Genomic DNA, 55145 nt, shown 5'->3' with positions numbered 1-55145 from the left:
ATATGAAACTAGGGGAGGTTAAATTATGGAATTGGGTACGTTAAAGCAAACCATTTTCAATGTTTTTGGCTGGGCTAGTGTTAGCATTGGCCTCTGGACACTTATCATGGTTAATAGTTGGATTATCATTGGCTATGGTGCTCCATTTACTAGTAAGAATTTCATTACCTTGACAATCATTTTTGGATTCATTGCGATCCTTTCGAGACCCAGTCGTTCTCTAGGCAAGTGGGGAATCTTTATTGGTGGCTATCTTATTTTGTTTATGACGGTTCTATTTTTTGTTGGTTGGACTATTACCCCATTTCCTTAAGACAAGCAAGCATGGCATAACCTATGCGTTGTAAGTCTTTTGAAATATAATTTGTATAGGTAATAAAGTATAGATATGAGTTTTCTATAAGGCGACAGTTGGGATGTCATGTCAGTCTTTGTAATCAAAAATAGCAAAAGTAATTGTCAGAAAATATCAATATATTCTATAATGAGTAAAAAAATAGAGAATAAGAGGTGGACTTATGGGTAAACCAGTAGATTACAATCTATATCCGGGTTATCAAAACACACAAGATTCTAGACTAGATGAAAGAAAAGAAGAATATATAGAAGTATTAGAAAAAGCAAAAATAGATGGGTATATACTTGAGTTTGAAAAATCCTCTGAATTACCCCAATAACTATGTTTAAATCTCAATCTAATACAAGGAAGCCAGGCGCTCTGCGGAGTACCTGGTTTTTTACATTTTTAAGCTTTATTTGCCAAGCCATTATAAATAGCGGCTCCTAGACTATGTGCTTGTTCATATTTCATACATATTGTTTTTAATGATGATGACCTAGGTCTAGCTCATAATGGACTTAATGTAAAAGTTACTATAATCTACTAATTAATGCTGATATGGAAAGGATGGTAAAAATGAGTAAAAATATTATTGTATTTGGAGCAAGTCAGGGGTTAGGCGACGCTTTTGTAAAAGGCTTACCTGCCAAGGGGGATACTGTATGGGTAGTTTCACGTACACAACCTAAAAGCTTAGAAATCAATGATGGCGTAAATCGTCAATGGCTTTCTATTGATTTGTCTAGCCAACAACAAATACCGTCATTAAAAGAACAATTAAAAGATATCGCTATAGATGTATTAATTTATAATGTTGGGGTTTGGGAAAAGCGTGGCTTCGAGGATGATTATTCATTTGATAGAGATGAAGTCGAGGATATTTCAAATTTAATCAATATCAATCTAACGTCCACTATTACATATATTCAGGCACTTTTACCGAATTTAAGACAAGCGAAAAATGGAAAGGTTATTTTAATTGGTTCAACGGCAGGGTTAGACCATACAAACAATGCACAGGTTTCATTTGTCACATCTAAATTCGGTTTACGAGGCATTACAAATGCTTTACGTGAACATTTAAGAGAAGACAGAATTTCTGTCACTTGCATTAATCCTGGGGAGCTAGCAGCAGAAGTCCCTTATGAGGAAGGAGCCAAAAAGGCCATCCAATTATATGAAGGTACACGTATCCCTGTCCAAGATATTGTAGCTATTGTGCAATGTGTGGTTAATTTATCACCCGCTTCATGTGTCAAGGAAATTAATGTCCCTGCCATAACGGATGTAAATGCTTGATATTCCTAGAGCTAATGAACTGTTAAGGTTTGAATTAAAAAGGGCCACAAAGAGGAATGTGACCCTTTACACAATGAATGGTATTAGTAGTTATGAACATTAGAGGCGAACAATATCATCAGAGAAGTGTTGGATGGTTTTACTATTTGAACATAAGCTTGCATCGATAATAATTAAACTGAATGCTGATTTAGAGCCATAACCATAACCATTACCCTAATCCCCTTCGCCCAATCTCTAATTGTTCATGAATAGAGGGTCATATGAAAATGTGAAAATATTGTTATGGTTGGGGGAAGGGGGAATAGATGTTTAGTCAGATGATTTGGGATGGATAAATGGCTCTAATAGGGCTATCTATCATTATGATTTGTTCCTATATAGGACAAATGAGTAATGGGAGATTAGTATAAAACTGAAGCGCCGACAATAATTAATAGAATAAATAGAACAACAACTAGAACGAATGTTGAACCGTAACCGCCGCCGTTATTGCCTCCGTAATAACTCATAAAGTATCCCTCCTTTCTCTCTATATGTATAGTATGTATCGTTATAGGAAGTTTAAAGGTATTTATCCAGACCTATAGAGCTATAAAAAAGAAATTTTATTGTGACAAACTGAGACAAATTGATTGGGTATGGAAAATTGATTGAAAGATATTGATTACATCTGGAGTAGCGGAGCATAGGGAAAGAGCTTGAGCAGTTGAATCATTTGCTAGATGGGGTAAGCGATAGTTGAAAGAAAAAAATCAATAGAAAAGGATTGATTTAGCCTTTTAATGAAAAAAGTAACCAAAAAGAAATTCATCTTAGTGGCTACTTGAAAGTTTATGTAAAATGCCCCGTCTTGCCTTTAATAGAAGAATACGACATAAAGAAGGACAGACAACTCTGTCTCCTGAAACAAAAGCTATCGAGAAGAAGCAATTCTCGATGGCTTTTATCAGTTTTGCTCCCTCTTTACTTTGTGAACGCCTAAATTGGATTGATAAACAAAATCGTTAACATTTTAGTAGTGTATGGTCAAAGAATTGAGTGATACCCCCAAATCCATTCATTTATCACACAACACAAGCTCCTCAAATCAAAACTTTTCAGGCTTGGCTACCTTGAATGATGCCACTTCACCACAATTTTTACAAAATGACAAAATAAGTGGGGAGCCCGAAGCCATAAAAGAGCCTATAGGTCTGACATTACTATCAGTGGATAATTTCCCATGACCAAGTTGACCGGTTGCAAAAGAATCTTTCCCGCAAGCCTTGCAGACTAATTTTCTGTTATCCATCTAATCACCTCTCGATGCAGTATATGTAAATTGTAGCATAAAAAACTACAACAACCTTTAGTTATAAGAGGAGATCCATACGAAGAAAGTTAAGGGTAAAAATAATATATTGAAATAAATGTTGGAGTGACCGAAGACTGCTTCTTTAGGAAATGATTTTTTCCTGCAAACAACTCTTTTATATCCCTTCCACTTATGTAGGCTTAGGCAAAAAGGTTGCTGTAGACCTACTCGGGGTAGGGCTGTTATTATAAAAAAGTACGTAAGTGGGAGGTAATGAATTGGAAGAAGAAAAATACAATAATCTTAAATTAGGTGAACGTGGTGCCATTATAAGTATTATTGCTTATATAATTTTGTCCGTAATAAAAGTTGGAATTGGCTACATGAGTAACTCAGAAGCTTTAAAGGCGGATGGGCTAAATAATACGACTGATATTATTGCCTCGATTGCTGTACTTATAGGCCTTAAGCTTTCACAAAAACCTGCCGATCATGATCATCGATATGGTCATTGGAAAAGTGAAACCATTGCCTCTATGGTAGCTTCGTTTATTATGATGGCAGTAGGTATTCAAGTATTATTTGGTGCATGTACTTCCATTTTTCAAGGTGGAAAAGAATCACCTGACATTTTCGCAGCGTATGTAGGCCTTGGATCAGCATTGGTCATGTATTTTGTATATCGTTATAATAAAAAATTGGCTGAAAAGATAAATAGTAAAGCCGTTATGGCCGCTGCCAAAGACAACTTATCAGATGCCTGGGTAAGTATTGGAACAGCAGTAGGGATATTTGGATCACAATTACATATGCCATGGTTAGACACAGTAACAGCTATTATTGTAGGTTTTTTAATTTGTAAAACCGCTTGGGATATTTTCAAAGAAGCTTCTCATGAACTATCTGACGGATTTGATGAAGAAATCCTTCAAAACTATAAAAATATTATTTTAAAGTTAGACGGTGTTATTGGGATTAAAGAAATTAGAGGCAGAAATTATGGCAATAACGAAGTGATCGATGTTGTCATTCTAGTCAATGCAAATTTAGATATTACAGAGGCTCATGATGTAGCTTGTCATGTTGAAGATAAAATGATTCATGAGCAGGGCGTATATGAAGTTCATGTTCATGTGGAGCCCAATGAGGAAAAACTATAAAAAAGATTAGGAACTCAATGAATTTGAGTCCTAATCTTTTTTTACTTTGTCAAAAGCTTTTCTCTATTTGTCCATATGTAAGTCATTTCTTTCGAGGGAATGAATGAATTTGTTTAAATTTATTAGAAATTATTAGTATAATAAACTTACTTTGGAAAATTGATTATAGTGGGAGGATGTCTTCATGCCAATTCATATAGACATAGGAAACAGAAAAGGGGCTAGAAAGGTTAGTGAAATCCCTGAGGAGGTGCTAACGTTATTGAATGAAGGAGAAATAGAGAGTGTTAATTTAACTGAATGGTTGGGGATCAATCATATTACGTTAGTAAAACATGTTTTACCTAAAGTAGGGTTATCTCATCAATTAGAAAATATAGTAGAAGAAATGTTAAAACAGAATGCTGAATCGGGAATGAAAGCTATTCGTTTAACTGGCGAACTATTGAATACAGCTATAGAGGAAGAAAATGACCAAATGAAAGAAGAAATTATTAAAAAATTTGCGACGCATCCTTCAGATAGTGTTCGCTGTTGGGCAGCGTTTATGAATAAAAATGGAAGCACCTCTTTGAAAGAAAAATTAGCTTATATTTATCCATTTGCTGGCGATCATCATTTTGGAGTTCGAGAAATTTCCTGGATGTCTATTAGAGAGGATATAGCGCAACACCTTGATGAAAGTATTGAGTTGCTAACCGAATGGGCAAAAGAAGAGGATGAAAAAATACGGAGATTTTCCATGGAAGTTATTCGTCCTCGTGGTGTTTGGGCCAAGCATATCGAAGATTTAAAACAGAACCCTAGTAAAGCCCTTCCTATTTTAAATCAACTGAAATCAGATCCATCAAAGTATGTACAGGATTCTGTAGGGAATTGGTTAAATGATGCCAGTAAAACTCAACCTGATTTCGTCATGATGCTTTGTGAAAAATGGAGTAAAGAATCTGATACAAAAGAAACATCAAAAATTATAAAGAAAGCTAAAAGAACAATAATGAAAATATAGCTCATACAAAAGCAACAGGTTCTTTTCTTGATGTGAACTTGTTGAATAGGTGGGTAGGGGAAGGAAAGTACCTTAAACTTTCTGATTACATGCTGTTATTTTGTTTCTTCCCCGATTCCATTCCTGCCTCAAAAATAAAGATGAGCATAAGAAAGAAAATAACTATTTTTATTGTGAAGGTTTCTGTCCAAAAGCCCAAATAATACATGAACACCATAATAATAGATAAAAGTGTTTTAATAATCTTTAGGGTCATTATGATACCTCCTAATAGTCGGATTACCTTATAATAAAAGGCGAAATGCTTTTTTCATAAAACAAAAAGTAGCCAAAAGGAAATAAATTTCAATGGCTACTTGTAACGTAAAATGAATATTTTTAAATGCTAGGCTGTTTTGAGTAGTTTTCAATCATTGCTTGGTCATATCATTTAACCGTTAACCCGAGTAGTGAAGCAAACCCGATAGCTTGTTCAGAAGATACTTCACACCCATTCAAACTTTCGAGAGATACTTGAAGTCTTTTAAAGGTACACGTACTAATATCTATCCCCTTTAAAGAGGTTTCAGTAAAATCTACCTCATTAATATCACATTCATGGAATGCCACTTTATTGAGTAAGCAATCAAAATAATTCGCTCCTTGTAGGTTGGTGTTATCGAATACTACTTGTTTTAAACGAGCCTCAGGAAAATTGCTTAAGGTTGCCATACAATTTTCAAAAAAAACGTTTCCAAGATTAGCCTCGGAAAAATTCACACCTAATAATTTACAGTTTTTAAAAACCACTCTATGTATAAGGCTTTCCTTTAAGTTTAAATTAGATTAATCGCAATTTTCGAAAATGACATCCGTTACATCCATTTTTTTAAAGGAAGAATTGATGAATGTGACATTTTTAAAAATAACTTTAGATACGATTAATCTCTCAACAGCCTCCTTATCAATGACTGTATCTGCGATCATGCAATTTGATAAAAAAGGTTCTTCCTCGTAAAAAATATCTTGAAAATTGGCTTTTTCTAAATCAGTAGGTATTTTTGGCGATGTAAGTTGGAAATTATGTGACATATAAGCACACCCTTCGAAAGTAGTTAGCACCTATCTTATAGAAAAAGAAATAAAATAAAAAGTCTTTCATATTAAGGGAAAGTGTGTGCAAATCTAAATTTCTATCCCATTACTGGATTGAGGTGTTCATTCCAATGATATTGTGAAGTAGGGAAAGAGGCTTAGGCTTAGCAATGGCCACCATACAAAAAACATTTGTTGCGGAATCATTGTCTTCAGTAGAAGAACATTCTATAGCATATGACAAATACCTATTTGATGTTCCACTGAGTAAGCATACGTGTTTCAGTCGTACTGAAAGTCAATAAGTAGGTTCCCAACAGTTCATGAATGGAGGGTATCGGTATCATTTATTTAGAAATTTCAAATAAATGAATGACCAAAACCACATAAAATGGTAAAGTATAGAAAAAGTGATTGGGGGAATTGTCATATGGAAAAATTGAACAGGGTTGAACTACAGCATTTCACAAGTGAATATAAGGAAGAGTTAAACTCTTTTGTCCTTACAGAGGAACAAAAACAATTCTCTGCGCTTCCAAGCAATTTTGAGGAAATCAATGAAGGACAGTATCGTATTGTCATTTTAAGTGATCATACACCTGTTGGTTTTTTTCTATTGAATTCAAATGAAAGAGTAAAGAAATACTCTACTAATTCGAACGCTTTGTTAATATCGGCACTATCCATTAATCATGCTGAACAAGGAAAAGGTTACGCCAAACAGGGAATGACATTACTAGCTGAGTTTGTTCAATCAGAATTCCCTCATTGTGATGAGCTTGTCTTAGTTGTAGATAAAGATAATATACCAGCGCAAAAGTTATATTTAAAGGTAGGATTTGAAGATACGAATAAGCGATTAATAGGTCGAATTGGCGAAGAAATTATTATGAGCCAATTAATAAAATAATTCGCGACACAAGTACATAACGACCTACTTTTATGTATGGGGACGGCCATGTACGACGATGTTCAGTAGCAGAAACAGTAAATTGAAAACCAATGATGAAGTAGCCAAGTAGCTGCTTCTTTTTAATTATGGCTAGATGAAATTTAATAAGCGGAGGTGATGATCTAAGATGCGAGAAAGTGTCAATCATTTTATGAATGATCCGTGGTGGCTGATTTCAAAAAGTATGTCAGAATCATTAAATGAAGAGTTAAAGAAAGAACTTTCACCACAACATATTCTTTATGGGAAAGAGGCAATTGCGGTGGCTAGAAGAGAAGATAATGATGATGTGATTTTTTGGATTGAAAAGATGAATAAATACGCAGTCGTTCATTTAACCTATTCGATAGAAACTTCAAGCGAATACCCTATTACATCATTATATACACGGAGAGAGTTAGAAGAATACTGTAAGAGTGTTTCAAAGCTTTATTAAATTATTAGAGATGAAATTCTAATTTTATACTATTTACAATTATGGTAATATAAAGGGGGTTTATTCGATGAGTTATAAAAATACCTTTATTAAAATTTCAGAGGATTCGGAAGTTACTTCGGCTGTTACCCCTGTCCCAAGAAACAATAAGCCTACTATAGCTTCAATTGAATTTGATTTAATTAGACATAACCCATACAAATACACTGAGGAAGACGTGCAATTCCAAACGTATTTGATTAAAAATCAAATTGACTCAGATTCATTAGATGAAATCAGAAAAAATTTTTTCCAAAAGTCTAAAGTGTGTTTTAGAGCCTCACCTTTAGTAAAGAAATACGGATGGGGAATTCACTATGACGATGAAGGGAAACTTGCACTATATGATGTTAATAGTGAAGAGTATGAGCAATTTCTCCATTCGGGCCAAATCACTTTAATAAATGGTATGCGTTCTAAACGAAGGGAAAATAACACTCATGAATAAAGTTACTCAAGAAGAACTAGATACGAATTTTTAAATGTATTTTAGGAGGGGAAAAAATTGTTATATATAGCTCTATTAATTGGCATCGTAGTTATTATAATAGCCGATAAGCTTACTCCAGCTTTTAAATTATCAAGCATTTGGGGATTAATTAGTCAAATTTTTGCTGCACTTGTCATCATAATGTTTGGTAGTCTTGAGGTGAATTATATTAATCTTAGTAGCCATATCGAATTAGGGTATTTGGCGATTCCTTTTACTTTATTATTTCTTGTAGGCTTTACAAATGTTATGAATATAGAACGCGGACAAAATCCTTTACTATTACTATTGCCATTGGTCTCTTTAGTTTGCTTCTCCATGGCAGCCTTCTTTATGGGCCATTCATTTGTTTTAATTATTGGGATTTCTACTTGTTTAGCGATTATGCTTATTCTGCTATATAGCTATTTCACAGGTAACCTATTTATAGGACACACGCTTACTACATCAATAGGTTTTATCATAGCGGTACTTTCAATATCGCTCATTAAACATTTTATTGTATTCATGTATATTCCGATATTTACGTTAGCACTACCATTCACTTTATATTATTTTATTCAAAATAAATTTACGAATGTCCAAGCCATTACAATTAGCACTTTAACAGCTGTACTATTTGGTGTATTCATATTCATCGTCCCTACTCATCTATTATGGTATCCCGTTGTCGGGATAACAATTATTTTGGTCATCATGCAATCTTCACGTAAATTTCGTATCATTTGGTAATATCGTTCGACTTCACTAATATGGGTATGGATGCTTTTTTTACAGAATATAGGTTCTTAAATGTTTTAATTTTGCATTTGTAACCATATAATACCATAAGCGCTATTATTAGTGTGAGTGGGGGTGAGGTAAATGAATAGGAAGGCACAAACTAATTTTATTGATTTAGTAAAAAATACGATGAGTAATAACGGACAATCTATTGAAGAACGACTTGAAGAAAAGCACAAAGGCTTTGAAAAAGGTTGGAAAATGGATGAAAATGAAGTTGTGTTTTGGGTCAGTCCTACATTAAGACTTAGTGATTATACAGGAAGCATAATGAACGAATTTAGATTCAATCTATTTTTTGACGAAGAAAGTGAAAAGTTTATAGTATCTGGTAACAATGTTAAGTCACGAAGTTTATTATAAATAATTAATTACCAAGTCACATCCAACAATAGATGTGGCTTTTTAATATGTAAGAATTTAAAATTTAAAAGAGAGTGTAAGGTTCATCAATCATTTTATAAATTATCTAAATCGAATATGTACCTATTCAATTATGCTATTTTATGGTGAAAAGGAGAGTTATTATGAAAAGTGGGTTCGAATTTAAAGATTTCCCTAAATTAGAAACAGAACGTTTCATTTTAAGAAAAGGCACAGTGGATGATCGTAATGATCTTTTTGAGCTTTATGCTAATGAAAATGTGGTTAAGTATCTTCCATTAAATTTATTTAAATCAGTTGAAGACGCAATGGTTGAAATCAATTGGTATGAAAAAATTTTTAAGGAACAAATCGGTTTAAGATGGGTAATCGAAGAAGCCAAATCGAAAAAAGTGATTGGAACATGTGGCTATTTGAATTATGAAAAAGAACATAACCGTATAGAAATTGGTTATGATTTGAACCCTGCTTATTGGCGGCAGGGTATCATGCAAGAGACTTTAGGCAAGATTATTCATTTTGCCTTTAGATCGATGGCAATAAATAAAATAGAAGCGAAAGTTGAACCTGAAAATAAAGCATCCATCAGATTGCTAGAAAAATTAAATTTTTGCCAAGAGGGTGTTTTAAGACAACATGAATTTGAAAAAGGGAAATATGTTGATCTGGTCCTCTTTTCAATGTTGAAAAGTGAATATATCGCGCTAAATGAGGAGTCACGCTTGTAATGAGCAGTGGCTTTTAATAATTAATAAAATTTCTTAGAAGATTTTTTCTAAATGCTGAAGTTAGATTTTTTTTATTCAGGTGGTAATGTATATGTTTTTAGGTGTGTGTGATGAATCAATTTAATTTCAGGTCCGTAAGAAATTTCATAGGTCATACGGTCTTTTCCTATGGGGATATTATGTCCGCCGTCGGTAGGTTCAATTTCAAATGTGATTTCCAATATAAAACCACGAAAACCATTTACTCTTCTTGTTTCAATCACGTCAATTTTCCATGGGGTGACATGAGGTGAAAACTCCTTAGATATCTTTGGATAATAAAAATTAGTCAAATCTTTTTCAATATAAGGAGCAAGCATATTCATAAGCATATCCTGTAACCTTAGTTCTTCAGAGTCCTCGGTTGATTTAGCGGAAGAATGTTGAAATGAAGGAGTAAGAACAAGGGATAGTATAAAAACAATTAATACCTTTCTCATATTGTTGTCAAGACACCTCTTTACGATTTTATCTATTTGTATTGTTACCATTCCTAAATGGGATATGTATACAAATTATTTAACTTGTACTTGCGAATCGGGGTAGTTGAAGAAGATATTATGTATGTAAATGAACTGTTGGATATAAATAGTAAAATTTTAATGTGGAGGTTAAAATGATTGATTATTTTGAACGGAAATTAAGATTTAAAGATATGGAAATATGGGATATTCGATTGGGGAAAGATATTTATAGAATGTTTATAGTAGATGAAAACCGAGCTTCTGAAATAAAGGATCTGAACTTGCCTCCTCATGCAAGGGTATTTGAAGAGGATGTAAGAGAGAATCTAATCACGGTGAAGGTATACTCCGAAAAACAAGTAAAAAAAGAACATATAGAGTTAATCGATCAGTTTGCTAAACAATTAACGGATCATGTTGCATTAGCTCATTGTGATATCCATCTTACGTTTTATATGGGGAAGATAAATGATGATATTTTTGAAAAAATTCCCTTAAAGCAATTGCTACATTTCAACCAGGACTAATGCGTGGTGGAAATCAACGGTAAAAGAAAAAAGACTGTAGGCAAACTCAAAATGCGTTGAGTTTGCCTAAAGCCTGTCAGGATCTTCAAATTGAAGATTCTTTTGCTATTTCTTTGCTTGATTTTTTGTATGTTGTTTGGTTGTTTCTTAACAAGCTATCTTTATCTAATATGGTTGGCAAGCAAATACCAATAATAATTGTTACGATACCTGCTATTTGCAAAGTTGTAACCGTTTCGCTTAATAAGATAATGGATACCATCACTGCGATTGGTAATTCAACAGCACTTAAAATGGATGACATCCCTAATCCAACTTTAGGAACGGCAATAGTGAATAAGAACACAGGTATAATCATACCAAATAATCCTAATGCCAATCCGTAAACCCAAAGTCCTTCGTTAAACAAAGTCCCATTCCAAATAATTTCTGGAGATTGAAAAACCGCCGTAATCATAAAGGCAAAGAACGAAACAAATACTAAACGGTTAGATGTGGACATACTGGCAGTAGCTTTTCCATTCACATATAAAAATAAGGAATAGCAAAGGGCAGCTGCTAGCCCCCATAACCATCCCTGCATAGGGATTTGGGATAAATCAACATCAATGATGCCAGCAGCCGGAATAGTACCAGCTACCAATATGATTAAAGAGATTAATTCAATTCTACTTGGAAATTGTCGTTTTGTAATACAAGAAATCAACATACCAATCCATGTAAACTGAAACAGTAGTACAACTGCCAACGAAGCGGGCAAGAAGTTTAAAGAATGACCATATAAAATGTTTGTTAATCCAGTTAAAATACCTGCGAATATAAGGATTTTAACACCTTTAAAGCTCAATTTGGATCTGTTTGTAACTAAGAAGATACATACCGCTATACAAAAGCCTATAAAAAACTGACTTGTCACGGCCTCAGAGACAGAAAACCCACTACGCATGGCCAGTTTTATAATAGTTGAAACGATACCAAAACTACTAGCTGCGATAATGACTAGTAGGGGATAAAGATACATCTTCATTTATCCACTTCCCTCCTAAAACGTTTATATAAATTGAATTTGGTTATGATTTTGAGATTTAGAAAAAAAATCATAATCTCCAATATAAATCACAGATTGCTATTTTACAATCTTTTTTTTCGATAATCATGGCTGATGAAAAAGAATTTTTCAGTGGAGGAAAGGAGATTTTTAGAAATAGTAAAATGGCCAAAACCATATGTATCAAGGCTTTGGCTTATCATAGTAACTAAAATAATTTTCAAAGGGGAGTATCGGATTTGCTAGCAAGAGAAAATGAATAGTATTGACACTTCGAAGCTTTTTTTATACAATTGTCCTAATTTTATAAGCAAACGCTCACAAGTTCGTGAGTGGCGGAATTTTGTAGAGTTTTCACTCTGTTTCATTCGCTCGTCGTCTATTTATAGACGACGAGATTTTTTATTTTTTGGAGGGATTTTTTGAACAAGTTGAAGTTTTCTTTAGTGGTTTTATTAGGTGCCTGTAGCTATGGGATCCTATCTTCCATTCTGAAAGTTGGATTTTCAAATGGCTATACTTTTCCTGAACTTTTAGGGGGACAATATGTTTTCGGTTGGTTTGGACTATTATTACTCGTTCTTACTTTTTCTCGTCATAAAGTATCCTTAAAAAATATAGTAACACTGTTAGCGGTTGGGACAACGATGAGTTTAACGAGTATTTTTTACGGTTTTTCTGTAAAAGAACTGCCAGCATCTATTGCGATTGTGCTGTTATTTCAATTCACATGGATGGGTGTTCTCATTGAAGCGATTGCTAATAAAACTTTCCCAAGTCGCGAAAAGGTTTTGTCGATCATTATCTTATTTGTAGGAACGATGTTCGCTGGGGGTATTTTTGAAGGGTTAGGACAACAATTATCTATGAAAGGAATACTCTTTGGACTACTAGCAGCTATAACTTTTTCTTTATATATATTTGCAAGTGGACGTGTTTCTACCGAAGTTCCGATTTATTCAAAAAGCTTTCTTATGACAACGAGTGCAACACTTTTTGTTTGCATAATGTTCCCCCCAACATACTTGATGGATGGTACATTGCAGGCTGGTTTATGGAAATATGCGCTAATCCTAGGTTTCTTTGGTGTCGTTATACCAGTTATTTGTTTTTCTATTGGTATTCCAAAAGTAGGGACGGGTTTAGGAACAATTTTAGGAGCTGTCGAGCTTCCAACAGCCGTTATCGCTTCAATTACGCTTGTACATGAGGTCGTGTCTCCTCTGCAATGGCTAGGAATTGTATGTATTTTATTGGGAATTTTCATACCTCAAATGTTAAATGTACGAAAAGAGAGGCAAATAGCCCGTTTTGGTAATGAAACCACGGAATTTTAGAATGCAATCTAAGTGGCTTGATCAATCTAAATATAAAACGTAGTTTGCCTAAATAGAAGCTTTCATCTTTGGATGAAGGCCTTTTTTATATGGTAAGAAGGAAGAGCGTATTGTTGCAATGGCTATTTATTGGTAATTAATGATAGAAATAACTATATAATTATAAAAAGGGGGATGAATGTTATATATGTATCTAAAAAAATAGGAATAGTGAGTTGGATTGTTACCATTTTATATTTTGTGATAGAGCCGATTTTTATTATGACTTCACTTGTACCTTATAATATGATGCAACAAGCTATGAGTGATTTAGGAGTGACTACATGTGGGAAATATACTTACGCAATTGCGCCAAATGAAATTTGTTCGCCGTATCATTTTTGGATGAATGTATTGTTTATTATAAATGGTTTATCATTTTCAGTTGGCATATTATATCTATCCCAATACTTAGAAAAGAATTTAATCAATAAATTAGCAACAGTATGTATTCTTATTTTTGCACTAGGAAATAGTGTTTCTGGTGTTATACCAGCAGATGTTCATTTATTTTGGCATTCGATTTTAGCTCAAATAGGCATGATGACTGTTTTAATTGGAATGGGGATCTATGCAAAATCATTGGTTAAAGGTAAAAAGTGGACTTATTCAAACTTAATAGTACTTATAGCTTTACTTATCCTTATCGGTCTTTTATTTTTCCTTCCTTTGCCAGCAGGTTTATTACAAAGACTTTATTATGGTGTAATTTTCGTGTGGGGGATGGGACTAACAATTTTATTACGCTCATCAGAAATAAAACCAGGTACTCAATGACTTGAGCCTGGTAATTTTTTTATATAAAGGTAACAAGAGACTATTGTGAAGAGAATGCAAGAACGATACATAGTATAGCAATAATAAAAGCTGCTTAATCTGACTAGAGATTAAACAGCACATGGATATTGTAAATATAAAACATAAAAAGGAAAAAGTCAACAAATCATCGGAAAATATAGCATCAAGCACAATGATAAAGCAAATAACTCTTTCGGAATTTACTTATATAGTTTCTTCTTTAAAAATCACCTTATAACAGATGACGATACTGATTTGGCTTTAAGTTCTCCTTGAATTAAAGCAACGCCAATCCCATACACAATCGAAATAGCTAAAGGTACAAGTGTGAAAGCATAATCAACAAAGAAACCACCTAAGATAAGGGCCGAAAAACAGGTTCCTAAAGTAACGAATAAATAGGCTTTACTTTTATAAATCCATATGTATGGAAGAAAATGAGAGCCTGCAAGTAAACCAATTGTGAAGGGAAGGTATTCAGGTATTTTCATATACACGATGATAAATACAGGTATATAAAAAGCTTGAGGAGCTGCCACTATTCCTCCTAAAACTCCTAGAGGATTGTCTGTAGAATTTAAACTGACGCCGAGAATTTTACCAATGAACATGCCAATAGGGAAAATAGCGCCCAAACCAAATATCCAAATTAAACGGACAGCCTCTATTGGAAGAACAAAATACATGAGGGTGAAAATTAAAAAGACTAGGACGCCAGATAGTAGAATGGGGAATCCTTTTTTCGTTTCAGCTATAAGCTCATTTTGTAAATTTACAAGAGTTTTACTCATAAATGTACCACCTTTCATAAAATGGGGAGAAGATATTATAGTATAACAGTTCATTATTGTATTTACCTTAATTATCTCAAAAATGGTATTTTTTTCTGATTATTTAGCGGGGGATATAGGGAAAAGGCAATGGAGGGAAAACGTAAAAAATCATTCAAATGAAGGGGTAGCCAGCATCGCATTCGTCAGTTGTTCTTCCATCACATTCTTTTGAAAACGAAACGTTCATAATCACAATATGAAGCATTTGGATATGTTATGATCAAATTTGTGAAAAATGTTTACGAACGGTCAGTATGTTAAATGAATTAGGGGGACAGATGATGGATAATCAATATTTCGTAGGTTGGGGTACATTAGCATTAATCAATGCTGGATTGGCGCAAGGGAAGAATAGAAGAGGGTTAAATTGGTTCTTACTTTCTCTTATATTAGGTCCAATCGCCACACTAATTTTGTTATTTGTTGAAAAGAGACCGTAATACACCTTCAGCATCGAGAATTCGCCAATGAAGGTTAAAAATTTTTTACCTTGTGGTGATTCTATTGATTTCAACTAGAAATAAAACTACTATGTTTTACGGGGAAATAAGTATAGAAATATTGTTGACGGATCGCCGTATGCGATGAAAGTCGCCTGTACGGTGAAGGCTCGTTATAAAGCATCTGAATGTATAAGACGAGAATAGCATTTTAGTAGGGCTAGATAAAACTTCTGTAAGTGGAACTAGTGCTAATTCAGTTACATTTGAAGTAGGAGAAGACATTTATCTTTCTCATAGTCTAATTAAAGTTATCGATGGATCTAATATGATTAGCCATTTTGATGACGACTCTCAAGATCTCATTACTTCTGCAATATGGAATGACACCGATAAATCTATCGTAGTTTTACTGGACAACAATGCAAGCATTGGTCAAAAAATTACATTTACAAAGGGCAATAAACAAAATTTATCTGGTAATAAAATGACAAGAGACATTATTGCAACATTCAACGGAGTTAATTGGGAATAAGAATGGACCTCACCTTATTAGGTGGGGTTTTTCTTTCATAAAATTTAAATGTCGTACAGAAAAGGTGAGGTTGATGATAAAAATTCAATTTTGGTAAAGGTTAAAAATTCTTTACCTTCTGAAAATCCTATACAACTACTTTTGATCCAAGTTAAATAAGTTTTTTTAATGTGGCCTCACCTATAATAATTAGGTGGGCTTTATTTTACCTCAGTTAGGCAACCTTAGTTATGTTGTTTATGGTATTAAGAAGGTTGAGTACGATTTTAAAGGTAAAGAGTTCTTTACCTTGTTGAAATTCTATTGAATATATTTAGAAATAAAACTACTATGTTTACGGGGAAATAAGTATAGAAGTATAGTTGACGGATCGCCGTATGCGATGAAAGTCGCCTGTACGGTGAAGGCTCGTTATAAAGCATCTAAATGTATAAGACGAGAATAGCGTGCCAGGTGCACCTTTAGTTACTTTGGGAACAACAAATAATAAAGATGGCTTTTCTGTATTATTTTCAGAAACAGTCCATATGCAATTGGCAGGATGGTCTGGCTTAATGGTACAAGAAGAATTTCGTCCTGATGAGACAGTTCCATACAATAACTTTGATTTTAAAGTGGACATCCATTCAACTACTGGTGAAATTAGCCTCCTATTTGGTGTTCAACAAGTAAATAGTACAATAAGCATATATAAAGCAATTTACAATGAAGTTTCTGAAACATGGAGTTTGGTAGAAATTACAGCTCCATAATTAATTTAGATGAACCTCAGCTGATGGGGTTATTTCTTACAGCAATAGTCTAAACGTTGCGGTGAAAACTCTTTTCAATCATCAAACGGTTTCTTCATTGAAATTATATGTAGCGAACTTGTTGTGTAATCTCCTTGGATTATTAGCGTGTAAAAAGCAGCTTGCATGCAAGCTGCTTTTACTTCAATAATTTCTATTGGAACAAAACGATACTGAATTCTCTTACTAGAAAACTAATTTTTATTTAATTTCTTTCCATAAAGACAAAGCGTTTATCCAATTTGGATCTCCATAGCCTTGATAGCTTTGAACCGCTTCATAATTCTTACCTTGATACTCTACCTTATCACCTTTTTTGTATGCCTTGAATGGACTCCATTGCTCATAAGAAGTACTTTGCTCTTTAGTTGTTACAGTTAAAATGGAACTTTTAATAGATTCATTCCCAGCTACATCTACAGCAGTTACTGCATATATATAGGAAGTATTTGATTGAAGATTCATATCCATAAATGATGTGATTGTTGAAGTCCCAACAGCAGTCATTTGTTCTTTTGTTGTCCCTCTATATATAACATAATGGTCAACGCCTACATTATCCTCTGAAGCACCCCACATTAAGTCGACACTTGAAGAAGTGATTCCCATTGTATGTAGTGAAGTTGGTTGAGTAGGCGATTCTGTATCTGGAGCAGCATGCAATGTTTCTACAACTAGAGATTCACTTACTGTAGAAACATTCCCAGCTGCATCTACTGCCTTTACTGAGTAAGTATATTTTGTATTGGAATTCAAATTTTTATTTGTGAATGTCGTTCCTGGAACAGTTGCAACTACTTTGCTATCACGTAATACTTGATATTCTTTCACACCTACATTATCTGTAGAAGGGTTCCATTTTAGCTCGGCACTAGTAGAAGTAACTTTTGTTGTATGTAATCCATTTGGCTGAGTTGGGGCTTCCGTATCTACATTGCCACCATTATTCACCAAATTTACATCAATCACATTATAGAACGCATTTGAAGTGTCAGCGACATCCCAAACGGCTAGGATCACGTGATAGCCACTACGATCTGTTGGCACATTAATAGTATGAGTTAAATTAGTCGATGCAGCAGAACCATTATGTGCTACAGTTCCAATTGGCTCAAGATCAGCGCGGGTTAATGGTTTATTAGGATTCCAATCATGTTTAGTAATATAATAGTGCCATTTGCTTGTTAAATGTGGTGCAGTATACTTCCATGTAAACGTATTGGGACCTCCCGTAATTGTATTCTTAAACCAGCGATCTGTCGTTTGTTGATCAAGGATACCACCAAAAAGACCTCCTGCAGATGCAATTTTTCCATCCATCGGTCCACTTTGCGGAAATCCTTTAGGCGCCTCTAGGCTCTGTGGTTCATACATTATGCTTCCACACATTAAGTTAAGTGCCCCATAATTTTGAGTACATAAGGCTGCACGGCTAGCTGGTTTTTCAACAAATCCATGTGCATATGCATTTGGAGCTGTCGAAATCCCTATGATTCCGGCTGCTAATAGGGCAGCACTCAGACCTTTTTTGCTTAATTTTGTAAATTTAGTGTTCATCATCCATCGTCTCCTTATTTTGAAATTGTATTGCGACTAGTATGATAGCAATAGATTAATAATTATTCAAACTACGGATAAATAATACAATAGTTTTATTTTACAAAAAAACATTTTTGTAATAATGTAGGTATAAAGTGCTTGTTTAGCTGAAAATGTTATTTTAATAAGCTAATTTCTATTAAAAAAAGCTATAAATTCTAATAAAATATTTAAATTTGTCTATTTTCGTACTAATTGATATTATTCCGAACTATACAGCCGATTGGGCTTGGAAAGCTCATTAGACATGTCAATAAAGGACAGACTAAGTTTCGCCCCGTAGTAACAAACCAATAGCATCCCAAGAAGTGGAAGAAGTGGCGCAATCACCGCAAAAAGTTGTATTTGGACTATAAAGAAAACCCATTTATGAGGTTACAGGGTAGAAGCAATAAGTTGAATAGGGGATATTAACTTGGGTGGTCATTAACTTTAGATGGCTTATTGCATGGATACGCAGCGTATATTTATGATGAAGATAGTGTTGATAGCTGGGTGACGGAAGTAACCCAATGTTTGGGCTCCCCAAGGGAAAATATTTAATTCGAATGCCTAAGTCTTTTCAAATGATATACCCTAATCAATTATCAAGGTCGTTGAGGATTATCAACTTTTTGTTAAGCAAATTCAACATGCAAGTCAAGGGATTTTAAAATATTTAGGTTTGACCCTACAAAAGAAGCAGAAGTCTGGAGAGAATTTCCTAATAAAGACGGCTTTGATACATATAGTACGGATTATCATTTTATCAGTGCTTTACAGGGTACTGATGAATTAGATTGGATTCGAATAGGAGAGGCATCCTTTGTACTTGCAAACGACTATGGAGATTAGAAAAATCGGATTATTCAAAATTTTTTTCAAAGCCCGTTGTAGAATTAGCTGTCAGAATAACAATGCCCCATATAGACATATAAAATGAAAATCACAAGTGCAATTGCAAAAAATCTGTGAGTTCGGCTGTATTTATGTTGGAGACATTCAATAATGAAACAATGAAAATAGTGATTTTGAAGGTTTGAAAACTATCCCACTTAATCGTTTCATAAGCGTAATGATTTTTATTAACATCTGAAAAATTCCCAACTACAGTGTTAAAAAATGCCCAGCAATCAATTAATTTTGAGCCAGGGCATTTTTTAATGAACATATGTTAACGCTATCATTTTAGAAGATAACTACAATTTATCTACTTATTATAATGTCATTGTCCAATTTCCATCGGCTGATATATCAAAGAAATAAATTTAGCTATTGTAACTATCATTACAGCTCTGGTGAATTCTCCCCGAATTATGTATATTTGTGTATAAGGAGGGATTAGATGAAAAGAATTCTTCACCTAATAATCATTTCATTAGTTGGAATATATTTCTTGTATGGTTTATCTAGCACATTTTTAAACACTAAAGGATATAATGGTGCGGACATTATAATTTCAGCTATTGTATTGGTACTTGTTGCTCTATTTGGGGGATTTTTAATTCTACTTTATGGAAGAACCTATAGTGCTGAAGCTATAAAAGCACGCAAACAAAGAGAAGCTAATAGAAAGAGAGAACAATTTGATGCAGAGAGTAAAGTACTTGGTTCAAGAGCTCGACAACAACTTTTCAATGCAGATTTATGTATTAAAGTAAAACATACAGCTGGTTTACCAATTGCTGAAGGTGCTGAAATCTTTGTGTACAGATGCACAGATAAAGTCATTTTTGAAAGGGGTCAAGACACAATCGAGTTAGATATAAATAAAGTTACCGATATTCTAATAAAAACAGATGTTGAGATTCAAAAAAGTTGGGTAAGTAGTGCTGGAGGAGCTATAGCGGGGGATAATGTTTTTGGTTCGTTAGGTGCTATAATTGGTGGACGAGCAAAAGAAAAAACGAGCACTGTCATAGAAAAGTATTTAATTTTTGCTTATGAAAAGAATGATGGACAAAAATATATATCTTTGGAAGTTACTAATGAACCTAATGCAAACTTATTTAATTCAAATTATTACAATCTCTCCAATAACGAAAGAAGATTTACGAGTCTTTAGAGTGCCAAAATTGGTGCTCTTTTTTGTATTGGAAATTAGCTTTGAATAGTATAGAAAAGAATTGTAAATGCGGCTACAGATCAACAAAGACCAAGACAGCTAAATGATATGCCGTCGTGGTCTTAATTATAAAAAATTTCTTCTATATGTATTGTAAGAAATGATTTATAGATATCCATATTAATATTTCCTTTTTGTAATCAATCCAAATTCATAAATAGCTTCTAGCTTGCCATTATTAAATTCTAAACTTACCATAGAATTTTCTTCTACACCGTTTTTTCCTCTATAATTAAGTTTATTTTCATCTTTGTGCAATGCACCATATCCTACGATTTCTTTTACGGTATCTTCACTCATACCAATTTTGAGCTTTTGAAACATTTCGGGCGTAATGGTTGAAACTTGTTTTGTCGGTTTTACCTCTTCTGAAAAGATCATTTCTATCGATTGTCCGATTATCAATAACCCTATTATACTAATCAAAATTAAGGCGATTTTTTTAGGCCATTTTGATGGAGCTACCTCTCTATAATAATAGGTTTTGTTTTCTGACTCTCTGACTTTTTCTGAATGATTATATTCTAAATAAGTTTCTTTTTCTATTATTGTATAATCTTCTGAAACTGCACCACAATATTCACATACGTATATATCTATATTTTCTTTGTAGAATTTTTTATATGAATTTGCAGCTAAACAGTTAGGGCAATTTTTCATAAATCCCTCTCCTTAACTTTTGATGAGCCATTTACCATTTTAAGCAATCTTATTATGTGCGTACATAACGAAAAAGTATAGGTATTCACTAATTTTGCCTTCTAAATATACTAGTTTTTAACCTCTCAATCTCTTCTTCTAATTACTATTTTAGGAAACTCAGCATGAATTGTATAGTTGTAAATTGAGAATAAAAAATTAGACTAGTAAGGTGGGAGAAAACTGATGAATATTTTTGATCTCGTTGTTGCCATAGTTGGTGAGGATCCAGTGACATTACCGAAGGCTAGTGGAGGTACAAGTGATCAAGTGTATACAGAAGTACAACATCGTGTATATTCGCTAAATTATCGTATTAAGGAATATGAGCAAAAGATTGCGGAGGTGCATAACCGCATTCCATTTGTAGAAGGGGATAGAGAGGTTGAAGTCCTCCATAGATTACTAGATGGGAATAGCATGCGTTCAATTGGAAAGCAAATGAGATTATCTAGTATGACAATTTTTAGAGTAAGGAAGTATATTTTGAGTCAGATGATGAAGTAGCCGAAAGGTTACTTCTTTTTTGTTATTTTTAAAAGTATTGTTTCTTCAACTGAAGGAGCAATTTAGTTGAACAAGGGTAGATGGTAAATTATGATAAGAATAGAAATAAAGTAGGGGGATTTCTAATGTATACAGACAATAAAAAAGTTTTGAAATTAGTGGAATTTGATAAAAATGATGTCTTAGGCTTAGTAGAACTTTCTACATCAGTTGGCTGGGATTATGATGAACAGGAAATTAGAACTATTTTGTCATCTGGTAAAATATACGGACATAAAAATGCTGTGGGGAAAATTGTTTCGAGTGCTGCAATAATACCTTATGATACTGATTTAGCTTCAATAGGTATGGTTATTGTTAATGAAGAATATAGAGGTTTAGGCTTAGGGAAGAATGCTACTCAGAAGTGTATAGACAGTGTTTCTCAAAATACCTCTATAATGTTAATTTCAACAGATAATGGAAAACCTTTATATGAAAATTTGGGTTTTATTACTGTCGATTCTGTACATAAGTATTTAAGCGATAATTATATTCCAACTAGATTGTTTAATAATCTTCAAGAAATTACTCTAGAGAGCTACCAAGAGAAAGACATTAATGAAATTATTGAATTAGATTCAGCTGCATTTGGAGATAAGAGGGGGAATTTGCTTCTTAACAGGATAAATCAATCCAAACAATGTTTAGTTGTTAGAAATCTAAAGGGGAAGATTATTGGATTTGGAATATCTATATTAGGTCCAGAAAATCTATTAATAGGACCTATTGTAGCACCAAATTCACAAACAGCTGCTTTAATAATAGATGGGTTAGTTATTAATCATCAAGGAAAGATAAGGATTGATGTGTCATCCAGTAATGACGAGTTAATGTTCTTCTTGGAGAAAAGTGGATTTATTAAAGTTAGTAATCCTCCAATAATGATAAAGAACTCTATTAAAATGCCATATAGGAATAAAGAGTTGTTTGCTATTGCTGCACAAATTTTTGGTTAGGGATACCAACATCCGTATTCAACTAACAGAAGCTTTTAATAAAGTTGTTAATGTAACGTTTGGAACAAATATAACAAAAGGAACAAATGTAAAACATGTAGCATGTTTTGTGATAGGAAAAATATGATGTAAACTCGGAGGGAGGTCGGCGCGAGGTGGGGATGTATGAGATATGGCTAGACCAAGAAATCCGAAACGTGATGAAGCATTTCAAATGTGGCTTGAAAGCAAAGGGCAAATGCTCCTGAAGGATATTGCAGAGCAGTTAGAATTATCCGATTCGCAAATTCGAAAGTGGAAAAACTAAGATAAATGGAAGCCATGAACGAACGTTCTCCAGCTGATTTAATCTGGGATCAAATACAGATTCAGTATGCTGCAATCATAAGGGCACAACGAATCATGCACGTTACAGATAAAGGTGAAATGATTAAGGAGCTCAAAAAGGCAAAGTACGAATACTATCCACGTTCTAAGGAAGAAGGTGGTGGTGTGGAGCAAGCTACAATCGAAGAAGAATACAACTTGCAATTCGCAGGGGAACGACAGGCGCAACTACTCACTGCTCAATCGAGAGCAGTTGGGGAGTTGCGTTCTTCTATTCGTCAGTTTGTTGAGAGGGCAGATCAGGATGACGAGCTCAGGATTAAACTTGAGCAGATGCAGTTGAACATTGATAAGACTAAAGCTGAAATGGAAAAGCTTGATGAAAAAGGTGAAGGACCTATGGAAATTGTCATCAAGAGAAAGTGAGAAGGGATGATTTCCTATTCGACTGGAGTTGCAAAACTCAACTTTTAGTCGGTGGGTATGGTTCTTCTAAATCATATCGTGTGGCACTCAAAATACTTTTAAGGTTGTTAGAAGAAAAACGTACAGCTCTTGTCGTCCGTGAAGTTTACGATACGCATAGAGAAAGTATGTTTTCTTTGTTTACAGAGATCATAGAAGACTTAGGGTTATCTGGCTACATGCTTTATTACGCATGGTTGTAGATCATGAGAATAAGTGTGGTATGGGCTGGATGATTATGATGTTGCCAGTGTGAAAGGGGTCAATTCAAAATAAGGAAGTGGTACAGTGAACGAATACATTGCTTATATCGATGAGAAAGGCGTTACACCTCTTTTACTCGATAAGCTAATTTCAGAAACAAAAGCAGAACGTAACAAATGATTACTCTACTACAATTGGTATAAAGCTGAACTATTAGCAGTGCCAATTTTAACACGTAAACCAACCGATTATGCGCAAGGTAATGACCATGCAGTTCGTGTTGACGACAAGGTGAACAATACTCTTAATAATCCTTTAGATGCTGAAATAATAGATACAAAGGTTGGCCCCATGTTCGGTAATCCAATTTCATACGTAGTAAACAAGCAAGTTCAAAGTCTCTCTATGTTTCAGTTGATGATAAAGAGGTTATTTAAGCAATTCCTTTCAATCGTAACGCTTGGCATTGCGGAGACGGCGGAGGCAGTAATGATCCTAACACTTTAAAGAAAGGTAATCGTATTTCTATTGAGTAGAAATTTGCTACAGCAAAAGTGGTGGTGTTCGTAATGGAGTTGCAGAAGAAAATGCAGTTCAGGCATTTCAAAATTATTGAAACAGTATGGCTGGGTATTGAGCGAGTGAAGAAGTACCAGGATTGGTCAGGGAATATTGTTCACATCGAATATTAAGTGAAGAACGGTGGGATAGTTTCTTGAAACGAATTGAAAATGCTATGAATGAGAAAAATGATTTAATTGAAAAGGATGATGATACTATGAAATTTACTAACAAAACACTTAAAGCTGCAGTTCGTGACTATCTCAAACAAGCAGTGTACAAAAAGCTGATTGATAAATCACATCTTGCATGTTAAATAGTTGTTGAAATTATATTCAAGTTCTTATATATTAAAAGAGACTAAAGGGTATCTTTTTGGAGGTTTAAATGAAAAAAGGTGAATTAACTAGGCGCAATATTATTCGAAAATCTTCTGCGATTTTTAACAAAAAAGGTTACATGACAACAACGATGAGTGACATTATTCAGGAAACAAATATTCAAAAAGGGGGGATATATCGACACTTTAAGGATAAAGAGCAGTTGATGGTTGAGTCTTTTCATTTTTCAACTGAAATCATGCAGGAGCATTTAAAGATGAGTGTTTCAATACACGAACATGCAACAGATAAATTAATCGCATTTGTGGAGGCTTTTCTACAATTAAGTTCAGGAAAACCCATAGTAGGTGGATGTCCTATTTTTAACGCAGCTATAGAAATGGATGATTTAGAAGGGAGTACATTACTGCCATCGATCAAAGAAGCTATGGATATGTTGATAATGTGGATAATGAATATTATAGAGGATGGAATTAAGCATCAGGAGTTGAAGCAGTCAGTGCAGCCGTACGACACTGCGATTTATATTGTGTCAACACTTGAAGGCGGGCTCGTCTTAGATAGATTAAAGAATGATGGACAATTAACAGAGATCATAATAAATAATTTGAGGCAATATATCGCAATGATTGCTAACTAGCGGCATTAAAGCCGTCTTTTTTATAATCAAAAAGAGACCGTTCGGTATCTTGTGTGGAGGTGTTTTTATGAAATATTTCTTATTCGTTGCTTTCATAACAATTATTTTCTCTCTAAGGAGATATATCATTCTTCATATTTTTACACCGAAAATGAAAGAGTGTAAAAAATACCCGAATTCGACTTATGAAAACATTGAAATAGAACTCGGCATTGGGACAGTTCGAGGATGGCTTATTAAAAGTGAGCAGGCAAGAGGTTGTTTTCTACTGATTCACGGGTGGAGCTCTAATAAATCAGACATGTTGCGGTATGTCGATCCCTTATTAGCTAACGGTTATGACGTAATAATTGTGGATGTTATTGGTCATGGGGAAAGTGAGTCAAAACAAAAACAAGTAAGTATTGCATCGTTTGTTCAAAGTATAACATCAACGATAGATTATGTATGGACGAGACCAGATATTAATAGTAATGCGATCTACGTTTTAGGACATTCAATGGGGGGGATTGCTGCAAGTATTGTGAATTCTACAGATTTTAGGTTACAAGCACTTATTACCGATTCAATGCCTACATCATTAAAAAGTATTAGCAAATCAATGGCAGAGAAAGTAAAAATACCGTATATTCCTTTTGGCTGGCTATTTGTCAGTTGGTTTTTATTACGGGGAGGTGTTTTTTTAAAAGCAAGAAGAGAATGGTGTTTAGAAAATATATTAAAAACACAACAGTCCCCAGCTCTAGCCATACACTCAATTAAGGACAAAAAAGTGCCTATTTCAAATGTGGATGTCCTAATAAAAGATAGTAATTTTAAACAAGTAATTAAAGTTGTAACAAAAGGTCACCATAATTGTGTGAAAGATGAATTTTTTTGGGATAATGTTTTTCATTTTATAACAAGTAATGAGGGGGAAATAATAGATGAAGTATATTGATACACTTGTGATTGGTGCAGGCCCAGGAGGATACGTGGCGGCTATCCGTGCTTCTCAAATGAAGCAAAACGTAACAATTGTAGAGCGAGAGTATTTAGGAGGAGTTTGCTCAAATGTCGGCTGTATCCCATCAAAAGTACTGATTTCAGTAGGTCACCGTTTTGAGCAAGCAAAGCATTCAGATGATATGGGTGTTGTTGCACAAGAAATAAAACTTGACTGGACAAAAGTGCAAGAATTCAAAAAAGGCGTAGTTTCTAAATTAGTAGGTGGTGTTGAAAGTCTATTAAAAGGCAACAAAATTGATATCGTGAAAGGTGAAGCATCCTTCATAGATGCAAACACTGTACGTGTCATCGACGGCGACAACTCACAAACTTACACATTCAAAAATGCAATCCTTGCGACAGGTTCTCGACCAGTTGAAATTCCAACATTCAAATTCACTGAACGCGTAATCAACTCAACTGGTGCACTTTCTTTACTAGAAGTACCACAAAAATTAGTTGTTATTGGTGGTGGTTATATCGGTACTGAGCTAGGATCTGCTTACGCTAACTTAGGTTCTCAAGTAACAATCATTGAAGGTGGCAAAGACATCTTAGCTGGTTTTGAAAAGCAAATGACACAAGTTGTGAAAAAAGGCTTAAAGAAAAAAGGCGTGGAAGTTATTGTTGGCGCATCAGCTAAAGGCGTGGAAGAAAATGAAAACGGCGTAGTTGTAACGTATGAAGCTGGTGGAGAAGAAAAAACAGTTGAAGCGAACTATGTATTAGTCACTGTAGGCCGTCGTCCAAATACAGATGAAATGGGTCTTGAAGCAGTAGGCATCAAATTCGCAGAACGAGGTTTATTAAAAGTTGACAAACAATGCCGTACTTCAGTACCAAATATTTATGCAATTGGCGATATCATATCTGGCCCACAACTTGCGCATAAAGCTTCTTATGAAGGTAAAGTAGCTGCAGAAGCAATTGCTGGCGAAAAGTCAATCGTAGATTACTTAGCAATCCCGGCTGTCTGCTTTACGGATCCAGAACTTGCAACTGTTGGCTACAATGAAAAGCAAGCAAAAGCAGAAGGTATCGAGGTGAAAGTAGCAAAATTCCCATTTGCTGCAAACGGCCGCACATTAACTTTAAACACAGCAGAAGGTTTTGTGAAACTTGTTGTACGCAAAAAAGATGAGGTATTAATCGGTGCTCAAATCGTAGGTGATGGTGCATCTGATATGATTGCTGAGATGGGTCTTGCAATCGAAACGGGCATGACTGCTAAAGATATATCTTTAACACTTCACGCTCACCCAACTTTAGGTGAGATTACAAGGGAAGCTGCTGAGGTAATTATAGGGAGGCAAACTCATATTATGAAAGCATAATTTTGCTTTAATAGAAAGTTTGATCAAAGATACTAATCTTCCTGCTAAATGAACAAAAAGAAAAAGTTAGTAAAAGTTTATCCTTTGAGAATGAATTGTATCAACACTGGTAGATGTTGTCATTATAATAAAAAGAATATAAAAATCACTCTCATTAAGAGAAGTGATTTTTATATTTTTAGCACCTGCCCAGCATCTTTCGTTTTTTAATGTTTGTTCCTGAGTGTACCCCAATTAAGCAGTGTACAACTGGCAAAAAAGGAAACCAACATTTTTTAAAAATATTTTTTTGATCTAATTTTAAATCTTCGTAGAAATACATATTTTAACTTCTTCTAATCAATAGAGCAAAAACCCCAGCAAATCAACATTTTTACGCTATAATGTAGGACGAGGTGAAGAAAATGTTTGTGAGTGAAAAACAGATTGAGATTCGATATGCAGAGACAGACCAAATGGGCGTTATCTACCATGCGAACTACATCATTTGGATGGAAAAAAATAAAACGTTGATATATGAGGGAGGGGAGGGGTCACAGTAAAAGCGAACCACAAAAAGTACCCCAATTTGATGAGAAATCGCTATTAACTTTTATTTTATCCATTTGCAAACTGGTTCATTAGATCGATAGATTTAATTTCGTCTTTTTCAAATGAATGTACATATACTTTTAATATAGTATTTGAGTTATCTCCAAGTATTTTTGCCACTGTAACAAGTGTTTCCCCACGTGCCAGTAAAATGGAAGCAACTGTATGTCTTAATCCATGTGGAGAAATTCTTCTTAAGTTATATTTAGTACAAATCATGTCTAATGCATCTTCAACATAAGTTAATCCTATTGGATTACAACCTTGTCGTGAAATGAAAACAAAATCCTCGTCTTTATGGCATGCTGTTTTCCCATTTCTTCTTTATACACCAGGCTTTATAAATTTTTAACTGCGAATATAATTCATTATTCATACTTACTTTTCGATAACCGTTATCGCTTTTTGGCGGACCAAGACCTGTTCTTGTTCTAGCTTTGTTTATCGTAATAGATTTTGCTTTAAAATCAAGGTCATTCCATGTTATTCCCATCATTTCGCCTTTCCGCATTCCTGTCATTGCTAAAGTAAGAATAGCAGTATATCTAGTAGTAGGATCGTTATCTTTCACGCATGATAGAAAAGTTTTTAATTCTTCCTCAGTATAAAAATTTGCTTTATCCCCAGTAGGTGCGGCGCTAAAATCCATCTTCGTAAAACAATCTTTCGGCTGGATTTCTTCCTCGACAGCATATGAAACAGCTGACTTAAAAACTCTAAATATCTCCTGTATGGTTGCACGTTTTAACTTATAAGAAACCAATTTATCAATTAATTCCCTTTGAAGAGTCATTTTTGTGGGTTTTTGTAACTTGTGATTGCCGATAGGTGGTTTTATATGATTGTTATATGACTCTTGATAATGTATATACGTACCAGGACGCCATACACTTTTCTTCATATCAAGCAAAGTCACAAAATCAAGTATCAAAGCAAGCTTCTCCTGAAACATCCTGAAATGCTTTGTTAAAAAAATGGGACCTGAAATCCAACATGCTTTACCAAAACACATGGATGCTGATCGCATTGCTCGAATCGCTTTAACAGCAGTTCGAACACAACTCCAAAATTACTAGACTGCGACCAATTCAGTCTTCTAGCTGCACTTATGCAATCTGCTCAATTAGGAGTGGAGCCAAACACAGGGCTAGGACAAGCCTATCTAATCCCATACGGCAAACCAGTTCAGTTCCTATTAGGTTATAAAGGCTTAATCGATTTAGCAGTACGTAGTGGGCAATACAAGGCAATTTATGCATATGAAGTTTTCCAAGAAGATGAATTTTCTTACTCATACGGATTACACAAAGATCTTGTTCATGTTCCGTCTCAAAACCCACAGGGTGAACCAATCGGTTACTACGCTGTATACCACTTGAAAAATGGTGGATACGACTTTGTTTACTGGACAAGAGAACGTGTTGAAAAGCATGCTCACAAGTTCTCACAAGCAGTTCAGAAAGGTTGGACAAGCCCTTGGAAAACCAATTATGACGCGATGGCTAAGAAAACTGTACTGAAAGAAGTATTGAAATACGCTCCTAAGTCAATCTAGGTTGATGAAACGATTAAAACAGAGGTTTCCGAGGATATGAGCGATGTTATCGATGTTACGGATTACTCAGTTATTGAAGATGAACTAACTCAAGAGGAATTGATCATTGAACAGTAACGTACCCCACAAAGTCCTTCTGCCTGCTTGGATATTTCAACAGGCGAAGGATAACGATGAAATCAGACGCTTGGTACTGGAATACGTGACTAGGTATCCAAACTATAGAGTTATCAAAGTTAGTGGTAGTTTTGCGGTTTGTGAGAAGTTAGAGAGCTTTTTATAGAAGCTCTCCATACTACATTACTTTTCTAACTTTTCAGCAATTCTTAATAGAATTTCAGTTTGTTCTTTTTGGATATTAATGATTTTAAGCACGAACCAGACTATAAATACTATTGGTACAAGATAGAAAACTAATAAAAAGAAAATAGGTATAATTCCAAATAATATTTCCATAACTGTATAAAAACCTCCTTGCTGGATTATTGTACCACGAGTAATTGAATATTGGAGGTCAATTTTAGGCTAGTAATTTAAGATTAAAAATTTAAAAATTTCAAATATTGACCGTAGGAGGGCAAACCTATGTTAACAGGGCAAATTAAAGTTACGAAAGAGGATTTACTTCAGTGGATTGAGAATTATCGTTGGATGGTTGAAACAATTGAGGAAGCAAAGCAGCCGGTAGCGAAGATGAATAACAATAGCTACATTGGAGCTAAAACAGCTATGTATGGCCTTGAAGCAACATTACCAAAGGCAAGTGGTGGAACTAGTGATCCAGTGTTTACAGAAGTACAACGTCGTGTATATTCGCTGAATTTTCGAATTAAGCAATATGAGCAAAAGATAGCAGAAGTGCAGAAACACATTCCATTTGTAGAAGGCGATAGAGAGGTTGAAGTCCTTCATAGATTGCTAGATGGGGATAGCATACGTGCAATTGGCAAGCATATGGGGTTATCTAGCACGACAATTTTTAGAGTAAGAAATAATATTTTGAGTCAGATGATGAAGTAGCCGAAAGGCTGCTTCTTTTTAAAACATTTATTCAACAATCGGGCCATATTATTGAATAACAATTTTTAAAGATATATTACCAAACGACGCTTTGGTAACTTTATTTGCTTAATTAGACTTGGCTCTTTATTCTTAATAAAGGTTGAACAAGTAACAAGAGGGGCGATAAATAGTGAGGATTCAAGAAGTAGAAGGTTATTTGAAAGGAAAAATAAATGTTGATACAGATTCAGTATCGTCAATTTGGACAACATTTAAAGAATTTTGTGAGGAAGATATTGTAGGAGAAGATGAAAAGGAAATTTTATTCGAATGTGGTACTTACCGTAAAGAAATGTTTCATTTTTCGTTTGTACGCCAGTTTACTGAATACGAAGATGATGAATATTTAGGAATGAGCCAGCTTCATTGCAAACTATTATTTACTCCTATTGATGAATTTAAAAAATTACAAGTTACAGAATGGTCAATGGATTTTGAAAGCTTAGATGAATTTTTTAGACATATAGAAAATCTTAAAGTATTTAAAAATATAGTTAATTTAAAACCTAAAACAGTTCAAATTTATCAAGATGAATGTTAAGAAGTTGAGCTGTATATCTGTACATCCAATAACGAAATAACGTTCCCAAATAAAAGTTTGGGTAGACACAAAAGCCAAGAAACGCTGTAAAACAAACGTTACTTGGCTTTTTCATTGGATATTGTTTATACATTTTTTATACAAAGGTATATAAAGAGAGTTTACAATAAGACTTTTCAAAATTTTGCAGAAAACATTGTAGGGATGTTATATGAATAAAAACCTGTATATGGAGACTTTCTAAATCTGTATTCTTCTCAATCCTATATTACAATTGCTGGTGGTTTAGGTGAAACGATCTTCAACAAAATGGTCAACCAGAAATATTTTCTGGCTGACCTTATAATACGATCGGGCGCGATTGAGTAACAAAAGGAACAGATGTAACAAAAGGAACAGATGTAACAAAAGGAACAGATGTAACAAAAGGAACAGATGTAACAAAAGGAACAAATGAAAACATGTATCATGTTTTGTGAAAGAAAAAATATGATGTAAGCTAGGAAGTAGGTCGGCCCGGTAAGGCTTTCCTATATTGGTATTTATAAAAACCAAAATATTAGAGAAAGACAGACCGACGACCGACCTGCGCTGAACAAACTTGTTCGGAGCATGACAGACATGGCCAGCCCATATTTTTTTAAGAGATTAGGTATCTTAATTAATATAAAAGGCTAAAAATGCCTGCAAGTTGAAAGAAATAAATATCGAATGTTATACTTGTCCAAGCAATACTTTAATTATATGGTTAATAAACTATAATCTGGTATTTAAACCAAAAGTGGGAGAGAAGCAAGTGAAACTAACTATGAAATATATCATTCTTTACGTAAATGATTTTGAAAAAACGATGAGTTTTTACAAAGACATTCTAGGTTTGCAAATCAAAATGCAACAAGATACATATGTTGAATTCGACACTGGTGTAACAACTCTATCGATTAATACGCGTAAATCTGTCAAAGAAGAAATAGGTTTAGATGTACCTGAATTAACTTCGTCAACTCAAACTTTTGAAATCGCATTTGTTGTTGAAGATGTGTCTGCAACAATCGAGAAACTCCGTGAACAGGGTGTACCAATCATAAAGGAACCAGCTACAAAACCATGGGGACAAACAGTTGCATATGTAGCAGATCCAGATGGACATTTTATTGAAATTTGCACATTGGTTGAATGATAAGGAAGTTTGTTTAAAATAAATTATTCTTTTTAATAACGACTTGAACTGCCCCGTAAAAGTTAGACATCAATCTAACTTTTACGGGGGCTTTTTTCATTCTTTTAACAGAAAGACCGAGATAGCATAAATACCCTTGTTCATATAACAAACTTTTATTTTATAATTTAATAAAGTTTAGATATAGTATCAATAATAAAATAAAGGATCATAAGTCCTATCCCAATTGCTAGAGCCTTACCTGAAGATTTTTCTTTTTGCACATCATTTTGGACTTCGTTTCGTACTCTCTCTGACACTTCTCTCGTTTTTCTCGTTGAAGTATCTTCAAAGATTGTATTACAATATTCACATTTTACAAATACTAAACCATCTCTATATACTTTCTTAAAAGGGTTACTGGCTAAACAATTAGGGCATTTATTCATCAATTTCCACCTCAATTTATCTATCTACTATTTACCATTTTAGGGAATTTGATATGTTTTGTATATATAAATCGATTATCAATTAACTGGAAGGGTTTTAACTGTCTCTGTAGAACTATTTGAAAAGGGGTGTGGTTAAAAATTACGATATAATAGTACCAGTAAAATTTTTATTAAACGTGAACCTGACCATGTACCAATTATAGGTTTATCAAGCTACATCTAACACACGAAGTACATGAAGCACTAAAAGATGATGTGGCTCTAAACCTTTTAAAGGAACAGGGTTACAACGTAATTAGAATGGTCCACAGAGATGAGAATATTATAGCTGTCAATTTCAAAGAAAGATTTTAAAGGTTATCAAATACGATAGCCTTTTTTATTTCCAGCCATTTTATCTTGCTGGAAAGCGAATGTATCTTCTGATATATATACAAACGAATGCTCTGTTAAGCGAGAGGTTAAAATGGCAGCTAAAACAAAAACACCTACAAAAAAAAGAGTCAAAACATCCTGAGCGAGATGAATTTGATTTAGAGGAAATCGCAAACTCCCTAACTGAAGCTATGCAGGGTAATCAGACAAAGGTATTCACCATTTATAAGCAGGAAGATCCACTAACAGGTACAGTCACAAAAATGGATGCAAACACTAAATTAATCCATATTAAAGATAAGTACATGAATATTCACAAAGTGCATTTCTTAGATATCCTAAAAATTTTAGATATCGATTAAGAATGGAGAGTGATTTGTATGTTACATGATCGTGGGAATTAGAGGAGATAGAGCAAACTTTACAGCGAGCGTTTAAATTGCAGAAATTAGGTAAATTAACGCTGTAGGACCACTATAAACTACATGACCATGTAGGGCTGGTAACTGGCATTGATACGTACAAAAAAGAGTTATTATTAGATACAGATTTATCGATAAAACGAATTACATATGATCTAATTCAAAAAAAAGCATCATTCGTAGACGATGATTAAGCCTGAAGAACGGAGAGATGTACATCAATTTATCCTTTTGGAGCTTGCAGTAAAGTCTTTACAAAATGACTACGATAAACTAGGGAATCTTAAGATGTCCAAGGTCTATATCGAAATAGTTGATGTCCTTTTAAAAGTTATAAGGCCTGATTACTACAATAAAAAGCGCATGTTGACTAAACAAAGAATCGAAATAGTTAGGTGGATCATATAGATCAATATTTTAGCGACGTTGTGGTGAAGAATCCTGGAGAAGATGTAGTACTACGGTACGCAAAACAAGCGCTAAAAACACAAGTTGAAAATTTAATTTTTAACTACTTAAAGGAGATTAAACAATAGTTCAGTACAAAGACTAATTAATTTTCAATCAAGCATAACCCTGTTCTAAGCAAGGGCGGGGTTAAAATATTATTTTTGAAATAGGTTCTTCTTTACATTAAAAATTATAAAATCTAACTTCCAATTCCTTTTTGAACTAAAGCCTCCGTTATTGAATAATAATGTTTATTCATTACTCATTTTAAATAACTCACTTATTGAACTCTTGCACCTGTTACTTTAAGTACATTTATTCAAACTTATCCCTTTTTCGCCTTCTTTCGTATAGGAACACCCCTAATTTAAGAAGCTATTATCCTCCAAATCAAATCTAAATATTAATTAATAAAAAAAATCATCTCTATTCATTGAGATGATTCATAACACTTTCGAGAGTTTTATTCTTTAACTCGTTTTCCATTGCGGTTTGTACACTTTCAAAGGTTACATTCAGTGTATGTTGAATTTTTTTACCTACATGGCAATCAGGATTAGGGTTATTGTGTATAGGAAACAACTCTTTTTCTAGATGAACGGCTTTATAAATATCAAATAAAGTGATGTCACTAGGGTCTCGAGTTAAGGAAGAACCTGGTACGCCAACTTTAGAAGTCAGAATTCCAGCTTTTTTTAAGTCACTACTAATTCGTCTTATGACAACAGGGTTTGTATTTACACTGCTGGCAATCTTTTCAGATGATAATGTTGAGTCTGTAGAAATTAACGATAATACATGGATCGCTACAGAAAGACGTATATTTATCATGCAAATCACCCCTCATGTAATAATATTAGTTACATATATTTATTTGTCAATTAGATAATATCCAAATAATTATTTAAAAAGATTATTACTGAAAAAAGATTATTGACATTCGTATAAGGTGTAACTATAATCGTTACAGAATGGTGTAACAATTATAGTTACAACTCAATAACCCTTTGTATTTAATAAAACTATTACTTTGCTTTGGAAGAAAGGGAGTATTACAAAATGACAACAGTATTATATATCACAGCACATCCACATGATGAATCAAAATCTTACAGTATGGCGACAGGAAAAGCGTTTATTGATACGTATAAAGAAGTTAATCCTAACGATCAAGTAGTTCACATTGATCTATATAAAGAAAATATCCCTCAAATTGATGCAGATGTTTTTAGTGGGTGGGGAAAGCTTAGATCAGGGTCAAGCTTCGAGGATCTATCAGAGCAAGAGAAATTAAAAGTAACTCGCCTTGGTGAAATAAACGAACAGTTTATTACGGCTGACAAGTTTGTCTTTGTTACGCCATTCTGGAACTTTTCATATCCTCCCGTTATGAAAGCTTACTTGGATGCAGTTTCTGTAGCAGGTAAATCTTTTAGATATACAGAAAACGGACAGCCAGTAGGGTTGCTAACAGACAAAAAAGCATTGCACATACAGGCACGAGGTGGTTTTTACTCTGAAGGTCCAGCTGCAGAACTTGAAATGGGTCATCGTCATCTCCAAGTAATGATGAATTTCTTTGGTGTTCCTTCTTTAGAAGGACTCTTCGTTGAGGGACATAATAAAGTGCCTGAAAGAGCACTAGAAATTAAAGAAGATGCTATTGCTCGTGCAAAAGATTTAGCTAAAACTTTCTAAAATTATCAGGGAATAACTATTTAAATTAGGGGGATTAACATGAAAATCGGTATTATTGGAGCAAATGGTAAAGCAGGAAGTTTTATTCTTAAAGAAGCCTTTAGTCGTGGACATGAAGTAACAGCTATTGTTCGTAATGCTGCTAAAGTATCTCATGAACAAGTGGCAATATTAGAGAAAAATGTATTTGATTTAAAAAAGGAAGACCTTAATCAATTTGATGTAGTGGTAAATGCCTTTAAGGCTCCCAATGGACAAGAACAACAACATGTGGAAGCTGGTAGAGTTTTAATTAATGCATTACAAGATGCTCCTGAAACTAGATTAATTGTAGTAGGCGGTGCAGGAAGTTTGTATGTAGATGAATCTCAAACAATGAAAAAATTTGAATCACCAGGTTTTCCAGAAGCCTATTACCCAACTGCAAAATATATGGGCGAAAACCTAGAGGATCTTCGAAATACTAGTAGTGTTCATTGGACTTATATTAGCCCAGGTGGTGTTTTTGACCCAGAAGGTGAGAAAAAAGGTTCTTACCAAAAAGGAAAAGATCAAATTATCTTAAACTCAACAGGTGAAAGCTACATTAGCTATGCAGACTATGCTCTTGCAATACTTGATGAAATAGAAAATCAACAACATAAAAATGAGCGTTTCGCTGTAGTGGGAGAACGCTAAGTACAAAAAAATATTATTCTTTTGAAAGGAGCTTTTAGTATGAGTGATAAAGAAATTTCTCTTGTATATGTATGGGATGCTTATTGTGGTTGGTGTTATGGCTTTTCGAAAAGTATTCGTACTTTGCACGAAAAGTACCCAGAATTACCATTAACAATTATTTCCGGCGGTTTATTTGTAGGAGATAGAAGTCTTCCTATAAATGAATACCCTCACATTCCTGAAGCAAATAAGCGCATAAGTCAGCTTACTGATGTAGTGTATGGTGAAGCTTACCAAGAACTTCTAGCAAACGGAACTTTTGTTATGGACTCTGAGGTTGCAGCCATTGGGTTTTCTGCATTAAGATCTATTGCACTTGAACGTGCAGTGTATTTTGCTTCATCCATGCAACACGCTTTTTATTACGAGGGAAAAAGCCTTAGTGCTGAAGAAACTTATAGGGAGATAGCTATTGCTCATAATCTTAATCCTGATTTAGTTATTGAACGGATGAAGGAAAAAGATACTATAAGCGATGCTTATGCTGACTTTACAAAGGTTCATCAACTTAACGTTAATAGTTATCCTACACTTTTATTGAAAAAAGGTGATGAATACATCAGCTTAGGCGGGGGTGCTATGACTGCTGAAAAGCTTGAAACTCAATTGAAAGAAATTTTAGAAAAATAAAAATAAGGTTTCGGTTTATTCAAGAATTTAATTGATATTCAATAAAAACATCCTCTATGTAATATACAAGATAGAGGATGTTTTATTTAGTATTATTAATGGGTTCTTTATATGTCTCCCATGTACTTTCCTCAACAACCTGTCCCGATTGTTGCATAAACGCCATTTAAAATAAATGTATAATGTCTAGTGAAGATGAGGATGTATGGATAGCTGATGGGATAAAGATTTCAAAGGTACAGAAAATTTTCAATGATTTGTGGAAGAAATAATTTGTTTTCTATAGAAATACATAAAAATATTTAACATTGCACCTGCTCATTACTTTGATACTTTTATTTAAAATGATGGTACCCCAGAAAGTACCCCACTTAAAAGTGTTTATATGAGTTTATATGAAATGTATTTCATTTTAGAAAAATCCATATTTATTTTAGATATTCAAGAATAACTTCCATTTATTTTTCAACTCTCTTATTTCCGTAGAGCAAAAACCCCACCAAATCAACATTTTTACGCTATAATGTAGGACGAGGTGAAGAAAATGTTTGTGAGTGAAAAACAGATTGAGATTCGATATGCGGAGACAGACCAAATGGGCGTTGTCTATCATGCAAACTACATCATTTGGATGGAAATTGGACGTACGCAGCTTGTAAGTGATGCGGGCTTTAAGTATGCGGCATTAGAAGAAGATGGTTATGTGTCGCCGGTTATGGATTTATCGATTTCCTATAAGGCTGCGATGCATTACGGGCAGGTGGCAACGGTTCGCACTTGGGTAGAAAAGCATGACCGGTTACGAACAACTTATGGCTATGAAATTTTACATGAGGATGGTACGGTGGCGGCCACTGCACAGTCTGTACATATTTTAGCTCATAAGGATACATTGCGTCCGGTATCGTTAAGTAAAGTGGATCCTGCTTGGGATGCAAAATATAAAGAAATTGCCGTTGTGGCAAAATAGGAGAGCCATAGATGGAAATGTTTTTAGCGTTAGGCGCGGTTTTGGCCTGTATGGGTGTTATTTTAGGTGCTTTTGGGGCGCATGCTCTAAAGGATAAATTTGCATCGTCTCATTATGCAGCCATTTGGGAAACAGCTGTGCAATATCAGATGTACCATGCATTAGCGATTATCGGGTTAGGTATTCTTTCGAATGAGGCGCTTTTAGGAAGTTCTAGCCTGCTTTCATGGGCAGGATATTTAATGTTTACAGGGATTGTTTTCTTCTCTGGTAGCCTGTATGTCCTTGCAGTGACAGGTGTGAAAAAACTTGGGGCGATAACACCCATAGGCGGAATGCTATTTATTTTCGCTTGGGGACTTGTAGCGATTGCGGCATTCTCATAAAAGAAAACGAGACAGTTCTCACAGGAGCTGCTCGTTTTTTTATGCGTGAATAAAGAAAAGTGAAACAATTTGTCTGATTATGCGTATTACATATTGTTTATAGATGATAAAATAAGCTAAACATCAATGTGAAGGTGGGAAATTAAATGGGTTTATTAAAAGCGGGAATTGGCGCATTTTCTGGCGTTTTAGAGGATCAGTGGCGTGAATATTTCTATTGTGAGTCATTATCGGCCGATGTGCTGGTGACTAAAGGTGTGAAGCGCACGTCCAAACGTGGGTCAAATAAAGGGAATGACAATATTATTAGTAATGGTTCTATTATTGCGATAAATGAAGGGCAATGTATGATGATTGTTGAGCAGGGGAAGGTCGTAGAGTTTTCTTCAGAATCAGGCGAGTATGTTTATGATACGTCAACTGAACCTTCCATTATGTATGGCTCAGACCTGTCTCAGGGGATTATGGAGACTTTCAAGCAAATTGGCAAACGTTTTACATTTGGTGGAGAGCCTGCAAAAGATCAGCGAGTGTATTATTTTAATAAGAAAGAAATTGTAGGTAATAAATATGGAACGCCTGCACCTGTCCCTTTCCGTGTAATTGATCGCAATATTGGCTTAGATATTGATATTGCCATTCGTTGTCACGGGGAATATTCTTATAAAATTATAGACCCCCTATTATTCTATACAAATGTTTGTGGCAATGTAGAGCGTGAATACACTCGGGGCTCGATTGATAGCCAGTTAAAATCAGAATTAATGACAGCGCTACAACCGGCGTTTGCACAAATTTCAGCAAGCGGCGTTCGTTATAGTGAAATACCTGCCCATACAGTTGCATTAGCAGATGCTCTTAATAAAGTATTATCAGAGAAATGGCTTGCGACACGAGGACTAGCGGTTGTGTCATTTGGCATTAGTACACTAAAAGCGTCTGAAGAAGATGAGGCAATGATTAAACAATTACAACGCAATGCTGTGATGCGTGATCCTGGGATGGCTGCGGCTCATTTAACGGGGGCACAGGCAGATGCGATGATTGCGGCTGCCAACAATGATGCGGGTGCAATGTCAGGATTTATGGGCATGAACATGGCTGCACAAGCTGGTGGCGTTAATGCTAGTCAGCTTTATCAATTGAATGAACAAAATAAGCAAGCTCAAATGGCCCAAGCGGCTATGCAAAATCAAACAGCAAATGAAGCTAATGCGTGGACATGTACATGTGGTCATGAAAATACTGGGAAATTCTGTTCAAATTGTGGGACATCAAAACCAGTTGAAGAAGGTTGGTCATGTGCATGTGGAGCGGTAAATAAAGGAAAATTCTGTAGTGAATGTGGGGCAAAAAAACCTACAGGAGCGTTAGTATATGCATGTGATAAATGCGGATGGGCGCCAGAAGACCCTACTAATCCGCCAAAATTCTGCCCTGAATGTGGCGATGTGTTTGATGAAAACGACGTGAAGTAAGGAGAGGATGATTCATGTCAACGCAAGAAGTTGAGAATGTCAAACAAGTAAAGCTTGATTTTGATGCGGAATGTCCTTCATGTAGTGCATCAATTGAATTTAATCCTGCGACAGGTAAGCTTTCTTGCCCTTATTGTGGCTTTGAGTCAGAAATAGCTACCCCAGAGCAAGAAGAAGAAAAAGCTGCTCAAGAAATGGATTTTTTAACAGCGGAGGAACGAGGCAATTTCAATTGGGGTGTGGAGAAAAAAACAGTGATCTGTGAAGCCTGTGCGGCGGAAACGATATACGATGCACTACAGGTGGCTGACAGTTGTCCTTACTGTGGTTCCCATCAAGTCATGGAAGCAAGTGCTGAAAACACACTAGCCCCAAATGGTGTATGCGCTTTTGAAGTAACAGATAAGCAAGCTGGGGAACATTTTCAAAAGTGGATAAAAGGTAGATTGTTTACACCGAAAGCTGCCAAAATTAGTGCTCGGCCGGATGCCTTTAAAGGGGTCTATCTTCCATACTGGACATTTGATACGAAAACAAGCTCCAGATATTCTGCCAGATATGGACGACATCGCACCGTTACAGATAAAGATGGTAAAACACATACAGAAACAGATTGGTATTCAACAAGTGGCTTTTATCAGGAATTTATCGACGATCATTTAATAAGTGCAACTACTCGCTATGATCAGAATATGATGCGAAAAATCGAGCCTTTTAATCTTTTAAACAATAAGGCCTATAAACCAGAGTATGTATCGGGCTTTTTGTCTGAACGATATAGCATTGGCTTACAGGATGGCTGGAATCATGCCAAGAGGGATATCCATGATCATCTTCAAGCGCAGATCACTTCAAAAATTCGTTGGGAAAATAGCGCGGATGTCGTATCGAATTTACGTTTTTCGACCAATCATGATGATATTACATACAAATATTTAATGTTACCGATTTGGTTGTCGTCCTTCCGTTATAAAGAGAAAATTTATCGCTTTATGGTCAATGGGCAAACGGGTCGAGTAGGTGGGGATGCTCCAATATCACCACTACGTGTAACGATAGCTGTTATCTTATCATTACTAGTGATAGCTGTCATTTGGTATTTCTTCATGTCTGAATAACGATGAGCAGTATTCCATCAGGGGCTTAGTTGACCATTTGGAATACTGCTTTTTTCATAAAACTGTCCATTAATGCTAGGTAATTGACTACTTTATGAATCATTATCATCCTTTATCCCAGCCGCTAGGGAAGCTCATAGCATAAATTATAATGAATAGTAAAAAGAGCGAACAGCCTTGAATAAATAACATGTTAGGTAGAACGAAAGCATACAATGACAAGATGGCGTAAAAAAGTAACCTATCCCATTAGAAATGATGGGAAATTATAAGGTTGACAACGAAGATGATGAGAAAATTTCAGACAGATACGCCAGAAATGTTAATAAGTGAAGTTGCGATTTTACAATAAAAAACTTATTATACAGTCAGAGAGCATTTTTTTAGCTATTAAAAGACTATGAAATGTTATTTTTGAATAACAAATAAAAGGTTATTCATAATGGAGGTTTCGAAGATGGACGCAATTGAAGTGTTAACGAATTTAGATCAAATACATGGGTATTATCAGCCGATATTTAGCGCAGACGCGCATACGGTGATAGCCTACGAAATTTCCGGACATCTACAAATTGAAGGTCAGCAAATTAATTTAGAGGATTTCGTTAATAATGAAGATATTCCAGAAGAATATCGAATAGATATGGAACATAAAATTTTGCATGCAGCACTAGCCCAAATTGGGGAAATTGCATCAGATATTGATATATACATTCCTAGTAACCCCAATTTATTGATGCAAGATTTTGGTGAAAGTCATTTTAATATCATCCAACAATATATTGGAGAAGAAGATTTAAACCGCATTGTATTTGTCGTATCTGAGCATCGATTTTTAGGAGATATTAATAAACTGCACCATGCACTGAGGTATTTTACGACATTTGGGGTAAAAATCGCTGTTCAGGAAGTAGGAGCTGAAAGTCATTTAGAGCATATTGCGTTATTGGCGCCCCATATTTTAAAAGTGAATACACGTGATTTAAATTATGATTCTTGGTCTGCTCAATCCGATATGATTTCTGCTATTGGCAGTCTTGCCTATAAAATAGGTGCGAATCTATTATTCGAAGATATTGAAACGGTTTATCAGCTACAATTTGCTTGGAAAAACGGAGGACGCTATTATCAAGGTCCTTATTTAGCCAATCCTGCAATGAATCTTGTCGATAAAGAGGTATTAAAGGAACGCTTTAAAAAAGAATGTCAGCAATTTATTACGTCTGAAAAGAAAATGCTAGAGGCACAATTTTTGCAGCTAAAGAAATTAAGAGAAGAATTAGAGGCGATTGTACACCGTGTGAAACCAACGAGTGATAATACCTCACAATTAGAGCATTTAGCTGAATTACTGGATAACTATTCTTTCAGACTATATATTTGTAATGAGGATGGCTTCCAATTAACGCCGAACGTCATGAGAATAGAGGGAAATTGGGAGTTGCAGCCACGTGCCATCAACAAAAATTGGAGCTGGCGCCCATACTTCTTACAAACGATTATTAAAATGCGAAACGATCAAAGTGGCGAAATCTCTGAGCTTTATCGTGATATTGAAACAGGCGAAATTACAAGAACCTTTTCAATTGCTATCAACGAACATGAATACTTGTTTGTTGACCTTTCCTATGACTATCTTTACGAACACAATATTTTTAGATAGGCTTTGAAATGCTGATATAACAAGGGTTGTGGGGTATAACTTATGAATGTACCCCACTTTGTACCCCAAATTTGATGTTTATCATGATTTATTCAATTTTAATTAAAGAAGAAAGAATTTGTGTTGCCTTTAATTCCTCATCCGCGAGGGAATGTGCATATACCCTCATCACCATTTCAGGAGTATCCCCAATGATTTTTGCAACTGTAGTTACAGCGGTTCCCTCTGCAATAAGAATACTTACAAATGTATGGCGAAGAATATGTGCTGAGAAACGTTCAAAATCATGTTTCTTCTTTAAAGCATTAAACATTTTAGATATATAATTACTGCTAATTGGTTCTAGGTTAGCAGTAATAAATAAATAATCATCTTCTTTTAATTCAACGTTGTAAATTTTTTTCATTTCAATACACCATATTTTACAAGAGAACCCCACCGAATGGTGAGGTCATAAAAAATTTTACGGAAACGTTATTGTATTTGAATAAGGGCTCTCTACTCCATTTACAACTTGTGTTACGCACCAAGATGAACCAGAAACAAATTGAGGATTTTGATGGGTTATTATTCCATTGTTATTTGGGAAAGGAAAATAATAAGAAAATACAATATTTCCGTTGATAACTTGATACACTTTAAAATCTGCATTTGGTTCCAAGTATATAGTAATTGACGTTGACGTAAAGTCAGAGGTGATGCTTGGTGCTGGTGGTGTTAAGCTATTCTCGTTTTATACCTTGTCTATATCAAGGTTTTATAACGAGCCTTCACCGTGCAGGCGACTTTCATCGCACACGGCGATCCGTCAGCGATAAAAATAAGAAACTTATTTCCCCGACGTTATTATATGTCAATTTAGGTCAGGTAAATACTGACGAATGTTAATGGTCTTGTTAATACGACAAAAGTGAATAGAAAAAAGCCGCAGCTTCATCATACGCTACAGCTTTCAAAAAAAATAAAGGGTCACTCGGGATAGTAGTGACCCTAAGTAACAATTCGAGAGGTTTCAAGTTAAACTAGTTTAGCTTAACACTACTATTTATATGCTTAGTTAACTTAGGTTCTATAGTTTATTGCCTTTGGAATAGAAAAAGAGCGACTATAATATAGCTCTAAAAAACTCATAAAATCCCATGTTCATTGGGATTGCCCAAATAATGAAACCCAACAGGGCAATAGGACCAAGCAAAAAGTTGTAAACCTTCTTTGGCAAAATGCTGCCCAATAGGATTTTATAAATCATTGCACATCCTATCATTACAACTGGCAGTAAGATCAGTGGTGGTATAAAAAACCACAGACTTCCCACAATTGATATATTTGTAAATATGTCCATTAAATTACCTCGTTATGTATTTTATGTAAATTATAACATAGAAAAAGCCGCAGCGTTCGCACACGCTACAGCTCGAATTGGCTGGTTTATGATCTTTGAACAAATTCTCAAAAATTTAGCTTTAGAAGGAGTTTCTTGTACATGCTATTATTCAACAACGGTTTAAGGAGCTAAGTATTGAATGGATCACTTTTTTACACTTAATTTTTGGGAAATGACTCTTAGAACATTATTTTCTTTTTTTACACTACTTATTTTGGCACGAATCCTTGGAAAAAAACAACTTGGCCAACTTATTATTGTTACACATAACAAGGAGTTAATACTAAAGGAGATGATTATAAAATAATGAAAAATATGATCTATATAGTAGGGTTGTCTATTTAAAGTTTAGATATAGTATCAATTATAAAATAAAGGATCATAAGTCCTATCCCAATGCTGTTGTACCCCACTTGAATTACTTTAATAACCCCTTATTACAAACATTGATTTAAAAATAATTATTAGAATTACTTTAACTACACCATTCTTCAAAATTAAAGAAGCTTAATTAAAAACCTGACGTTTATGAACACAATATTTTTAAGTAAGTCTAGAAATGCTTAACTAGCAAGGAATGTGGGGGATACGTATGATTGTACCCCACAATTGACGTAAGGATTTATTCTATTTTAATTAATAAAGAGTGTGCTTGAGTTGCTTTCAATACATTCGTTAATTTAAAAACCCAACTACAAAAAAGTTTGTAGTTGGGTTTTCATAACATGATATTTATACTTGTACAACAGTTTAATAGCTACTTAATTTCTATACATTAACTCGGTATACGTATCACCATATGGGGTTGCAGTTTCAGTAATATACGTGTTGATAATTGTACCAATAGGATTTCTTACTACATTTTTTACTTTGTGGTAAATAACATCTTTTCTAACACCAACACGGATATATTTAGTAGGGTACTGAGATTCATAAGTCCTTGTAGACGTAAAACTATGTGAAAATGAAATACCGAACGTTGATGAACCTTGTGCAAAGGAGCCGTTTATACTCCAAGTGATTCCACCAGCGATGGATACACTTTTCACTTTATCCCAACCTGGTGTAGCGGGGTGATAACCAATAAATGCACGTGAAACAGTGTATTTTTCAAGTGTTGTCTGAGTTGTTTGATTACATGTAGCACATAAAGGTTGTATGCTGTTATTCAGATAAGATTGGTAATCTTCTTCTGATTCAAACAAAATCATGCCACCGTCTTCTGTTGGTACGCTATACCTAGCATCTGTCACAAATTCTAAATCTTCAAAGGGTAGTAATTCTGAATCACTCTCGGCTGCATGGACTAAAAGGCTACTGCAACTAAAAACTAAAAATAACACAAAGCTAAAGAACAACGAACTAAGTAACTTATTTCCAGTAATTGCTGTCATCTTTTAACAACCTCCCCTGTATTTGTAATTCAATTTCCATTATATACTAAGTGGCAATGTTTGTATATACTAGTTTAGGTTATTGTATAATATGTAAGTATTGACCAAGATTATTAAATTTTATAAAAAGGTGGAAAAAGAGTCGTGAAAAAGAGGTTAACATTTTGTGCTTTACTTGGATTATTGTTAATGCAAACGGCTTGCAGCTATAAAGTGGATGTAAACTATGAAGAGAACAATCCCGAAATTGTTCTTTCAGAAAATACAAATTTAGAAAATTTAAGAGTACTAGAACTGGATGCTAATCATGAAGAAGGTAAGAAGGTTCTTAACATATTTGGAGAAGAGTTAAAGGATGGAATTTATGCTTACGATGAAAATGAACATAAAACATATATTTTAATAAATTCAACTACAAAGAATTACTCTGATTACTCTTTTAAATATAATAAGGAAAAGAAAATTTTAACTTTTACCTATACAACTACAGAAGGAAGTAGCACAAATAACAAAAAGCTATTTCTTTTAGAAAGTAACAAGAAGAATCCCTATGAGGAAATCAAACTTCTTAATAATGGGAATGAGGATGGTTTCATAGGTGTTTATACACGATAAACAATAATTTATAAATGTTTTACGTGGTGGTCGAATCATAGGGGCGGCCGTTCTTCAAAAAAAAGGTCGACGATTCTACAAATGGTAGCAGGATAACCGATGACCATGGGGGTACGAGAGAAAGAAAAATGCATCATTTTGTGCTTTAGTAGCTGAGAATGACAAAGAGGGGAACACTGAAACATCGAGCTTGGAATTCTCTCACTCATAAAATGTAGGCTTCTATAAAACCAGTAAGGCACAGAAAGATGTGTTTTACTGGTTTTATTCTATTTGTGAAAAATACTTATGATAAGAACCTTGTCACTTCCAATTTAAAAGAAAATTTTACAGATTTTGAACGAAAAGAAGAATCACTCCGTCTAATGGAGGAAGGAGGCGAAAAGGATGGAATTTGAATTAGAGCAGCCTGCTATACGGGGGGATCATGAAGTGATACTTTCCCTTATTGAAATGGGTGAGGATATTTTTTACATATATTAAAAATGAGCAAGATGCTATGGACGTGATGCTATTTTAATGGTGATATTTCCGCGGCGGAGCAAAGTGTATCAGTAAAGATGAATAAGGATAATCAAGGTGAATTTTTAATGTTCTCTGATGCAATAAAAGAAGATGGCACGCTGTTAGAGTTCAAAGGTATTCCGATTTCACGAGATGAGCAATACGTAGTGGAAACGACACAATTTGAAGATTATAATGGAAAGGCAAAAATATATTTAAACTATTATGTCAATCCTACTGGGAAAAATATTGAATTGAATATTCCTTTGCAATAAAGTAAAGATGTTCAAAAAGGCTCTTCTTTTTGGGCATCCTTTTTTCATTATTTCATCATCAATGAAAAACCTCCATACTTTCTATTAATGATCAAAGCTGCCTAGAACCATAAAGTCGACAATAACGCCGCTTACTGGATTTTCAGACCCCAATACACTAATGCCTAATACCGTCACACCACTAATATTTGTCACATTAGCAGAGACATATTTTGCAGCAATATTTTTCTCTCTCATTTGTACTCTAGGTCTTAAATTAATCGAAGCATTTGTAGAGTAAACGCTTGATACTGCGAAATCAATAGTTGATAACAAAGGATTGCCATTCGCTAATGCATTGTCTGTAACATACAAGGTAGCGATACCATTTGCGTCTGATGTAGCTTGTCCATAAATAATGCGCTTTTCTGTTTTTGGAATCAACTCACCAGCTTTAAACACATGTAATAATGTTGGTGCGAGTTTAATAATTTCAATGCTCATCGTCATTCTCCTTCGTTCAATATTTTAGTATCCATCGTAATCAAATGAATGATGCAATGTTATTCTATGAACTTTTTATTCGTTTATTACTTTATTAAAGTATAAGAAAAATTAATGTGATTTCTCCTTTAAGAAATTTAAGGGTCACTTGGGGATGTAGTGACCCTCGAACAAAAAATAATGGGAATTACTAAGTTATTACGTTTGTGTAACTAATTCTACCGCTTCTATTACTAAAGGCGTACCGGCAGTGAGTGTACCCGTAACGTCGTTAAAGGTTAACTCTGTTGCAGAAACTGTATAGGAGCCACCTTCCTGTAATACCCCATTAATATAGAAATTATAGTAGCCATTATTGACTACTGGGAAAGCAGTAGCGGCATTTCCACTATCATTTAAAAAGGCAGTTGCAGCAATAGTCGTGCCATCTGTGACAGCTAAATTTGCTGCTAAAATATTAAAGAATTTAGTGGAAGTTCCTGTAACATTTACATGGATATTTATAATTGAAAGTGCCATTTTTTCACCTCCCTTCAAAAAAATAATCTTTAGTGAGAAAATCAGATTTACGAAGTTGTTATACAAGTCCAAAAGTAGATTGTTATCACACCAGAAAATGAAAGTTTTCAAGAAAATGCAACTTCCTTTATTTCCTCTAATATTATATGAATTGAATATGGAGGATGGTTTGGCAATATGTCTATTAAAGAAAATTTGATATAGGATGAAGGGAGAGTGGCAGATGCTCGAACAACACTACATTAACGTATTGATGGCAAGACATTCTTAGTAAGGAAATAAATACAATTCATGTGGAAATTAATTATGAAATGGAATAGTATGAGGGAAAATGCTTGCTTTATCACTTAAGCAAGTCATGGATAATGATGAAATCAGTCGCTTAGTGTTGCTAGCGAAGACTAAACTTGTCATTTCTTGCGCTTACCCGGGAAATTATTTTTTATTTCCAAGCGATATGCTTTTTGTAAGGGCAAGATCATGTAAAGAAAGAACAGCATGCTAAAAGGAAATAGACATATTCGTCTATTTCCTGTTCCATAGCTTTTAACCTTGCTTTATGCTTGGTTTTTGGAATCGAATGATACTGCTCATAGCGGCACATTCTACAAGAGCAATGCACTTTACCTTTGCTCAATGTACCCCGTACAGGCATGTATTCATTTTCCCGTAACATAATATTCTGTAAAATAGCCCATTTCTTTTGAATCATTCGCTCTCTTTGATGGCGAATATAGGCCCTTGATCGATTTTTCATTCATATCAGCTCCCTTGAGAAACCCAAGCTTGCAGAGAGGTCAAGGGATGTATCGGCACTCCTTACAAGCTTGGTATGTCGCTGATAGTCCACATAAATCTTTTCATCTTATCAGTCCTTTTTACGAAAAGCCGCAGCATCATCGCACGTTACTTCTCAAAATAGTTTATGGTGGAGCTCATTCAACACAACGTACTTTCAGTCCTTATTAATGTACCATTTTTGGTTATAAAAGAGTATTTTCTTTTCCAGATGAAGAATATAAGACAATCTTAGTCGCGAGACCAGAAAGTGAATTACAATAACCATGGTGATTTTGAAGAGTTAAAATGAGAGGATATGGCTCCCAAAGCGGAAAGATTAATTGCCGTTATTTTACATTTTTTAAGAGCTCAATAAATGTATAAAATATTTCCTAATTTGCCGCGGATAAAGACTTCTAAGTGTCTTGAAACTGCAATACATAATAATTAGAAAAAATTTCAAATTTTGATTCGTTCAGGTCGATATTTAATGAGATAATATTCCTTATAAGGGTGGTGTTTGGCAGTGGGAATGAATAGATAGTGTCACTTCGATTTCATTTCCACAACATTCACTCTTGTGTCAAGTCACTGTTACAGAAATAAAAATGGTTTCATTTAAAGGGGAGATAATGTATGGGCGAAAAAGAGAACTCTTTAGAAGAAAAAAATAAGGAGGCTATAAAATTTTCAATTGTAATACCCGCGCATAATGAAGAACAGTACATTGGGAAATGCATAGAATCCATCTTAAAAGCTTCTAAACCATTTGAAAATCAAGTTGAAATCATTGTTATATTAAATCGATGTACGGATAAAACGGAGGAAATTGCAAGATCGTATAATTGTATCGTATTAAAGAATGACGACAAGAACCTTTCTAAGATAAGGAACACTGGTGTTGGAATAGCGAGAGGTGAAATCATCGTTACGATTGATGCAGATACACTGATGAATGATCATGTGTTGTCAAAGGCAGAGGAGTATTTAAGCTCAGGAAAGTATATTGGCGGCGGAGTTACAGGAAAGTTTGAAAGAATGTCCTTAGGAATTTTTGTTTCAGCTTTGTTACTAATTGGCCCATTATTCTTTAAATATGGAGCTATTTCTGTGGGGATCTTTTGGTGTTATAAAGAGGACTTTAAATTGATTAATGGTTTTAATGAAGAAATGCTTATGGCAGAAGATGCAGATTTCGCTAAACGATTAAAAGTGTTGGGCAAAAAGAGTGGGAAAAAATTTGGGACCATTCAAAATGGAATGATCACTTCAAGTAGGAAATTTGATAAAAATGGAGATTGGATATTACTTAAACGTCCATCAATCATCCTAGCCTATCTGAAAGGAACTGACCGAAAATATGCGGATGAAGCCTATTATGAAAATCAAGATAGATAAAGAATGGTCTTAAGCTAGATTTCAAGTATGAGAGATAAGAATAAAGAAACCATTGTGCCGTTAATCCTCATTCGATTAACGCTTTTTTTTTCGTTTGTATTGATCGATAGTGATATACCTTCACTAATAGAGGGAAAAAATGAGGGGATGTAGAATTCAACAGTAAATGTAAAGCTTTATGAAAGGAGAATGTAAGTTGACTACACCTAATAATACGCCCATTAAAAACAGAATCGGTGCTGTGTTTATCCCAGTTCGTAACTTAGAGAAGGCAATAGAATGGTACAGAAAAATAGTGGGTTTGGAAGGGGGAGAAGAGCATTTTGGACATTTATTCGTGGCACCTATGGAAGGAACGGCAGGATTAATTTTAGATGCTATGCCAAAGTGGAGAAAAGAGGATGGTGATATTGCCACCTATCAAGTCCCATCCATTCAGCTTGTAACGGATGATCTCCAAGCTTCTTATCAATTTATGAAGGAGCATCATGTTGAACTTGTGACAGAAATACAGGATGATTTTTATTTTGTGTTCAAAGATCTAGATGGGAATGTATTAATGATTTGTAAAAACACTTAGCACTTTATATAGGCAGCTATTTTTCTGGATAAAACCAATCGTACTGAATAGTAAAGGGAGGAAGGTAGTACTATGAAAACAACTGAAAATTTTACAGATAAGGCTGAAATATATGCGCAATATCGTCCTAGTTACCCTAATGAATATATTGATGACTTGCTTTCAGCTAACCAACTTAAAGGAGAACAGATAGTGGCCGATATTGGTTCGGGTACGGGGATATTGAGCCGTCAGCTGCTGGAAAAAGGTATGAATGTTATAGGAGTAGAGCCAAATGACGACATGAGAAAGATGGCTGAGGAGTCATTAAGCATACATTCTCGTTTTAAATCAATAAAAGGAACTGCCGAAAACACTACTTTAAAAGGTAATAGCGTTGATTTAGTAACAGTTGCACAGGCATTTCATTGGTTTGATAAAAAAGCATTTAAAATTGAATGCCAACGAATAGTAAGGCAAAAGGCTAATGTTGCTCTTGTGTGGAATAGCAGAGATTTAACTAGTCCGATTATTCAAGAGAATGCAGAAATTTGCCAAAGGACATGTTCAAATTTCAAAGGATTTAGCGGTGGAATGGAAGAAACCCAAGACGTTTTTAATAGCTTTTTTAAGGATGAAAAGTATGAGTTTAAAAAGTATCAAAATGATTTAGTATTTGATTATAAAGGTTTCTTGGGAAGGAATTTATCAGCATCGTATGCTCCCAAAAAACATGACGAAAAATATAAAGAATTCGTTTACTTACTGTCGGAGTTATTCGAAAAATACAGTAACAATGGAAAAATGGTTCTCCAAAATATAACGCGAAGCTATTTAGGTAATGTCTAAAAGAGTTGCTAAAATCAACCTAACCAGAAATGATTTTCATTTTTTTGATAGTCATAAAAACCCCAATATTCAACTTTATAAAGTGAATATTGGGGGTAATTCCACATGAATTACTTATTTTTTTCATTTTGAATACGACTGAAATCTACTTCCTCAGCGAACTCTTCTCGGTTTTTACGCTCTCTGTTAGCATTTTGATTTTGATTCTGTTGTTTTTTGTTGTCTTGTGTTTTATTATTCTTATGTTTATTATTACCCATGATCTTCTCACCTCCACCATTAGTGTGGGTGAAAGATGTTTTTTTATCCGCATAAAGTACAAATTGTGATGCTTCATAAGGTATGGATTGAGTAACATCCACTCGATTGTCAAAAATGAAAAAAGTAGCCATGGTATATTGAATTGAAGCAACATAAATTTAAAACAAAAAGACAGAGTTTAATCCACAAGCTCTGTAGATTAAATCTGCCTATTTGTTTTAATGACAACAATCTTAGAGAAAGCAGTATTACTCTAAAAAGAGCTTCTCCAGACAGTCATTGAACTTTTTTACACGGATGTAAGAGTAGTTCTACTGTGCGTTTTACCAGATAGAAACTCGATCCTCTGGAGCTATATACATGCCATCTCCAGGTTTAATTCCATAGGTATCATAGAATTCCTGGAAATTTACAATCGTGCGGTTTACTCGAACTTTATTGGCTGAATGTACATCGTTTTTGCTCAGCATTGCCGCAAATTCTTTTGTAGTAGTGGATTTCCACATTTCTGCATTACTTTCGAAATATGCTTTATAGTCTGGATTACTCATTTGGGATACAACTTGCAGTGAAGCTGCCATTCCACCTAAATCAGCGCCATTCTCGCTCAATGTAAGCTGACCATCATTGAAAACACCAGGGATAATCTCTATAGCATTATAAAACTCAATCAGTTTCTGGTTTTTCTCTTCGAACTTTTTAAAGTCCTCTTCTGTCCACCAGTTATTTGCATTGCCATTTTCGTCGTATGCAGATCCGTTGTTATCAAATGCATGGCTGATTTCATGGCCAATAATCATGCCAATGGCACCATAATTTTCTTCAGGTTTAGCATTTATATCATAGAAAGGCGCTTGAAGAATACCAGCAGGGAACGTAATTTCATTATTAAGAGCGTTGTAAAAAGCATTTACCGTATATACGCTCGTTACCCATTGCGTTCTATCTACCGGTTTATCTAGCTTGGCTTTCGTGTTATCAATATAAGCTTTCGTTACTGTGAAGGTATTAGAGAATAGCGAACCACCTTCGTCATATGTTTTGATCGCTACTTTGTCTAATGTCGTATCCCATTTGTCTGGATAACCAATTTTAACAATCATCGTATCCAGTTTTTTAATGGCTTTAGCTTTTGTTGTTTCTGACATCCAATCAAGAGATTTGATTCTTTCCTCATACGTAGCAATTAACTGATCTACCATTTGTTCAACATCTTTTTTAGCTTTTGGAGAAAAATGTTGTTCGGCATACATTTGCTCCAAATAGCCGCTCATTGTACTAGTTGTCTTAGCTACTGCGATTTCTTGATCTGTTTTTTCCCCTGTAACTCCGTATAATGTTGCCGCAAACTCATTAGCAGCATCTCCGAATTCATCTGACAACAGACCGCCAGTTGCCATAAGAAGTTGTACTTTAGAGTAGGCTTTAAGCACATTAAGATTAGTGTCAGTTAAGAGCTCTGCGCCTTTTTGTGCCAGCTTCACATCAAATACGATTACTTTATCTGCACTGTCAACTTTCATCGACTTCAAAACTTGTTTCATATCTACGGTTTTGAACATGTTATCGAATTGTTCGATTGAATATGGATTATAGTATTTAGTAACGTCGCCTTGTTCATGAGGATCAAGCGATACGGAAGCTAAGGCTTTTTCCATTTCGTAAATTTTCTCGGCGAATGCTATTGCAGCAGACTCTTTCTCACCTGACACGACTAAAAGCTTAGTCATATATTGAATATAGGCCTTTTTCGCATTAGCGTCTTCGCTTACAAAACTGTTCTTATCTAAACCAGTAGCTAATCCAGTGAAATACAGAGCATTTTTACTGCTGTTCTTCGCATCATTCATGATGGCAAAGCTAAATAGTGAGCTTAGACCCAATTCTTTCTCTAGGGTAAGATCTGCTTGCACAAGATCATCAAGGGTTTTAGCATCATCAATTGCCTTTACATATTTTTGAATAGGCTCAATCCCTTGTTTATTTCTATTGCTTGTATCCAATGCCGTCGAATAGAAGTCGGCAATTTTCTGTTCTTTCGTTCCTTCTGCAAATTGTTTGCCAGAAAGCTCAGTAATTATTTTTTCTATTTTATCTGTATTCTGTTTTTGAAGCTCAGGAAAACCACCGCCCATGATTTCTCCTACTGGAATTGTCGATCTATTTAACCATTTTTTATTGATTGCTTCATAAAAATCGTCATGTAAGTGGGAGCCTTTAAGTGTCCATATTCTGGCGATCAGATTTTGGAACTCATCAATTGTAATAGGGTCATTTGCGCCTAACTTGCCGTCAGGGTTGCCCGTCAGTACGCCTGCTTTTGTCAGATTATCGATATCTTTTTTAGCCCAAGTAGGTACATCAGTGTACTTAACTCCAAATGTGCCACTGCGAAGATCATTGCCAACAGGCTCTGGCAATTCGCCGAACGCTCTGCTCAACATAACTAAGGCTTCAACTTTCTTGGCTGGCTCATTTTCTCGTAAATCCTTGTTTTTTGAGCCTTGTATAATCGCCTCTTTATTTAGTCCTGATTGATATGCATCTGCTGCTACCAACAAGGTTTTAACAATCTCTCCTCTTGTCGCTGGTGGGGACTTTTCATCGGCATACACCGCTACACTTACTGATAGGACCATTATAATGGCCATGAGTAAGGATAAAAACTTCTTTTTCATCTTCGTGCTCCTTCATAGTGAATTTGTATAAATAAAGGTAATTGGGTAGATTTTAGAATTTCTACCATTTTTACATTGTAGTTGATTTTTTTTAGTTTGAAAATATGTTAGGAGCTATTTCGCTTCAAGAGAGCATTATCTAGCTAATTTTGCGCAAATAGAGCGAGAAATAAATTGTTAAGGTTTTATTTTATACGAATAGTAATAAATCTATGCTCAGTTGAAGGTTTCATGTACTGCTAAATGATAGGATAGTATAACTGTGTTTGTTTTACCAAAGCAGTATGACGGAGAAATTTGCTTGAAAAAAACCATTTGACGTTTCGTACTATTTTTCGTATTATATGGAGGAAAAGAATGCCCGGACTTAAACGGGAGAGGTTCATAGCTGATACCCTCTATAAAAAACTATGGAAACATGACACTATGCCATGTCCATATTGATCTGACCCAAAAAAGTTAGACATATTTAGTTAAGCAACTGCTAAGACCTGAGTTCGGTACTCCACCGGGCTTAGGTCTTTTAATTTTTCTTTCATTCGTTTGTGATTGTAGTAGTGAATATAGT

71 protein-coding genes, 1 pseudogene and 1 riboswitch (1 of these 73 running past the window's edge) are annotated in these 55145 nt (G+C 34.7%); of the genes and pseudogenes, 49 read left to right on the top strand and 23 right to left on the bottom strand.

The genetic code is table 11. The annotated features are described in order from the left end of the window. From C9J29_RS20380 to C9J29_RS20370, 4 genes are all read left to right on the top strand, one after another. Positions 1–44 carry the final stretch of an anti-sigma factor gene (locus tag C9J29_RS20380; RefSeq protein ID WP_089987241.1) on the top strand. The gene continues 937 nt to the left of window position 1, outside the view, so the window shows 44 of its 981 coding nt (coding positions 938–981); its start codon lies off the left edge, out of view; it ends in the stop codon at positions 42–44. Further along, positions 26–313 carry a hypothetical protein gene (locus tag C9J29_RS20375; RefSeq protein ID WP_089987242.1) on the top strand — a complete coding sequence of 96 codons (288 nt, stop codon included), beginning with the start codon at positions 26–28 and terminating at the stop codon, positions 311–313. Before C9J29_RS20380 ends, C9J29_RS20375 begins: the two co-directional genes overlap by 19 nt. 205 nt (positions 314–518) lie before the next feature. Continuing rightward, a complete protein-coding gene (locus tag C9J29_RS24435; RefSeq protein WP_008177317.1) occupies positions 519–677 on the top strand; it encodes a hypothetical protein in 159 nt (52 codons plus the stop codon). 239 nt (positions 678–916) lie between these two features. Then, a complete protein-coding gene (locus tag C9J29_RS20370; protein ID WP_107922699.1) occupies positions 917–1639 on the top strand; it encodes an SDR family NAD(P)-dependent oxidoreductase in 723 nt (240 codons plus the stop codon). Positions 1640–2043: 404 nt separating this feature from the next. Here the strand turns inward: C9J29_RS20370 and C9J29_RS20365 are convergent, their stop codons facing one another. Continuing rightward, entirely contained in the window at positions 2044–2151 is a 108-nt protein-coding gene (locus C9J29_RS20365) for a YjcZ family sporulation protein (protein WP_080695207.1), read from the bottom strand. Positions 2152–2729: 578 nt separating this feature from the next. Beyond that, positions 2730–2933, bottom strand: a complete 204-nt coding sequence (locus C9J29_RS20360) for a hypothetical protein (protein ID WP_008177326.1) — start codon at positions 2931–2933, stop codon at positions 2730–2732. A 281-nt stretch (positions 2934–3214) separates the two neighbouring features. Here C9J29_RS20360 and C9J29_RS20355 point away from each other — a divergent pair, with 281 nt between their 5' ends. Both C9J29_RS20355 and C9J29_RS20350 read left to right on the top strand, forming a co-directional pair. Continuing rightward, a complete protein-coding gene (locus C9J29_RS20355; RefSeq protein WP_043990286.1) occupies positions 3215–4096 on the top strand; it encodes a cation diffusion facilitator family transporter in 882 nt (293 codons plus the stop codon). 184 nt (positions 4097–4280) lie between these two features. Beyond that, positions 4281–5105, top strand: coding sequence for a DNA alkylation repair protein (locus C9J29_RS20350; RefSeq protein ID WP_089987243.1), 825 nt, complete (start codon positions 4281–4283; stop codon positions 5103–5105). Positions 5106–5190: 85 nt separating this feature from the next. Here C9J29_RS20350 and C9J29_RS24430 read toward each other — a convergent pair whose 3' ends face one another. The 3 genes from C9J29_RS24430 to C9J29_RS24810 all read right to left on the bottom strand — a co-directional run bounded on the left by C9J29_RS24430 (position 5191) and on the right by C9J29_RS24810 (position 6176). Beyond that, positions 5191–5361 (bottom strand): hypothetical protein, encoded by a 171-nt coding sequence (locus C9J29_RS24430; protein WP_164908721.1) that lies wholly within the window; start codon positions 5359–5361, stop codon positions 5191–5193. 170 nt (positions 5362–5531) lie between these two features. Further along, on the bottom strand, positions 5532–5894 hold the full coding sequence (locus tag C9J29_RS24815) for a pentapeptide repeat-containing protein (RefSeq protein ID WP_255319042.1): 363 nt from the start codon (positions 5892–5894) through the stop codon (positions 5532–5534). A 36-nt stretch (positions 5895–5930) separates the two neighbouring features. Continuing rightward, on the bottom strand, positions 5931–6176 hold the full coding sequence (locus C9J29_RS24810) for a hypothetical protein (protein ID WP_237068890.1): 246 nt from the start codon (positions 6174–6176) through the stop codon (positions 5931–5933). 433 nt (positions 6177–6609) lie between these two features. On the opposite strand from C9J29_RS24810, the gene C9J29_RS20340 reads away from it, so the two are divergent. The 6 genes from C9J29_RS20340 to C9J29_RS20315 all read left to right on the top strand — a co-directional run bounded on the left by C9J29_RS20340 (position 6610) and on the right by C9J29_RS20315 (position 9991). Then, positions 6610–7089, top strand: a complete 480-nt coding sequence (locus C9J29_RS20340; protein ID WP_089987245.1) for a GNAT family N-acetyltransferase — start codon at positions 6610–6612, stop codon at positions 7087–7089. Between the two features lie 169 nt (positions 7090–7258). Continuing rightward, complete coding sequence (locus C9J29_RS20335) at positions 7259–7567, top strand: hypothetical protein (protein WP_237068889.1); 309 nt, start codon at positions 7259–7261, stop codon at positions 7565–7567. 67 nt (positions 7568–7634) lie between these two features. Next, a complete protein-coding gene (locus tag C9J29_RS20330) occupies positions 7635–8054 on the top strand; it encodes a DUF6157 family protein (protein ID WP_089987246.1) in 420 nt (139 codons plus the stop codon). 57 nt (positions 8055–8111) lie between these two features. Further along, positions 8112–8828, top strand: a complete 717-nt coding sequence (locus C9J29_RS20325) for an MraY family glycosyltransferase (RefSeq protein WP_089987247.1) — start codon at positions 8112–8114, stop codon at positions 8826–8828. Positions 8829–8960: 132 nt separating this feature from the next. Continuing rightward, positions 8961–9242 (top strand): hypothetical protein, encoded by a 282-nt coding sequence (locus tag C9J29_RS20320; protein ID WP_089987248.1) that lies wholly within the window; start codon positions 8961–8963, stop codon positions 9240–9242. Positions 9243–9406: 164 nt separating this feature from the next. Continuing rightward, a complete protein-coding gene (locus tag C9J29_RS20315; protein WP_089987249.1) occupies positions 9407–9991 on the top strand; it encodes a GNAT family N-acetyltransferase in 585 nt (194 codons plus the stop codon). A 71-nt stretch (positions 9992–10062) separates the two neighbouring features. Here the strand turns inward: C9J29_RS20315 and C9J29_RS20310 are convergent, their stop codons facing one another. Then, the gene (locus C9J29_RS20310) at positions 10063–10470 is read right to left on the bottom strand and encodes a DUF3888 domain-containing protein (RefSeq protein WP_090002744.1); all 408 of its coding nucleotides are present in this window, start codon (positions 10468–10470) and stop codon (positions 10063–10065) included. A 176-nt stretch (positions 10471–10646) separates the two neighbouring features. Between C9J29_RS20310 and C9J29_RS20305 the strand changes: the two genes are divergently transcribed. Next, the gene (locus C9J29_RS20305; RefSeq protein WP_043990291.1) at positions 10647–11021 is read left to right on the top strand and encodes a hypothetical protein; all 375 of its coding nucleotides are present in this window, start codon (positions 10647–10649) and stop codon (positions 11019–11021) included. Between the two features lie 85 nt (positions 11022–11106). Here the strand turns inward: C9J29_RS20305 and C9J29_RS20300 are convergent, their stop codons facing one another. After that, positions 11107–12042 carry an EamA family transporter gene (locus C9J29_RS20300; RefSeq protein WP_008177346.1) on the bottom strand — a complete coding sequence of 312 codons (936 nt, stop codon included), beginning with the start codon at positions 12040–12042 and terminating at the stop codon, positions 11107–11109. Positions 12043–12491: 449 nt separating this feature from the next. Here C9J29_RS20300 and C9J29_RS20295 point away from each other — a divergent pair, with 449 nt between their 5' ends. Together C9J29_RS20295 and C9J29_RS20290 are read left to right on the top strand one after the other, a co-directional pair. Further along, on the top strand, positions 12492–13406 hold the full coding sequence (locus tag C9J29_RS20295) for an EamA family transporter (RefSeq protein WP_089987250.1): 915 nt from the start codon (positions 12492–12494) through the stop codon (positions 13404–13406). A 174-nt stretch (positions 13407–13580) separates the two neighbouring features. Next, complete coding sequence (locus C9J29_RS20290; RefSeq protein ID WP_090002743.1) at positions 13581–14222, top strand: DUF998 domain-containing protein; 642 nt, start codon at positions 13581–13583, stop codon at positions 14220–14222. A gap of 248 nt (positions 14223–14470) precedes the next feature. On the opposite strand, the gene C9J29_RS20285 is transcribed toward C9J29_RS20290, so the two are convergent. Continuing rightward, positions 14471–15034: a DUF7010 family protein gene (locus C9J29_RS20285; RefSeq protein ID WP_089987252.1), complete on the bottom strand. Its 564-nt coding sequence runs from the start codon at positions 15032–15034 to the stop codon at positions 14471–14473. 320 nt (positions 15035–15354) lie between these two features. Here C9J29_RS20285 and C9J29_RS24425 point away from each other — a divergent pair, with 320 nt between their 5' ends. The 3 genes from C9J29_RS24425 (at position 15355) to C9J29_RS20275 (ending at position 16803) form a co-directional block, all read left to right on the top strand. Beyond that, positions 15355–15516 carry a hypothetical protein gene (locus tag C9J29_RS24425; protein WP_155269804.1) on the top strand — a complete coding sequence of 54 codons (162 nt, stop codon included), beginning with the start codon at positions 15355–15357 and terminating at the stop codon, positions 15514–15516. A gap of 328 nt (positions 15517–15844) precedes the next feature. Next, positions 15845–16051 carry a hypothetical protein gene (locus C9J29_RS20280; RefSeq protein ID WP_089987253.1) on the top strand — a complete coding sequence of 69 codons (207 nt, stop codon included), beginning with the start codon at positions 15845–15847 and terminating at the stop codon, positions 16049–16051. Positions 16052–16497: 446 nt separating this feature from the next. Next, a complete protein-coding gene (locus C9J29_RS20275; protein WP_090002742.1) occupies positions 16498–16803 on the top strand; it encodes a hypothetical protein in 306 nt (101 codons plus the stop codon). Positions 16804–17043: 240 nt separating this feature from the next. Here C9J29_RS20275 and C9J29_RS20270 read toward each other — a convergent pair whose 3' ends face one another. Further along, positions 17044–18399 (bottom strand): lytic polysaccharide monooxygenase, encoded by a 1356-nt coding sequence (locus C9J29_RS20270; RefSeq protein ID WP_090002754.1) that lies wholly within the window; start codon positions 18397–18399, stop codon positions 17044–17046. Between the two features lie 1366 nt (positions 18400–19765). On the opposite strand from C9J29_RS20270, the gene C9J29_RS20265 reads away from it, so the two are divergent. Continuing rightward, positions 19766–20485, top strand: coding sequence for a hypothetical protein (locus C9J29_RS20265; RefSeq protein WP_089987255.1), 720 nt, complete (start codon positions 19766–19768; stop codon positions 20483–20485). Positions 20486–20665: 180 nt separating this feature from the next. Here the strand turns inward: C9J29_RS20265 and C9J29_RS20260 are convergent, their stop codons facing one another. Then, positions 20666–21205 carry a hypothetical protein gene (locus tag C9J29_RS20260; RefSeq protein WP_089987256.1) on the bottom strand — a complete coding sequence of 180 codons (540 nt, stop codon included), beginning with the start codon at positions 21203–21205 and terminating at the stop codon, positions 20666–20668. A 225-nt stretch (positions 21206–21430) separates the two neighbouring features. Between C9J29_RS20260 and C9J29_RS20255 the strand changes: the two genes are divergently transcribed. The 11 genes and pseudogenes from C9J29_RS20255 to C9J29_RS24420 all read left to right on the top strand — a co-directional run bounded on the left by C9J29_RS20255 (position 21431) and on the right by C9J29_RS24420 (position 28150). Then, positions 21431–21751 (top strand): helix-turn-helix domain-containing protein, encoded by a 321-nt coding sequence (locus tag C9J29_RS20255; protein WP_107922698.1) that lies wholly within the window; start codon positions 21431–21433, stop codon positions 21749–21751. Positions 21752–21876: 125 nt separating this feature from the next. Then, on the top strand, positions 21877–22749 hold the full coding sequence (locus C9J29_RS20250) for a GNAT family N-acetyltransferase (protein ID WP_089987257.1): 873 nt from the start codon (positions 21877–21879) through the stop codon (positions 22747–22749). Between the two features lie 172 nt (positions 22750–22921). Next, positions 22922–23056, top strand: coding sequence for a phage terminase small subunit-related protein (locus C9J29_RS20245; RefSeq protein WP_107922697.1), 135 nt, complete (start codon positions 22922–22924; stop codon positions 23054–23056). Positions 23057–23061: 5 nt separating this feature from the next. After that, entirely contained in the window at positions 23062–23502 is a 441-nt protein-coding gene (locus tag C9J29_RS20240; protein WP_107922696.1) for a hypothetical protein, read from the top strand. Continuing rightward, positions 23499–23705 (top strand): annotated as a pseudogene (locus C9J29_RS20235) (phage terminase large subunit); the annotation flags it as partial. The gene C9J29_RS20240 and the pseudogene C9J29_RS20235, both read left to right, overlap by 4 nt. Before the next feature lie 259 nt (positions 23706–23964). Then, positions 23965–24252, top strand: a complete 288-nt coding sequence (locus tag C9J29_RS24530) for a hypothetical protein (RefSeq protein ID WP_174804753.1) — start codon at positions 23965–23967, stop codon at positions 24250–24252. A 208-nt stretch (positions 24253–24460) separates the two neighbouring features. Further along, the gene (locus C9J29_RS24525; RefSeq protein ID WP_237068888.1) at positions 24461–24622 is read left to right on the top strand and encodes a hypothetical protein; all 162 of its coding nucleotides are present in this window, start codon (positions 24461–24463) and stop codon (positions 24620–24622) included. 71 nt (positions 24623–24693) lie between these two features. Then, positions 24694–25287, top strand: a complete 594-nt coding sequence (locus C9J29_RS20225) for a TetR/AcrR family transcriptional regulator (protein ID WP_008177378.1) — start codon at positions 24694–24696, stop codon at positions 25285–25287. A gap of 67 nt (positions 25288–25354) precedes the next feature. Then, a complete protein-coding gene (locus tag C9J29_RS20220) occupies positions 25355–26227 on the top strand; it encodes an alpha/beta hydrolase (RefSeq protein WP_043990298.1) in 873 nt (290 codons plus the stop codon). After that, positions 26214–27608: a dihydrolipoyl dehydrogenase gene (gene lpdA / locus C9J29_RS20215; RefSeq protein ID WP_107922695.1), complete on the top strand. Its 1395-nt coding sequence runs from the start codon at positions 26214–26216 to the stop codon at positions 27606–27608. The genes C9J29_RS20220 and lpdA overlap by 14 nt, the downstream gene beginning before the upstream one ends. 404 nt (positions 27609–28012) lie before the next feature. Continuing rightward, complete coding sequence (locus tag C9J29_RS24420; protein WP_164908680.1) at positions 28013–28150, top strand: acyl-CoA thioesterase; 138 nt, start codon at positions 28013–28015, stop codon at positions 28148–28150. A gap of 55 nt (positions 28151–28205) precedes the next feature. Here C9J29_RS24420 and C9J29_RS25005 read toward each other — a convergent pair whose 3' ends face one another. Both C9J29_RS25005 and C9J29_RS20205 read right to left on the bottom strand, forming a co-directional pair. After that, positions 28206–28451 (bottom strand): tyrosine-type recombinase/integrase, encoded by a 246-nt coding sequence (locus tag C9J29_RS25005; protein ID WP_255319045.1) that lies wholly within the window; start codon positions 28449–28451, stop codon positions 28206–28208. Between the two features lie 43 nt (positions 28452–28494). Beyond that, positions 28495–29130, bottom strand: a complete 636-nt coding sequence (locus C9J29_RS20205) for a site-specific integrase (RefSeq protein ID WP_164908720.1) — start codon at positions 29128–29130, stop codon at positions 28495–28497. A gap of 177 nt (positions 29131–29307) precedes the next feature. Here C9J29_RS20205 and C9J29_RS24805 point away from each other — a divergent pair, with 177 nt between their 5' ends. The 4 genes from C9J29_RS24805 to C9J29_RS20185 all read left to right on the top strand — a co-directional run bounded on the left by C9J29_RS24805 (position 29308) and on the right by C9J29_RS20185 (position 32537). Continuing rightward, positions 29308–29754, top strand: a complete 447-nt coding sequence (locus C9J29_RS24805; RefSeq protein WP_237068887.1) for a recombinase RecT — start codon at positions 29308–29310, stop codon at positions 29752–29754. A 585-nt stretch (positions 29755–30339) separates the two neighbouring features. Further along, positions 30340–30774, top strand: coding sequence for a helix-turn-helix domain-containing protein (locus tag C9J29_RS20195; protein ID WP_107922692.1), 435 nt, complete (start codon positions 30340–30342; stop codon positions 30772–30774). 172 nt (positions 30775–30946) lie between these two features. After that, entirely contained in the window at positions 30947–31357 is a 411-nt protein-coding gene (locus C9J29_RS20190) for a hypothetical protein (protein ID WP_089986980.1), read from the top strand. Between the two features lie 808 nt (positions 31358–32165). After that, positions 32166–32537: a VOC family protein gene (locus C9J29_RS20185; protein WP_043990323.1), complete on the top strand. Its 372-nt coding sequence runs from the start codon at positions 32166–32168 to the stop codon at positions 32535–32537. 167 nt (positions 32538–32704) lie between these two features. Here the strand turns inward: C9J29_RS20185 and C9J29_RS20180 are convergent, their stop codons facing one another. Beyond that, positions 32705–32965 (bottom strand): hypothetical protein, encoded by a 261-nt coding sequence (locus C9J29_RS20180; protein WP_008177390.1) that lies wholly within the window; start codon positions 32963–32965, stop codon positions 32705–32707. A gap of 416 nt (positions 32966–33381) precedes the next feature. Between C9J29_RS20180 and C9J29_RS20170 the strand changes: the two genes are divergently transcribed. Together C9J29_RS20170 and C9J29_RS25240 are read left to right on the top strand one after the other, a co-directional pair. Further along, positions 33382–33705, top strand: a complete 324-nt coding sequence (locus tag C9J29_RS20170) for a YolD-like family protein (protein ID WP_107922691.1) — start codon at positions 33382–33384, stop codon at positions 33703–33705. 246 nt (positions 33706–33951) lie between these two features. Then, positions 33952–34173: a YhjD family protein gene (locus tag C9J29_RS25240; RefSeq protein ID WP_473808335.1), complete on the top strand. Its 222-nt coding sequence runs from the start codon at positions 33952–33954 to the stop codon at positions 34171–34173. A 468-nt stretch (positions 34174–34641) separates the two neighbouring features. On the opposite strand, the gene C9J29_RS20160 is transcribed toward C9J29_RS25240, so the two are convergent. After that, on the bottom strand, positions 34642–35046 hold the full coding sequence (locus C9J29_RS20160; RefSeq protein ID WP_008177395.1) for an Rrf2 family transcriptional regulator: 405 nt from the start codon (positions 35044–35046) through the stop codon (positions 34642–34644). Between the two features lie 228 nt (positions 35047–35274). On the opposite strand from C9J29_RS20160, the gene C9J29_RS20155 reads away from it, so the two are divergent. The 8 genes from C9J29_RS20155 (at position 35275) to C9J29_RS20120 (ending at position 42878) form a co-directional block, all read left to right on the top strand. After that, positions 35275–35913 (top strand): FMN-dependent NADH-azoreductase, encoded by a 639-nt coding sequence (locus C9J29_RS20155; RefSeq protein WP_008177396.1) that lies wholly within the window; start codon positions 35275–35277, stop codon positions 35911–35913. Positions 35914–35952: 39 nt separating this feature from the next. Next, positions 35953–36591: an NAD(P)-dependent oxidoreductase gene (locus C9J29_RS20150; protein ID WP_096365502.1), complete on the top strand. Its 639-nt coding sequence runs from the start codon at positions 35953–35955 to the stop codon at positions 36589–36591. 39 nt (positions 36592–36630) lie between these two features. Further along, the gene (locus C9J29_RS20145) at positions 36631–37263 is read left to right on the top strand and encodes a DsbA family protein (RefSeq protein WP_008177398.1); all 633 of its coding nucleotides are present in this window, start codon (positions 36631–36633) and stop codon (positions 37261–37263) included. Between the two features lie 544 nt (positions 37264–37807). Next, positions 37808–38233 (top strand): acyl-CoA thioesterase, encoded by a 426-nt coding sequence (locus C9J29_RS20140; protein WP_036126381.1) that lies wholly within the window; start codon positions 37808–37810, stop codon positions 38231–38233. Positions 38234–38244: 11 nt separating this feature from the next. Continuing rightward, positions 38245–38619 (top strand): DUF423 domain-containing protein, encoded by a 375-nt coding sequence (locus C9J29_RS20135; RefSeq protein WP_107922690.1) that lies wholly within the window; start codon positions 38245–38247, stop codon positions 38617–38619. 146 nt (positions 38620–38765) lie between these two features. Beyond that, positions 38766–40097 carry an SPFH domain-containing protein gene (locus C9J29_RS20130; RefSeq protein WP_107922689.1) on the top strand — a complete coding sequence of 444 codons (1332 nt, stop codon included), beginning with the start codon at positions 38766–38768 and terminating at the stop codon, positions 40095–40097. 14 nt (positions 40098–40111) lie between these two features. Beyond that, on the top strand, positions 40112–41215 hold the full coding sequence (locus C9J29_RS20125) for a TFIIB-type zinc ribbon-containing protein (RefSeq protein ID WP_107922688.1): 1104 nt from the start codon (positions 40112–40114) through the stop codon (positions 41213–41215). Between the two features lie 457 nt (positions 41216–41672). Further along, positions 41673–42878: an EAL domain-containing protein gene (locus tag C9J29_RS20120; protein ID WP_043990300.1), complete on the top strand. Its 1206-nt coding sequence runs from the start codon at positions 41673–41675 to the stop codon at positions 42876–42878. Positions 42879–42966: 88 nt separating this feature from the next. Here C9J29_RS20120 and C9J29_RS20115 read toward each other — a convergent pair whose 3' ends face one another. The 3 genes from C9J29_RS20115 to C9J29_RS20100 form a co-directional block, all read right to left on the bottom strand. Next, a complete protein-coding gene (locus C9J29_RS20115) occupies positions 42967–43284 on the bottom strand; it encodes a tyrosine-type recombinase/integrase (RefSeq protein ID WP_008177405.1) in 318 nt (105 codons plus the stop codon). Between the two features lie 699 nt (positions 43285–43983). After that, positions 43984–44220: a hypothetical protein gene (locus C9J29_RS20110; RefSeq protein ID WP_107922687.1), complete on the bottom strand. Its 237-nt coding sequence runs from the start codon at positions 44218–44220 to the stop codon at positions 43984–43986. An 803-nt stretch (positions 44221–45023) separates the two neighbouring features. Then, entirely contained in the window at positions 45024–45656 is a 633-nt protein-coding gene (locus C9J29_RS20100; RefSeq protein WP_008177415.1) for a hypothetical protein, read from the bottom strand. A 144-nt stretch (positions 45657–45800) separates the two neighbouring features. On the opposite strand from C9J29_RS20100, the gene C9J29_RS20095 reads away from it, so the two are divergent. Both C9J29_RS20095 and C9J29_RS20085 read left to right on the top strand, forming a co-directional pair. Next, positions 45801–46271: a hypothetical protein gene (locus C9J29_RS20095; RefSeq protein WP_043990301.1), complete on the top strand. Its 471-nt coding sequence runs from the start codon at positions 45801–45803 to the stop codon at positions 46269–46271. Between the two features lie 560 nt (positions 46272–46831). Further along, positions 46832–47050, top strand: coding sequence for a hypothetical protein (locus tag C9J29_RS20085; RefSeq protein WP_237068885.1), 219 nt, complete (start codon positions 46832–46834; stop codon positions 47048–47050). An 84-nt stretch (positions 47051–47134) separates the two neighbouring features. Here the strand turns inward: C9J29_RS20085 and C9J29_RS20080 are convergent, their stop codons facing one another. The 3 genes from C9J29_RS20080 to C9J29_RS20070 all read right to left on the bottom strand — a co-directional run bounded on the left by C9J29_RS20080 (position 47135) and on the right by C9J29_RS20070 (position 48809). Next, positions 47135–47533, bottom strand: coding sequence for a hypothetical protein (locus tag C9J29_RS20080; protein ID WP_107922686.1), 399 nt, complete (start codon positions 47531–47533; stop codon positions 47135–47137). A 198-nt stretch (positions 47534–47731) separates the two neighbouring features. Continuing rightward, a complete protein-coding gene (locus C9J29_RS20075; protein WP_043990304.1) occupies positions 47732–48052 on the bottom strand; it encodes a DUF4183 domain-containing protein in 321 nt (106 codons plus the stop codon). A gap of 478 nt (positions 48053–48530) precedes the next feature. Then, complete coding sequence (locus C9J29_RS20070) at positions 48531–48809, bottom strand: hypothetical protein (RefSeq protein WP_089986989.1); 279 nt, start codon at positions 48807–48809, stop codon at positions 48531–48533. A 659-nt stretch (positions 48810–49468) separates the two neighbouring features. Here C9J29_RS20070 and C9J29_RS20065 point away from each other — a divergent pair. The 3 genes from C9J29_RS20065 to C9J29_RS20055 all read left to right on the top strand — a co-directional run bounded on the left by C9J29_RS20065 (position 49469) and on the right by C9J29_RS20055 (position 51638). Then, a complete protein-coding gene (locus C9J29_RS20065; protein WP_107922685.1) occupies positions 49469–50230 on the top strand; it encodes a glycosyltransferase in 762 nt (253 codons plus the stop codon). 178 nt (positions 50231–50408) lie between these two features. Then, positions 50409–50810: a VOC family protein gene (locus C9J29_RS20060; protein WP_008177431.1), complete on the top strand. Its 402-nt coding sequence runs from the start codon at positions 50409–50411 to the stop codon at positions 50808–50810. A 72-nt stretch (positions 50811–50882) separates the two neighbouring features. Then, positions 50883–51638, top strand: a complete 756-nt coding sequence (locus C9J29_RS20055; RefSeq protein ID WP_107922684.1) for a class I SAM-dependent methyltransferase — start codon at positions 50883–50885, stop codon at positions 51636–51638. Between the two features lie 110 nt (positions 51639–51748). On the opposite strand, the gene C9J29_RS24415 is transcribed toward C9J29_RS20055, so the two are convergent. The 3 genes from C9J29_RS24415 to C9J29_RS20045 all read right to left on the bottom strand — a co-directional run. Further along, entirely contained in the window at positions 51749–51898 is a 150-nt protein-coding gene (locus C9J29_RS24415) for a hypothetical protein (RefSeq protein WP_164908719.1), read from the bottom strand. A 324-nt stretch (positions 51899–52222) separates the two neighbouring features. Next, positions 52223–54577 (bottom strand): M13-type metalloendopeptidase, encoded by a 2355-nt coding sequence (locus C9J29_RS20050; RefSeq protein WP_090002734.1) that lies wholly within the window; start codon positions 54575–54577, stop codon positions 52223–52225. 371 nt (positions 54578–54948) lie between these two features. Further along, positions 54949–54995, top strand: a riboswitch (PreQ1 riboswitch). Positions 54996–55050: 55 nt separating this feature from the next. Next, positions 55051–55145 (bottom strand): IS3 family transposase (locus C9J29_RS20045; protein WP_141395400.1); only part of this gene is annotated, 95 nt, incomplete at its 5' end.

Source organism: Lysinibacillus fusiformis, assembly GCF_003049525.1.
In the GTDB taxonomy this organism is placed as follows: Bacteria; Bacillota; Bacilli; order Bacillales_A; family Planococcaceae; genus Lysinibacillus; species Lysinibacillus fusiformis.
This window is presented reverse-complemented; position numbering and strand designations above follow the sequence as displayed.

What these genes read in the sequence shown, in the direction of transcription:
- C9J29_RS20075 (WP_043990304.1), bottom strand. Translation starts at nt 48,052, where the DNA reads ATGGCACTTTCAATTATAAATATCCATGTAAATGTTACAGGAACTTCC.
- C9J29_RS20145 (WP_008177398.1), top strand. Translation starts at nt 36,631, where the DNA reads ATGAGTGATAAAGAAATTTCTCTTGTATATGTATGGGATGCTTATTGT.
- C9J29_RS24415 (WP_164908719.1), bottom strand. Translation starts at nt 51,898, where the DNA reads ATGGGTAATAATAAACATAAGAATAATAAAACACAAGACAACAAAAAA.
- C9J29_RS20130 (WP_107922689.1), top strand. Translation starts at nt 38,766, where the DNA reads ATGGGTTTATTAAAAGCGGGAATTGGCGCATTTTCTGGCGTTTTAGAG.
- C9J29_RS20195 (WP_107922692.1), top strand. Translation starts at nt 30,340, where the DNA reads ATGTTAACAGGGCAAATTAAAGTTACGAAAGAGGATTTACTTCAGTGG.
- C9J29_RS20065 (WP_107922685.1), top strand. Translation starts at nt 49,469, where the DNA reads ATGGGCGAAAAAGAGAACTCTTTAGAAGAAAAAAATAAGGAGGCTATA.
- C9J29_RS20070 (WP_089986989.1), bottom strand. Translation starts at nt 48,809, where the DNA reads ATGAAAAATCGATCAAGGGCCTATATTCGCCATCAAAGAGAGCGAATG.
- C9J29_RS20250 (WP_089987257.1), top strand. Translation starts at nt 21,877, where the DNA reads ATGTATACAGACAATAAAAAAGTTTTGAAATTAGTGGAATTTGATAAA.
- C9J29_RS20335 (WP_237068889.1), top strand. Translation starts at nt 7,259, where the DNA reads ATGCGAGAAAGTGTCAATCATTTTATGAATGATCCGTGGTGGCTGATT.
- C9J29_RS20220 (WP_043990298.1), top strand. Translation starts at nt 25,355, where the DNA reads ATGAAATATTTCTTATTCGTTGCTTTCATAACAATTATTTTCTCTCTA.
- C9J29_RS20085 (WP_237068885.1), top strand. Translation starts at nt 46,832, where the DNA reads ATGAATAAGGATAATCAAGGTGAATTTTTAATGTTCTCTGATGCAATA.
- C9J29_RS24430 (WP_164908721.1), bottom strand. Translation starts at nt 5,361, where the DNA reads ATGACCCTAAAGATTATTAAAACACTTTTATCTATTATTATGGTGTTC.
- C9J29_RS20300 (WP_008177346.1), bottom strand. Translation starts at nt 12,042, where the DNA reads ATGTATCTTTATCCCCTACTAGTCATTATCGCAGCTAGTAGTTTTGGT.
- C9J29_RS20060 (WP_008177431.1), top strand. Translation starts at nt 50,409, where the DNA reads ATGAAAGGAGAATGTAAGTTGACTACACCTAATAATACGCCCATTAAA.
- C9J29_RS20340 (WP_089987245.1), top strand. Translation starts at nt 6,610, where the DNA reads ATGGAAAAATTGAACAGGGTTGAACTACAGCATTTCACAAGTGAATAT.
- C9J29_RS20305 (WP_043990291.1), top strand. Translation starts at nt 10,647, where the DNA reads ATGATTGATTATTTTGAACGGAAATTAAGATTTAAAGATATGGAAATA.
- C9J29_RS20375 (WP_089987242.1), top strand. Translation starts at nt 26, where the DNA reads ATGGAATTGGGTACGTTAAAGCAAACCATTTTCAATGTTTTTGGCTGG.
- C9J29_RS24805 (WP_237068887.1), top strand. Translation starts at nt 29,308, where the DNA reads ATGCAATCTGCTCAATTAGGAGTGGAGCCAAACACAGGGCTAGGACAA.
- C9J29_RS20285 (WP_089987252.1), bottom strand. Translation starts at nt 15,034, where the DNA reads ATGAGTAAAACTCTTGTAAATTTACAAAATGAGCTTATAGCTGAAACG.
- C9J29_RS20315 (WP_089987249.1), top strand. Translation starts at nt 9,407, where the DNA reads ATGAAAAGTGGGTTCGAATTTAAAGATTTCCCTAAATTAGAAACAGAA.
- C9J29_RS20180 (WP_008177390.1), bottom strand. Translation starts at nt 32,965, where the DNA reads ATGAATAAATGCCCTAATTGTTTAGCCAGTAACCCTTTTAAGAAAGTA.
- C9J29_RS20280 (WP_089987253.1), top strand. Translation starts at nt 15,845, where the DNA reads ATGATTAGCCATTTTGATGACGACTCTCAAGATCTCATTACTTCTGCA.
- C9J29_RS20225 (WP_008177378.1), top strand. Translation starts at nt 24,694, where the DNA reads ATGAAAAAAGGTGAATTAACTAGGCGCAATATTATTCGAAAATCTTCT.
- C9J29_RS20155 (WP_008177396.1), top strand. Translation starts at nt 35,275, where the DNA reads ATGACAACAGTATTATATATCACAGCACATCCACATGATGAATCAAAA.
- C9J29_RS20350 (WP_089987243.1), top strand. Translation starts at nt 4,281, where the DNA reads ATGCCAATTCATATAGACATAGGAAACAGAAAAGGGGCTAGAAAGGTT.
- C9J29_RS25240 (WP_473808335.1), top strand. Translation starts at nt 33,952, where the DNA reads ATGATTAAGCCTGAAGAACGGAGAGATGTACATCAATTTATCCTTTTG.
- C9J29_RS20120 (WP_043990300.1), top strand. Translation starts at nt 41,673, where the DNA reads ATGGACGCAATTGAAGTGTTAACGAATTTAGATCAAATACATGGGTAT.
- C9J29_RS20135 (WP_107922690.1), top strand. Translation starts at nt 38,245, where the DNA reads ATGGAAATGTTTTTAGCGTTAGGCGCGGTTTTGGCCTGTATGGGTGTT.
- C9J29_RS20055 (WP_107922684.1), top strand. Translation starts at nt 50,883, where the DNA reads ATGAAAACAACTGAAAATTTTACAGATAAGGCTGAAATATATGCGCAA.
- C9J29_RS20260 (WP_089987256.1), bottom strand. Translation starts at nt 21,205, where the DNA reads ATGAAAAATTGCCCTAACTGTTTAGCTGCAAATTCATATAAAAAATTC.
- C9J29_RS20240 (WP_107922696.1), top strand. Translation starts at nt 23,062, where the DNA reads ATGGAAGCCATGAACGAACGTTCTCCAGCTGATTTAATCTGGGATCAA.
- C9J29_RS24435 (WP_008177317.1), top strand. Translation starts at nt 519, where the DNA reads ATGGGTAAACCAGTAGATTACAATCTATATCCGGGTTATCAAAACACA.
- C9J29_RS20140 (WP_036126381.1), top strand. Translation starts at nt 37,808, where the DNA reads ATGTTTGTGAGTGAAAAACAGATTGAGATTCGATATGCGGAGACAGAC.
- C9J29_RS20330 (WP_089987246.1), top strand. Translation starts at nt 7,635, where the DNA reads ATGAGTTATAAAAATACCTTTATTAAAATTTCAGAGGATTCGGAAGTT.
- C9J29_RS20270 (WP_090002754.1), bottom strand. Translation starts at nt 18,399, where the DNA reads ATGAACACTAAATTTACAAAATTAAGCAAAAAAGGTCTGAGTGCTGCC.
- C9J29_RS20360 (WP_008177326.1), bottom strand. Translation starts at nt 2,933, where the DNA reads ATGGATAACAGAAAATTAGTCTGCAAGGCTTGCGGGAAAGATTCTTTT.
- C9J29_RS20050 (WP_090002734.1), bottom strand. Translation starts at nt 54,577, where the DNA reads ATGAAAAAGAAGTTTTTATCCTTACTCATGGCCATTATAATGGTCCTA.
- lpdA (WP_107922695.1), top strand. Translation starts at nt 26,214, where the DNA reads ATGAAGTATATTGATACACTTGTGATTGGTGCAGGCCCAGGAGGATAC.
- C9J29_RS20125 (WP_107922688.1), top strand. Translation starts at nt 40,112, where the DNA reads ATGTCAACGCAAGAAGTTGAGAATGTCAAACAAGTAAAGCTTGATTTT.
- C9J29_RS20370 (WP_107922699.1), top strand. Translation starts at nt 917, where the DNA reads ATGAGTAAAAATATTATTGTATTTGGAGCAAGTCAGGGGTTAGGCGAC.
- C9J29_RS20160 (WP_008177395.1), bottom strand. Translation starts at nt 35,046, where the DNA reads ATGATAAATATACGTCTTTCTGTAGCGATCCATGTATTATCGTTAATT.
- C9J29_RS20265 (WP_089987255.1), top strand. Translation starts at nt 19,766, where the DNA reads ATGAAAAGAATTCTTCACCTAATAATCATTTCATTAGTTGGAATATAT.
- C9J29_RS20100 (WP_008177415.1), bottom strand. Translation starts at nt 45,656, where the DNA reads ATGACAGCAATTACTGGAAATAAGTTACTTAGTTCGTTGTTCTTTAGC.
- C9J29_RS20290 (WP_090002743.1), top strand. Translation starts at nt 13,581, where the DNA reads ATGAATGTTATATATGTATCTAAAAAAATAGGAATAGTGAGTTGGATT.
- C9J29_RS20255 (WP_107922698.1), top strand. Translation starts at nt 21,431, where the DNA reads ATGAATATTTTTGATCTCGTTGTTGCCATAGTTGGTGAGGATCCAGTG.
- C9J29_RS20080 (WP_107922686.1), bottom strand. Translation starts at nt 47,533, where the DNA reads ATGAGCATTGAAATTATTAAACTCGCACCAACATTATTACATGTGTTT.
- C9J29_RS20320 (WP_089987248.1), top strand. Translation starts at nt 8,961, where the DNA reads ATGAATAGGAAGGCACAAACTAATTTTATTGATTTAGTAAAAAATACG.
- C9J29_RS20150 (WP_096365502.1), top strand. Translation starts at nt 35,953, where the DNA reads ATGAAAATCGGTATTATTGGAGCAAATGGTAAAGCAGGAAGTTTTATT.
- C9J29_RS24425 (WP_155269804.1), top strand. Translation starts at nt 15,355, where the DNA reads ATGATGGATAATCAATATTTCGTAGGTTGGGGTACATTAGCATTAATC.
- C9J29_RS20310 (WP_090002744.1), bottom strand. Translation starts at nt 10,470, where the DNA reads ATGAGAAAGGTATTAATTGTTTTTATACTATCCCTTGTTCTTACTCCT.
- C9J29_RS20110 (WP_107922687.1), bottom strand. Translation starts at nt 44,220, where the DNA reads ATGGACATATTTACAAATATATCAATTGTGGGAAGTCTGTGGTTTTTT.
- C9J29_RS24420 (WP_164908680.1), top strand. Translation starts at nt 28,013, where the DNA reads ATGTTTGTGAGTGAAAAACAGATTGAGATTCGATATGCAGAGACAGAC.
- C9J29_RS24810 (WP_237068890.1), bottom strand. Translation starts at nt 6,176, where the DNA reads ATGTCACATAATTTCCAACTTACATCGCCAAAAATACCTACTGATTTA.
- C9J29_RS20365 (WP_080695207.1), bottom strand. Translation starts at nt 2,151, where the DNA reads ATGAGTTATTACGGAGGCAATAACGGCGGCGGTTACGGTTCAACATTC.
- C9J29_RS20245 (WP_107922697.1), top strand. Translation starts at nt 22,922, where the DNA reads ATGGCTAGACCAAGAAATCCGAAACGTGATGAAGCATTTCAAATGTGG.
- C9J29_RS20115 (WP_008177405.1), bottom strand. Translation starts at nt 43,284, where the DNA reads ATGAAAAAAATTTACAACGTTGAATTAAAAGAAGATGATTATTTATTT.
- C9J29_RS20170 (WP_107922691.1), top strand. Translation starts at nt 33,382, where the DNA reads ATGTATCTTCTGATATATATACAAACGAATGCTCTGTTAAGCGAGAGG.
- C9J29_RS20185 (WP_043990323.1), top strand. Translation starts at nt 32,166, where the DNA reads ATGAAATATATCATTCTTTACGTAAATGATTTTGAAAAAACGATGAGT.